We start from the raw sequence: 56,239 nt of genomic DNA, 5'->3' as shown, positions 1-56,239 counted from the left end.
ATCATTGTGTCATCAGCCCTGCAAGGCAAGGGCATCGGGCGCGCGCTGATGGACGGTTTGTTGCGGCGCACCGGCGAGCGAACGCTGCTGCTCGATTCCACTCAAGAGGGCCTGGCGCTGTATACGCGCCTGGGGTTCATCGCCCACGGGCAGATTTATCAGCATCAGGCGTTGCTGGATCAGGCGTCTCATTTTGCCGCCCTTGATGGGGCGCATGTCAGGTTCATGCAGGTCGAGGATGAGCAGTCGGTGCGACAGCTGGACAGGGCTGCCACTGGCAGGGATCGCAGCGCATTGTTAAGTCACTTGTTCGACATCGGCAGCCTCCTCGTCGTCGATCACGGTGATGGCGTGGCGGCTTATGCCTGCGCGCGCGAATGGGGCCGTGGCGTGGTAATCGGTCCGGTGATCGCTAGTGGGCCAGAGGCGGTGCCGGACGCCAAAGCGCTTGTCGCGGCATTCGTCGAGGCTCATCGAGACCGTTTCATTCGCCTCGACGTGACCCAAGACAGTGGCTTGTCACCCTGGCTGAGCGAAAACGGCTTGCCCTGCGTGGGTCATGCCACACCCATGGTGCGCACCACGCAAGCTCTACCGAACACTGCTGAAACGGACGCGCGTTTGTTTGCCCTGTCCAACCAGTCGATCGGCTGACCCCGTCAACCGCCGCAAAGCCTGCATGGCGCCAATGGCTCAATTACCCTCAGAGGATGGATGTTGCGTATGAAGATGATGCCGTATTGGCTGGACACCGCTCCCAGCTTTGCCGCGGGTGAGCGTGACGCGCCCAGTGGTGAGGTCGACGTGGCAATCGTCGGCGCCGGGTTTACCGGCCTGTCTGCGGCCATCGCGCTGGCCAAAAAGGGCGCAAGGGTCGCGGTGTTCGAGGCCGGGCGGGTCGGCAACGCAGCGTCCGGACGCAATGGCGGGATGTGCAATAACGGCTTTGCGCAGGACTACCACGCGCTATCGACCGCTATCGGACGCGAGCGCGCCAACCTGCTGTATCGCGCCTTTGACGCTGGCGTCAGTAAAGTGGAGTCACTGATCACGGAAGAGAACATTGACTGCAGTTTCAAGCGCGTCGGCAAGCTCAAGCTGGCGGCAAAGCCTGAGCACTTCGACAAGCTGGCCCGGTCCCAGGCGCTCATGGCACAGGAGTGCGACCCCGACACCTCCATGCTGACGCGCGAGCAGTTGAGCGGCGAAGTCGGCACAGGCCGTTATTTTGGTGGGCTGCTCTTCGGCAAGAGTGCCGGCATGCACGTGGGCCGCTATGGCCAGGGGCTCGCCGAGGCCGCCGCCCGGCGTGGCGTGCGCATCTACGAACAGGCGCCGGTGCTTGGCCTGTCCCGTCAGACAGGCACCGTGCATCAGGTGAAGACGCCACGCGGCGAGGTGCGTGCCAAACAGGTTTTGCTGGCGACCGGCACGTCTGCCGTTGGGCCGCTTTCCTGGTTTCGCCGACGCATCGTGCCGGTGGGGGCTTTTATCATTGTCACCGAGCCCTTGTCCGTCGAGTTGCTCGACCGTCTGGTGCCGAGTCGGCGCATGTACACCGATACGAAAAACTTCGTGAACTACTTTCGCATCACGCCGGACAACCGTTTGCTGTTCGGTGGCCGTGCGCGCTTTGCCACGTCCAACCCTGCCTCCGACGCGAAAAGCGGCGCCATCCTGCAAAAAGCGTTGCTCGATATCTTCCCCGAGCTGAGCGGTACGCGCATTGATTACTGCTGGGGAGGCATGGTGGACATGACCCGTGACCGGCTGCCCCGTGCCGGTGAGCACGACGGGTTGTTCTACTCCATGGGGTACAGCGGCCACGGCATGCATATGGCGACCTACATGGGCGCGATCATGGCCGAGGTGCTCGATGGTCGTGCCGACCTCAACCCATGGCGGGACTTTAATTGGCCCGCTATCCCGGGGCATTTCGGCAACCCATGGTTTCTGCCGTTGGTGGGCGCCTATTACCGGTTTCAGGACCTGGTGCGCTAAGCCGCGACCTGGATCGTTGCACGCTGCACGCCAGTCACATTGATGTTGGCATCACCGTCGTTCGCGACGCCGACGTGATGTTTTCACCGTTCTTCAAGGCAAACGCCCAGTGGAACGAGTCCGCCTGGAAGAACGAGCAATTCGACCAGTTGCTGTTGCTGGCCCGTGCCGAAACCGATGACGCCAGGCGCGGCACCCTGTACGCCGACAGGCAGACACTGGTGCACGATCATTGCGGCATTGGCGTACCGGTGTTCATCTGCGAGCGTAACCCTGAACGTCAATTCGGCGCCGTCCAGGAAGCGGTACTCCGATAGTGCATCTGGGCTGATCGCGGATGAAAAGATGCGACGACCAGATACCCACCATGGAGCGCAGCGATGAGTTGTGAAGAACCGATCAAGAATGAAAACGCACGCGGTATCGACGTGTCGCGCTGGCAGGGCAACATCGACTGGGCGTGCGTGGCGGGCGCCGGCATCACCCATGCGATAGCCAAGATGACCGAGGGCGGCGACTACACCGATCCCACATTTGTCGAGAACTTCCAGGGGATGAAGGCGAACGGCTTGAAGGCCGGGGTTTACCACTATTTCCGCGCGTTGAGTAGCACGCCGTGCGAGCAACTGGCCAATATCAAGGCGCGCCTCGCCGAGGTGGACTTCAAGCTCGGGCAGGACATTTTGGCCATTGATGTCGAGACCAATCGCAACGAAGGCGCCACTGCGGATCAGATGGCGGATGCCCTGTTCCAGTTGGTGACGCTTGTTCGGGTTTCGCTGCTGGAGGGGGCCTATCCGCATATTTATGCCTCGCCCAACATCTGGAACAACCGCGTGGCCTGGCGCCAATATGACTTCAGTGAATGCCCGCTGTGGATCGCCAACTGGAACGTCGCCGAGCCCACTGTGCCGGACACATGGAGCAAGCAGGGCAAGAGCTGGCAATGGTGGCAACACAGCAGCAAGGGACAGGTTGACGGGATCCGGGGGGCGGTGGATCTGAACTGGGTCAGGCCTTGATCGCAAGCAGCACCGGCGTCGCCGCGCGCTCGTTTTGGTATGACTCAGCTGGCTGAGTTGGCGGCTGTCTCCAACGTTGACGCGATGAGCTCGCGTAGCCATCTATGGGCAGGATCTCGATGCAGCCGTTCAGGCCATAACATCAGCATTTCAAAACCCGGGATGGCAAGCGGAGGCGCCTGGACATGAAGGGCTGGCTCATCTCGCACCAGCCTTTCAGGTACCACCGCGACCAGGTCGCTGTGCGCCAATGCTGAGACGAGTGAGTTGAAATTGGACACCGACAATACGACCCGTCGCTCCAGGCCTTTAGCTGCCAAAGCGTGGTCAGTACTCCCGACGAACCCCGCGCCATTGGGTGACATGACGGCGTGTTCAAGCCCGCAGAACGCTTTGAGCGATAGCCTGGTTGCCAAAGAGGGGTGACCGCGTCGCCCTGCAAGCACATAGCGGTCGTGAACTAACGAGCGCTGACGCAGTTTTGGCGACGCTTCATCGCGCGTGTGCAACGCCAGGTCGAGCTGGCCGTTTTCAAGATCATTGGCGAGGTTGGCGGGATGTTTGTTCAATAGCGCCAAGCGGGTATTCGGCGCCAGGCGCCTGAGCAGCGCCAGGGATGGCCAGACCAGAGCAGTGGTCGCGTAGTCACTGGCAGCAATCCTCCACGTCTGATTGGACACTGCGGGGTCAAAAGCAGCGACTGGGCTCAGCGCGTTTTCCAGGGCTACCAGCGCTTCACGCAGTGGCCCGCGCAATTCACGAGCGCGTTCGGTAGGCGACATCCCACGGGGGCCGGGCAATAACAAGGGATCGCCCAGAACCTCTCTTAGCCGTCCCAATTGCAGGCTCACCGTCGGTTGAGCAAGATTGAGCAATCGGGCCGCTCGTGTGACGTTTTGTTCGGACAGGAGCGCATCCAGCGTCACAAGCAAATTAAGATCCAGCCGGCGCAGGGTATTGTTCATGTAAATACCAACTGTTTCTGAAATTAATTTTCATGATATCGGATTCGTGGTTACCGTGAGCAATACATGAATTCGGAGCCCCCCATGAAGCTACTGCTGATCTATGCCCACCCCGAGCCCCGTTCACTCAATGGTTCGCTCAAGGATTTTGCGATCGCTCACCTGAAAACAGCAGGTCACGAGGTCAAGGTCTCGGATTTATATGCCATGCATTGGAAGGCGCCCATTGATCAGGAAGACGCCCCCGGCTACGACGACGAAAATCCGTTCAACCCTGCGCTGGAATCGCAGCGTGTATTTGCTGCCGGCACCCAGCCTGCAGATATCGCGCAGGAGCAGGCCAAATTGCTCTGGGCAGACGCCGTGATCTTTCAATTCCCACTGTGGTGGTTCTCAATGCCGGCAATCCTCAAGGGGTGGGTCGAACGCGTCTACGCCTATGGATTTGCCTATGGCGTCGGCGAACATAGCGAAAGCCACTGGGGTGATCGCTATGGCGAAGGCAGCATGGCAGGAAAGCGTGCAATGCTGGTGGTCACCATGGGCGGATGGGCCTCGCATTACAGTGGCCGAGGGGTAAACGGGGCGCTGGACGACCTGCTGTTCCCCATCCAGCACGGGGTACTTTTTTATCCGGGATTCACCGTCGTGCCGCCCTTGCCCATCTATAAAACCGGCAAAATGGACGCCGCCCGGTTCGAACAGCTCTGCGCGGCCTATGCTGCTCGGCTGGATAACCTGTTCATCGATCAGCCTTTGCCGTTTCGTCGCCAGAATGCCGGGGACTATGACATTCCTGCACTGACGCTCAGGCCGCATCTTGCACCGGGCCGTCACGATCTGGGCATCCATGCCCGTGAGGGCAGCGAGGGCTTAAGACAAGGGGCGGCCTGCACCCGGTGATGGTTAAGAAGAAGCCCTCCTTGCCAGCGCGCCCCGACCGTTAAGCAGCAGGCCTGACCCGAAAGGCCAGAAACACCGGGCCTGCGGGAAAGGAGCTGATTTCCAGCTCGTCCAGTGGATTGAGCGTGTTCATGCGGCTGCCGGCGTTGCTGTAAAGCGTATGGTCGCCCGCAGCGGCGAGGTTGATCTTGCCGGCGGCGGCCTGGATCAGCGTCACCTTGAACCCTTCGGTCACTTCCTCACCTATGGTCAGGGTGACGTCGGTGTTGCTGATGACCAGAATCGATTTGCCTGAATCGGCCATGGTCAGGGGGCGACTGCCGGTGATCGAGGTGTTGGTGTGCACGTGGCCACCGGCGTGGTAGGTCACCATCCTGGGGTCGGCGAACACGCGGGCGAAGGCGCCCACGTAATTGACGCTGGCGCGCATGTCATCAAATTGCTCGACCACATAGGTGCCGATGCTGCCGGCGGTGTCTGCGTCGGAGTCCAATACCCACTTGCGACCTACCAATAACCCGATCCGGGTGTGGGTGCGTACGCCCGTGCGCAATTCTTCGAGGTACAGCGTACCGATCTGGCCGCCGCCATTGCCCTGCACATAGGTAAGCCGCGCAATGGAGTGGCTGTTGCCCGTCGGGCTGCCCTGGGAGGTGTCGACCCGATAGTCGACACAGTCCGCCGAAAGGATGGTGGTCGTGGTGTGGGTGTTGGGCGCCCAGGTGAAATCCAGCACCCGGCCGGTTTTCGCCTGTTCCAGTGAGACCGTGGCCTGCGAAGTGGTGGTGGAGCCTGACTGCTTCAGATCGTCGGTCATGGTACTTGTCCTTAAGTGAGGTGTGTTTTAGCTGTTCATCCATACAGTAGTCGCAGTGTGATGATTGTGCGATGCGAGGCGACGAACTGCACAAGCGCGCCTCAGTTGCCTGCCGCGTCGCCATCCTGATGGAACTTCAACCGCGCAACAGTCCTCCACAAAGGATGCCCCCACAACCTGCCGCCAGAGCCGCCCATGACCCAATCGCCCAGCAATCGCGCATCGTCCAAACCGTCCCTGCGCCGGGCCATCACTGGCCCGATGCTGTTTCTGTTCATTCTGGGTGACGTGCTCGGCGCCGGCGTCTATGCGCTGGCCGGCACTATTGCAGGCGAGGTGGGCGGGGCGATCTGGGTGCCGCTGCTGGTGGCGCTGTTCTTCGCCATGCTCACCGCCGGCTCCTACGCGGAGCTGGTGACCAAGTACCCGCACGCGGGCGCCGCGTCAGTCTTCGCCGAAAAGGCTTTCAAGTCGCCGCTGATTTCCTTTCTGGTGGGCTTCAGCATGCTCGCCGCCGCGGTGACCAGTGCCGCCGGGCTTTCGCTGGCGTTTGCCGGCGACTACCTGGCAGCGTTCATCGATATCTCGCCCCATCTGGCTGCGCTGATCTTTCTGGTAGTCATTGCGCTGCTCAATGCGCGCGGGATCAAGGAGTCCCTGGGCGCGAACATGCTCATGACGGCCATCGAACTGTCCGGGCTGTTGCTGGTGGTGGTCGCGGCCGCCTGGTGTTTCCAGGCGGGCGAAGCCAACCTGGGCCGCGCGTTCGAGTTCAAGCCCGGCATCAACCCGATGCTCGCCGTGCTTGGCGCGGCGTTGCTGGCGTTCTATTCGTTTGTCGGCTTCGAGACATCGGCCAACCTCGCCGAGGAAATCCGAGACGTGCGCAAGGTGTACCCGCGTGCGCTGTTCGGCGCGCTGGTCACGGCGGGCATCGTTTACATGGCGGTAGGCGTCGCCGCCTCCACCGTGCTGCCGATGGACCGGCTGATGGCGACGTCGGCGCCGTTGCTGGAAGTGGTGCGCGCGTCAGGCTTGAACATACCGCCCAGACTGTTTGCGTTCATTGCTTTGGTGGCGGTGGCCAACGGCGCGCTGCTGACCATGATCATGGCCAGCCGCCTCACCTACGGCATGGCCCGCCTGGGCCTGTTGCCCGAGCCGCTGTCGCGGGTGCTGCCCAAGCGGCGTACGCCCTGGGTGGCAATCATCGCCAGCAGCCTGGTGGCCATTGCCTTGACGTTGACCGGCACCCTGGCGGCCTTGGCGCAGACGGTGGTGCTGTTGCTGCTCTTTGTGTTTCTGAGCACGAATCTGGCGGTGCTGGTACTGCGTCGTGACACCCTCGACGTCGACCATTTTCGCGTGCCCACCTGGGTGCCGGTGCTGGCGATTGTGTCGTGCCTGCTGCTGCTCAGCCAGCAGAGCCTCGACACCTGGTTGCGGGGCGGGGCGCTGCTGCTGTTGGGGATGGCGTTGTACGGCTGCAACCGGCTGGCGACCCGACCTAAAGCTTGAACTGTCGGGTCAGCTGATTGAGGTCGGTCGCCAGTTTGGTCAGCTCGGCCGTGGCAATTGCCGTCTGGCTTGAGCCCTCTGCTGCTTCGCTGGACAAGTCGCGGATGCTCACCAGGTTGCGATCCACTTCCCGTGCGACCTGGGCTTGTTCCTCGGCGGCGGTGGCAATCATCAGGTTGCGCTCGTTGATCTGACTCAGCGATTCGGTGATGTCGCCCAGCACCTTACCGGCGCCATTGGCCATTTCCAGGGTCTGGCTGGCTTGAACGCTGGTCTGGTTCATCGACGACACCGCATTGCCTGTGCCCGTCTGGATCGAGCTGACCATCTGCTCGATTTCCTGGGTGGATTTCTGCGTGCGATGGGCCAGGGCTCTCACTTCATCGGCCACCACCGCGAAGCCACGACCGGCTTCACCGGCGCGCGCGGCTTCAATGGCGGCGTTCAAGGCCAGCAAGTTGGTTTGCTCGGCAATCGCCCGGATCACGTCCAGCACCTTGCTGATGTCATTGGCCATGGTCGCCAGCACTTGCACTTCACCGGAGGTGGACTGCACGTTGGCGACCATCAGGTTGATGGCCGCGACGGTGTCGTTCACCTGATTGCGCCCCGCGATGGCAGCCGAGCTGGATTGCGCGGTCAGCTCGGAGGTGGTGGCCGCATTGCCTGCGACTTCCTCCACGGCGGCGGTCATTTCGGTGACGGCGGTGGCCGCCATTTCGATTTCATGGTTCTGCCGCTGGATGGTGCGCGACGCGCCCTCGGTCACGGCGTGCATTTCTTCGGAAGTGGCCGCCAGTTGCGTGGAGGAGTCGCCGATCAGCGCCAGTGCGTCACGCAGATTGGACTGCATGGTGGCGATGGCTTTTGACAGTTGCGCCGCTTCATCGGAACCTTCCACCTCAATACGCTGGCTCAAGTCATTGGCGGCGATGCGTTGGGCCATCAGCAGGGATTGATTGATCGGCACCGTGAGACTGCGGGTGTAAAGCCAGGCCAGCAGTAATGAGGCGGTTATCGACAGGAGCAGGAACACGCCGACGATCATCAGTGTTTGCGCATAAACGTCATCGGCATCCTGTCCGGCTTTTTTTGCTTTGTCCTGGTTAACGCTGATAAGCGCCTTTAATGCAGTTTCTACATTATCCGCCGCTAATTTCATTGGCCCGTTTGATATGGCGACTGCACCTTCCAGTTGTTGTGCGCTCACCAGGGCAAGGTAATTGTCTTGAGTCTTGAAATAGTCGGCTTGTACTTCGCGTAAATGTGCAAACGCTTCCTGGCCTCGCGGCGTGACAATAAGGTTTTTCAAGGACTGCGCATATTGATCGATCAACTGCCGCGATTGCTGGATATCGCTGACCGCCTTGGTACGGCGCTCCTGGGGCTCGATGGGGTTGCGCACCCTGGCGTTGTTGCCTCGAATGGTTACGAACTCCCGGTCCAACTGGCCCAGTAGTTGGACGCTGGGCAATACGTTGGTTTCGACATACTTTTCTGCTGTTCTCAGCAGTCCGGCCTGCCTGAGGGCGAGCAATCCCATCGCAATAATGATCAGGCAGAAAAAACCGAAACAAACAGCAGATCGCGGTGCGAGATTTAGTTTTCGCAAAAGCATTATTAATTCCTCAGGTGTGTGCGCATTCGCTCATGGAATTAATATCGACATAGTTGTTGGGAACTTTAAGTTCTTGTAAAAGACTGTTTTTGATTTTCAAAGCGTCGAGTTAGTCAATGATAATTAGATATCCAATTGTTTCGGCATTCACAAAATCTCACTCCTGCACCCACTGCACGCTGTCGAACACAACGCCTGGGCTCAGAAAACCCTGGCCGGTTTTGCCCGATGCAACGCCAACCTCCAGGGTATTTACCCCCACACGCAGTGCCGTGGCCGGAACACTGACTTCGAACACCGTATTGTTGCCTCTATAAGTCCCGCGGGTGATGCCACGGCTGTCGGGCTGGTTGGACGCCTGCGGCACCGGCGCCGTCCACTGCTGATTCACGCTCACCGTCGGGCGCCCACCGGCTTGAGCCAACGAGATGAACAGGCGCAGGCGGCAGGCGCGCAGCTCATTGGCGGCCAGCACGAACTGGATGCGCGTGGGGCTGTTGACGTCTCGCCACTGCGCAGCGGGGAAGGCGTCGGGCCTGTCGGTGCCGACGCGGTAGGTGACCGGCTCCCATGGCTTCATGCGTGCATCACTGGGGTGCGCGGAGGCCAGCAGATGCGCATTGAGAAACCCGGTCGGTGTGCCATCGGGTAGGCCGATCTGCCATTTCACCTCGCCCGCCAGCGGATGCGCCTGCACGCTCGCCTGGCTGGTAGCGCCTGCGCTGATATCCACCCAGCTCTGCGCCACCTCAAGTTCGCCCTGATACAGCGTCATGCGGTAATGCCCCGGTCGAACCCCCGTCAACTGAAACCGCCCGCTGCCGTCGGCCCGCGCCCAGTATTGGGCGTTGGCATTGCTCAGGCCCACCACCGCCGGCAGTCCATGGGCCACGCCGCCAACCTGGCCGGCGACGGCACCGCGTTCTGCGCTGCCCACAAAGCCGGCAAGCCCGAGATGATTGTCGACGAACCCCAGGTCGGTCAACGCTGCGCCGGGCGCGTCACCGTCGGTGAACAGCAGGCCGTAGACGCCGTGCAGGCCGCCGCGAAAGCGCTCGGTCTGGGTGTGGTTGGAGAACATGTAGTTGTACAGCTCGTGGGTGACCGGGGTTTTCTGCGTGGCAATGTCCTTGAAGAACGGGCCACCCGCGCTCAGCTCGCGGTTGCCCATCAGCATGTACACCGCCACCCCCGGGCCTTTGACGCCGTGCAGGGGGTCATCGATCATGGGTTGCGCCGAGTAGAACTTGGAACTGGTGCGCCCATCGGCCAGCAAAAACACGTCCTTGCCTTCGATGGCCGTGCCGACATTGGAGTCGGTGCCACGCTGGGCCTTGGGTAGCTTGCTGACATTCAGCCGCGCCACAAAGCGCAGCTCGCCCACCGGCAGCAGGGTCGGCGCGTAGGTCGCCATGTAGATCGCCGCGCGGCCTTTGTTGGCGAGGTAGTAGTGGATCAGCTCACCCGACCGTGCGCTGATCACAATCACATCGCCCACGGTGCGTGCCTCCACCTGTGCGCTGCCAAGGCCCGAAGCTATCTGCGAAGCCTTGGGTTCGGTGGTCTGCAGTTCGTTGCCGCGATAGCGCATCGAGACCAGATCGCCGTTGCGCGTGTCCACGCTGAAAACCAGGTTGGCGCCGGTGTCGACCACGATGCGCGCGTCACTGCGGGTAAAGCCGAAACCGGCGGCGTGGGCCTGGGCCGCCAGGGTGCACAGCACGATCAGCATGAGACGTCGCATCAGCCTTTCTCCAGGTTCATATGGCCCGCACCGGCATCACGGGGCACCTGCAGGCGTACCCTGTCGGGCGGCTGCGGTGCCACGAGGTACTGGCGGTATTGACTGAACGCTTGCAGTGCCGCCGCGTCCTGCGGGCGATAATCGTCGCCACTCTGATGCTGCTGGTTCGGCACACAGAGCCTGCCGATGGCTGCCTGGCACGCGTTATCGGCGGCGGGGGCGAAGAGGGCGAAGGCGGTGCCGGGCTGGCGCGTATCGTTGAACAGCGGGTGCGACACGTCGTCGAAGACATTGCCTTCCACCAGCAGATGGGCGCTGTCGGTGCGCGACATGATCGCGCCCTGGTACGTCAAGTGGACGAACACATTGTTGACCAGTTGTGCATGCACCTCGGCGTCGCCCATTCCGCCGGCGTGAGGCGCACGGCCCGAGGTGTCGTGCACGTAGTTGCCCACCAGCGTCAGGGTGTCGTGGTGGCCAAGAAACAGCCAGACCCAGTAGTGGTGACCGTCACAGGTCGCTGAATAGGGCGTGCGACCATCGAATTCATTGTTGGAAATCGTCACGTGGGTGGCGCTGCCCCAGCCGCTCACGATCATCTGCCGGCCGATTCGCGCGAAGGTGTTGTGGTCGATCCACACGCCGTCGGCATCGTCCAGGGTCAGCGCATCGCCGCCCCAGACCACGCGGGGGTTAATGTCCGAGAGCGTGAGGTTACGCACGATGACATTGCGCGCGCCGCCGCCGATCAACAAGCCCATGCCCTGGATCCCGGCATGGGCGCCCACACCCAGCAGCGTCTTGTTCGAGCCGACCTTCAGGCGCTGCAGGCCGGCCTTGTCATAGCTTACCGTGGCCGGCGGTTTGGACTGGCAAAAATGGTTGGCGCCGTCGATGGCCCACTGGCCACCGCCCTTGGGGCAGGCGTTGGCCATGCAACCGGCCTCGGTCACCCGGGCGCTGCCGTCGGTCACCACGGCGCCGCGAAAGTCGAATGTATGGTCCAGGGCGATCACGCGCGGCGTGGTGTCAGTGCAGTTGCCGCGTGCATCGAAGCGGTCGCACAGGGCGGCTTTCAACTCGGCCGGGGTGGCGGGGTGCACGGCGACAGCCTGTCCGCCGCCGCTGACGCCCTGGGCAAAACCCTGAGGCGTCGCAGCGGCGTGGCACAGCGGCACCGCCAGCAAACACAGGCAGAGCACAAAAGAATTTCGACGCATCATCGGCATGTTCCTGAGTGGCCTACCGCAGGCCGGCCATCATCCAAATACCCGGGGGGATTTATCAAATGGTTTGAAACCGATTGCGCTGTTCTTCAGCTGTTGTTCAGTTGCGGCCAAGCCGGCGCTGTGGCTAAAAAGCGTGTTGTGGCAAGCCCGCTCGCCACAACAAGCCCGTTTGCCAAGAAAAACTGCTCCTACAACAAGCTCGATTGCCACAACGCCTGCCTCACGGCACCAGTTCAGCCCTGGTCACACCATACTCCCCCAGCGAATACAGCAAGGTCCCATACCCCAACTGATCGTAACCGCCGCTGTTGGGGCCGTAATCGCCGCCACCGCCTTCGGGCTGGACCTTCTGCGCGAACGCTTTTACATACGGCGCATTGAGGCCCTTGAGCACCACGTAGTGGTTGTAGAGCAATTCCCAGATCGGACGGACCTCGCCACGCTTGTCGGGCGAGATCACCTTCTGTTTGAACGCGCTGTTGATAAACGTGGTGAACGGCACTTCATGGTTCAGGTTGTACTTGGCCACATATTCGGCGCCTTGCAGCACGCGGTTGTTCTGGTAGCCGAACAGGTCATCGCCCTGGCTCCAGGCCATCTGGCAGAAGCTGCCGAGCAGGGCAATGTCGAGCATGGTGTGGGCCTGGTCGCGGCCGCTTTCCTGGACCTGGCCCAGGCCCTCGGGGTAGAGCTTCCACACCGCGTGTTCGATGGCACCATTGCCGGCCCCGTGCTTGAAGTAGTCGATGGCTTCGTTATAGAGATCACGCCGATCAGTCAGCACGCCGATGGCCAGGATCGAGTTCATGTTCGCCAGGTCCCAGTTGGCCCAGTGGTGATCCGGCAGCATGCCGTCCTGATGCACCAGAAAGTCATGGTTGATGGGGTAGAACACCGTGAGCATCATGTTTTGAAATCGATGAAAGTCCTCAGCTTTCCACTTCGGGTAGCCGCGCAGGATTTCCCCGGCATTGGCCAACTGGTAACCATACAAGCCTGCCGCCAGGGACCTGCCGTTTTCGCCCTGGATGCTGGTGAGCGTGGAGGCCCACTGGTCGAGGATATTCACCGCCTTGTCGGCATACGCCGCATCGCCCGAGATCTGCCAGCGCAGGGCCAGGGCATAGGCTGCGGCGGCGTCGTTGAACAGCTTGTTGTAATTGTTCGGCCCGTTCGCCGTGCGATAAACCACCGGCACCGGGTTGGCTTGCCAGGTCAGTGACGCGTGCTTGTTGTCGATCAGCTTCCGCCAGCCCTCCAGCCAGGGATGATTATGGTTGACGATTTTTTCGCGGATACGCGTGAAGTCCTGCTGCGTCTGCAGCAGGCCCGGGTGCACGAACGTGCCGGTGTGGGGGGTGGAGGCGTGGGCGCCGAGACTCACCGACAGCGCGCCGAGCAGCACGGCCCCTTTGGATAATTGCTGGATACCGCGCGTTGCCTTGAGCAGAACGTTCATCGTGTTGTCGCCTCTGTGTGTGGAATCCTGCGCTGCGTGAACAGCACTACGTAAAGCACCGGGATCAGTCCCAGCGTGACCAGGGTGCCAAGCGCCAGACCGCCCATCAGGGTGATCGCCATGCCTTCCCATAGCGGCCCGGCAAACAGCATCAGCGGGACCAGCCCGATGATGCAGGTCAGTTTGGTCATGACGATGGGGCGCAGGCGTTTGACGGCGGCATTCACCACCGCGTCGTGCACCGCCAGGCCGTCATGCAGTTCCGCTTCGATGCGCTCGAGCAGCAGCACCGCGTTGTTCACGATAATTCCCGCCAGTGACAGCAGACCGAACGTGGCCATGAAGCCGAACGGGTAGCCGGTGATCAGCAGCGCGGCCGCCACGCCAATCAACACGAAAGGGATCGCCGAGACCACGATCAGCACCTTGCGCAGCGAATTGAATTGCCAGACGAACAGCAACAGCATGGCCACCAGCGCGTGGGGCAGGTATTGCAGGAGCGCCTGGTTGGCCTCCGCCGAATCTTCGATCTCGCCGCCCAGCTCAATCCGGTAGCCGGGCGGCAGGCGCAGGGCGGCCACTTGTGGCGCGAGCCGTTCGACGATGGAGGTGGCCGTCAACCCCGGGTTTTGCCCGACCACGGTGATTGCCCGCTCCTGATTGCGGCGCACCAGGGTCGACGGCTCGCTGGACGCCCGAATCTGTGCAATCGCCGTCAGCGGCACGGGCGTCGAGCCGTCGGCCGGATACACCAGAATCCCGCGCAGGTCGGGCGCGGTCCCGTTCACCGACGCTGGCTCGCGCACCACCAGCGGCACGCGGGTTTCACCGTCCTGCAGGGACGAAACCTGAAGGCTGCCAAAATGCAGTTGCAGGGCCTGGGCGATGGCCTGGGTGTCCACGCCGGCGCGGCGTGCGCCGGGCTGATCGACCTCAACGGTGTAGCGCGTGAGCCGCGTGCTCCAGTCGTCGCGCACATCCAGCGTGCCCGGCACCTGCAGCAGGGCGGCTTCGATCTGCGCAGCGAGGGTGCGCAATACGTTTTCATCCGGGCCGATGATGCGATAGATCGCCACGCCGGCCTCGGTGGTGCCCAGGGAAAACCGCTTGGGCTCGGCGCGCAGTTCCGGGTGTTGCTTGAGCAGGTAGCGGCGCACGTTGGCGATCACCGCATCGATGTCGCTGCCGGCCTTGACGCTGACGGTGAAGTACGCGGTTTCCGGTGCCGGCAGCGGTGGGTTGAGGCCCAGCACGATGCGCGGCCCGCCGTCGCCGACGTAGCCGATGCTGTCGACCACCGCCGGCTCCTTGCTCAGCCACAGGCTGATCTCGCGCACGCTTTGCAGGGTCTTGCGCGAACCGCTGCCCGGCTCCAGGGTGATCGGCACCTGGAACTGCAAGCGGTCCGACTGCGGCAAAAAGTCATAGGGCACGCGCATCAGCTCGAACACGGCGGCGGCCAGCAGCACCAGCATCGCCATCAGGAACAGCAGCTTGTGCTGCAACACGCGGCTGATCACCGCGCGATAGCCACGGTAAAAGCCGCTGTCGTAACCCTCGTCCGCCGCCTCGCTGGGCGCGACCCTGGTGAAATACAGGCACAGCAACGGCGTCACCGTGATGCTCAGCAGCCACGAGCCGAGCAGCGTCAGCGCCAGCACGATGGCCAGCGAGCGCAGGTATTCGTTGGTGCTGGTCTGGCCCAGAAAGAACGGCGAGAACGCCAGCACGATCACCAGCGACGAGGTCAGCAACGGAATCGCCAGGGTGCGTCCGGCCTCCACGCAGGCCTGGCGCCGCGCCTCGCCGGCATGCAGGCGGCGTTCGATGTCCTCCGCGATCACGATGCCGTTGTCCACCAGCAAACCGAGGGCGAGGATGATCGCCGCAATCGACACGGTCTGCAGTTCGACGCCGAGCATGCGCATGGCAATCAAGGTGCCGAGAATGGTCAACGGCACGATGGCGCCCACCACCAGCCCGGTGCGCCAGCCGAGAAACAGCATCACCACCGCCATCACGATGACCACCGTCTCGATCATCACGTGCTTCATCTTGCTCATCTGCTGATCGACCACATCCGCCTGGAACGTCACCACGTGGGTGGCAAACCCCAGCGGCAATTGCGGTTCCAACTGCGCCAGACGGCTGCGCAGCGCGGCGCCGAACTGCTGGATGTTCTGCCCGGCCGCCATGGACACGGCCAGCACCACCGCGTCCTCGCCTTGATAGATCGCGGCGGTCTGCGGCGGGTCGGCGGCCATCACCGACACCTGCGCGATGGCGCCGAGCGCGACTGACTGCGCACCGCCGGCGACGCCCGGCAACTGGATCGGCAACTGGCGCAGTTGCTCCACGCCGAGCAGTTCGCCGGTGACGGTGAGGGTCGTGCTCTGCCCGCCGATCTCGGCGATGCCGCCGGGCGCCAGCACGTTCTGTTGCTGCAACTGCTGGAACAGCTGCTGCGGCGACAGGCCCAGCCCCGCCAGGCGCTGCGGGTTGAAGTCGATGGACAGCTGCTGTTCCTGCACGCCGTGCAACGTCACCTGGCCGATGCCGGGCAGCCCGCCCAACTGGTCGCGCAGGCGTTTGAGCGGCCCGCGCATCTCGCTCATGCTGTAGCCAGGCGCGGTGACGGCAATGGAAGCCACGGCGACCCGACCGAAATTGTCATCCACAAACGGCCCCTGGGTGCCCGGCGGAAAGCTTGCACCGGCCTCGGTCGCCTTGTTGCGCACCTGTTGCCACAGCACGCCGAGGTCCTTGATGTCGTCGCGGGCGGTCACCTGAATGACCACGCTGCCGGGGTGGATTGTGGTGGCGATGGTTTTGATCTGCGGCAACTCGCGCAGTTTTTCTTCGGTGGGCCGCGCCAGCAGTTCTTCCACGCGCTCGCTGGGCAGCCCCGGGAACTGGATGCTCACCAGCGCATCGCGGACGGTGACCGACGGTTCTTCCTGGGTCGGGAAACCCAGGAAGGTGGCCACGCCCGCCAGCAGAATCAGCAGGGCGCTGAATAACGTCAGGCGGCTGGCATTCAAGGCATGCAGAGTCAGGTTGCTCATTGGGTGACACTCAAGCGGCTGGACGATTGCAGCAGGTTGACGGGCTGACCGTCGTCGAGAAACGCAACGCCGGTGGTCACCACCTGTTCGCCTTCCGCCAGGCCCGCGTCGATGGCGACGCGGCCCTGGTCGATCAGGCCGATGCGGATGTCGCGCAGCGTGACCTTGCCCAAGGCCGGGTCATACACGAATACCTGCACCTGCCTGGGGTCGGCGCCGACGCGCAGCGCCTGAGTCGGAATCGACAGCGGCAGCGGGGCGCCACTCACCAGATTTACCGTGAGGTTCACGCCACTGGGCAGCGCAAGATCGTTGGCGAGCAGGCGAAAGCGTGCGCTTTGCAGCACGCCGTTCTGCGCGCGCATCGACAGGCCTTCCAGCACCAGCGGCAGGCTGGAGCCGGGCGCGCTCGGGTCGGTGGCGACGGCGCGGTCTCCCGGTTTGAGGCCGATGGCCTGTTCCACCGGGATGGGCACGATGACCTGCGCCGCGTCGGTGGCCTCCAGTTCCATCACCGCCTGGCCCGGCGACAGCTCGCTGTACAGCTGCGCCGTGCGCGCCACGATGCGTCCGTTGAACGGCGCAATGAGCTGACCCTGGCGCTGATCGCGGCGCACCAGGTCCAGCGCCGTTTCATCCGCCGCCTGTTGCGCGACAGCCGCTTGCCAGGCCGTTTCGGCTTGCTCCACGGCGCTGGCGGCGACGCTGCCCTGGGCAAACAGCTGTTGTTGGCGCAGCCGGTTGCGCTTGCGCTCGCCGGTCTGCGCGACGCTGGCAAACAGCGTGGCCTGCGCCTGCTTCAGGCGCAGTTGCACCACCGCGCTGTCCAGGCTCGCAAGCACCTGGCCCTGTTTCACCAGGTCGCCCACGTCGACATTCAACGCGACCAGGCGTCCCGCGCCTTCAAAGGCCAGTTCGGCACGCTGACGCTGGCGCACCACGCCGGTCAACGGCAGGCCCTCGGCGTCCGCGGCGTGCACGCGGGTGACTTTCACCGACCTCACGGCCGGCTCCGGCAGCGGCTCTTCGCGCGAACAGGCCGCCACACCCAGGCAGGTCAGGCCAAGCAGCAGATAATGGGCCCAGCGGCGAAGCGGGGAGGTGGTCGCGTTCATGGTGAAACCCTGTCTGCAAAGGAGGCCAACGGTGCGCCCGACAGCGCGCGATACAGCGCCAGGCGATTGAACAACACGGGGTACGCGGCGTTGCGCAGCTGGAGGGTGGACTCGGCGAGCCGAATCGCGGCAACCGGCTGCTCCATTTGCGCTGCCGCACCGACGGCAATCTGCTGCTCGACGCGCCTGACCTGCGCTGCGGTCAAGGCCGCCACCTCGACCTGCGTGGCGGCAGCGGCCAGGGCTTGCCGGCGCTGGCTCAGCAGGTCGGCGATGTCGCGAAAGGCGTCCTGCACGGTCTTTTCGTACTGGGCGACGGCTGCCTGTTGGCGTACGTGGGCCAGGTCAAGATTGGCCTGATTGCGCCCGCCGTCGAACAGCGGCAGGTTCAGTTGCGGCGTGAACAGCCAGGCGCCGCTGCCGGAGGCGAACAGGCTGCTCAAGTGCGGGCTGGCGATGCCGGCGCCGGTGCTCAAGGTGATCGAGGGAAAAAACGCCGCACGGGCGGCACCGATGTTGGCATTGGCGGCACGCAGCGCCTCTTCGCACTGGCGCACATCGGAGCGCTGCAACAGCCGTTGCGAGGGCAGGTCGACCAGCCACGGCGGGGTGCTCAGGTCCACCGAGGGACCGAGGGTCGCTGGCGTTGACGGTGCAACCTGATAGCCGCTGACCCACGACAGTGCCTGCACGGCGCGTTCATGCCCGGCGCGTGCATCCTGCGCTTGCAGGGCGGCGCGGCGCACCCGCAGGCGCTGCGTGTCGACCGTGTCCTGGGCCACCAGCCCCGCCCGTTGCTGACCGTCGAACAGGTGCAACAGTTGGTTGTGGTGGTCGAGGATGGACTGGGTGTCGAGCTGGATGCCGGCCTGCAAGCGCGCCTGCAAATACAGGCGCGCCACCTCGACGATCAACGCCTTGCGCGCGGCCAGAGCGCCGTAGCGCGTGGCCAGGTAATCATGCCGGGCCGCGTCGGAGAGGCTGCGGACACGGCCGAAAAAGTCCAGTTCGAAGTCCGAAATGCCCACGGATGCCACCGCGATGTCCTGCCCGTAGCGCTCGTCGGCGGCTTCGTCATGCAGGTGCTGGCGGTTGCGTTGCAGCCCCAGGCCGACGGTGGGCAGGCGCTCTGCACGGGACCCGCCGTACTCGGCGCGGGCCTGCTCGACGCGCAACATCGCCAGGCGCAGGTCGCGGTTGTAGGCCAGCGCCTGCTCAACCAAATGGGGCAACTGCGCCGAGCTATCCAGCCCGGCCAGCAGTTGTGTTTCTTCGCCGGACAGTGGCTCCACGGGGTTTTGCGTGGTGGGCGTCAGGGCGGTTACCGGTGCGTCGGTCCAACTGCCCGGCACCGGCAGCGCTGGCGTCTGGTAGGCAGGCGCCAGTGAACAAGCGGTCAGCGCGCCGCTCAGCAGCAAAACCGCACAGAGGCGTTCAGGCAGCTTGATAGGCTTGGACAGCGGTGCGGTGGTCGGCATAGCATCGGTTCGCGAAAGTCGGGGTAGGGCGATACTGACAGCGGACTTTCAATAAACCGTTCGTGAATTATCAAGGTTTCATCAAGAGGCTTCTTTGTGTCAGGAAAACGTATCCTCATTGTCGAAGACGACGCCGACAGCGCCAATATTCTCGAAGCCTACCTGCGCCGTGACGGCTTTGAGGTGGCCCTGGCCGAAGATGGCCGGCGCGCGCTCGACCTGCACAAAAGCTGGCAACCGGACCTGATCCTGCTCGACGTGATGCTGCCGCAGCTCAGTGGCACCGAAGTGTTGTCCGCCGTGCGCCGCAGCAGCGACACAGCGGTGATCATGGTCACGGCCATGGGCGACGAGCCGGAAAAACTCGGCGCCCTGCGTTATGGCGCCGACGACTATGTGGTCAAGCCCTACAGCCCGCGCGAGGTGGTGGCGCGGGTGCATGCGGTGCTGCGTCGCACCGGCGCCAGCCAGCCGGTGGAGCAGGTGTTGCGTCACCAGAACCTGCGGGTGGACCTCGACGCCTTCACCGCCGCGATTGAACAGCGTGACGCGCCGCCACAGTGGCTGGACCTGACGCCCACCGAATTCAAATTGCTGGCGACCCTGCTCAAGACCCCGTCCAAGGCCTTCACCCGCGACGAACTGCTGGAAATCTGCCTGCCCGACAGCGAGGCGCTGGCCCGCGTGGTCGATGCCCACGTGCACAACCTGCGGCGCAAACTGGAAACCCACGGCATCGCCGGCGTGCTGGTGACGGTGCGCTCCATTGGCTATCGGTTCCGGTAATCGACATGACTGACACTTCTCGCGTCAACGACAAACCCCTGTGGCGCTGGGTGGGCATGCGCATGAGCCTGCTGGCGATTGGCGCAGTGGTGGTGATCGCGCTGTGCATGTGGATCAACTTCTGGGTGTCGGACTGGTATTTCCTCCAGCACCTGCCGCCCGATGCGCGCGAGGAATTGCTGCAACTGCGCGCCGAGCCGCAACTCAACGAGGTGCGCCTGCGTCAACTGGTGGCCGAATATTACCCGGTGGAATTCTTCCAGCCGGACATCGCCAATCGCGACTGGCTGATCCTCGCCGGCCTGGTGCTGGCGACCATTCCGCTGATTATTCTCGTTGGCTTGTGGTTTTCGCGGCCCCTGTCCAGCCAGTTCTCGGCGATTGCCCAGGGCGCGCGACGGGTCGCCGGGGGGGATTTCCTGACACGCCTGCCGATCCAGCCGCACACACCGGACGAACTGCGCCGCCTGATCGGCGACTTCAACAGCATGACCACCCAGCTGCAGCGCTACGAGCGCGATGTGCGCGAGTCCAGCGCGGTGATCGCTCACGAGCTGCGCACCCCGTTGAACGCAGCCATGGGGCGGGTCCAGGGCATGCTCGATGAGGTGTTCCCCAGCGATGCGGTGCAATTGAGCATGGTCAAGCGCCAGCTCGACCAGTTGCGCAAACTGGTGGACGACCTGCACCTGTTGTCGATGGCCAGGGCAGGGCGGCTGGTGCTCGAGCGCAGCGATTTCTCCCTGGCGGCGCTGGTGAGCGAACGCCTGGCGTGGTTTCAGCCGCAACTGGACGAGGCCGCCATCGAGACCCACGTCAGCATTGCCCGAACGCTGACGATCAACGCCGACCGCGACCGTCTCGGCCAGGTGCTCAATATCCTCATCGACAACCTGCTGCGCTATGCGGCCGGTGGCGGCGCGTTGACCATCACCGCGCGGCAGGTCCAGGCAAGCATCGTAATCGAGATCGCTGACCGAGGGCCCGGCATCGAAGCCGAGCACCTGGACAGCGTGTTTGACCGCTTCTGGCGTGCCGAGCGCTCCCGTGCGCGTTACTCGGGCGGCAGTGGGCTGGGCCTGTCCATTGCCCGCGCGATCTGCCAGGCCCATGGCGGCTCGATCACCGCCAGCCATCGCGAGGGGGGCGGCACCCTGATCAGGGCGGAGTTTGTGCTGTAGCGCCGGCGATCTATCTATTGGTGGATAACTATTTAAATATAGGTAAATATACCGTCGACGGCGTTCATCCGAGCGTCCGCGCAGCATCGACGGGGCACGGGCATGGCGAAAGAACATCAACGATTGCAGCGGATTCTTCTTACCAATGACGACGGCATCGATGCCCCCGGCCTCAAGGTGCTGGAGCGTATCGCCCGGCAACTGGCCGATGAAGTCTGGGTGGTCGCGCCGTTGCTCGACCAGAGCGGCACCTCCCACTCCGTGAGCCTGCACGCACCGCTGCGCATGAGTTCCCACGGCGTGCGCCGGTTCGCTGTCACCGGCACGCCGGGGGACTGCATTGCGGTGGCGCTGGGGCATCTGCTCAGCCATGACAAGCCGGACCTGATCCTGTCAGGCGTCAATCGAGGGGCCAACCTGGGCACCGAAACCGTGTTCTCCGGCACCGTTGGCGCGGCGATGACAGGCCTGTTGTTCGGCATCCCTTCCATTGCCTTGAGCCAGGGCTTTACCGACCGCAGCGCGGTGCCTTGGGACAATGCGCTGCATCATGGGCCGCGGGTGATTGCGCAATTGCTGGCGATCGAATGGCCGCGCGAGGTGTGCCTGAATGTGAATTTCCCCGGCTGCGCGCCCGAGGCGGTGCTGCCGCTGACAATAACCCGTCAGGGCAGCGGCCGCCTGCAAGGCTTGAGCGTGCGCTCGGCCCATGACCCGCGCGGCCTGGAATACCACTGGCTGCAACTGCAACGGCATGCCCGGTCCGATGCGCCGGGCACCGAAACGGCCGAGCATCTGGCCGGGCACATCACCGTGACGCCGTTGCAGTTCGAGCGCACCTGCACGGGGGCGAGCGTGATGGCTCAGCGGTTAATTCAGGACTGCTCGGCGCCACTGTAACGGCTGAGTTTCTCCATCAGCAGCCCAGCAGCTTCCAGTTGCTCGCGTTCACTGGCGCTCAGGCAGGCTTGCACCGCCTCAGCCAGCCATTCGTCGCGGCGTGCACGGCTGGCCTGCAGCGCCTCGCGGCCTTGTGCCGACAGGCCGATCCAGCTGCGTCTGCGGTCCTCGGTGTCGGGTGTGCGGGTAATCAGGTTCCGTGCTTCCAGCTCCTTCAGCAGAGCGGCGAGGTTGGACGAGCGTATATTTTCCGCGTCGGCGATTTTCGAGGGCGTGGCCATGCCGTTCAGGTGGTCGATTGCGCTCAACACCAGCATTTGCGACCACGTCTCGGGATGATTCTGCGCTTGCTGGCGCAGGCGTTTGTTCAAGCGCGTGAAGCGCCCGCGAAACAATGAAATATCCATGGGGCGGTACCGTGAAAAAAACCTGTGGGATTGTAGCCAAATCGCCCGTGGGGCGTTGAGTTTTGGCAGCACTCTCTCAATACCGCCAGGGTTGGTTATATAACAGTTTTAATTGATTCCGTTGTCAGTGGTTGCTCAAGGCCAGCAACTTGCCATGTATTAGATAGTGGCCTTTGACTCCTTAAATAATTTTTCATAATGCCGGTTGCAAGTTCCATGTTAAACCTTGTTTCGCACTATTAACGCTGTTTGACTGAATGCCATTAATCATTCGACGGTAACGTGCACCTTTAATTTAAATACCGCTTGTCACTTGAGCGTCAGTAAAAGGACATCAACATGAAACCTGCGAATCACACACCCACACGCTGGACCCGGGCTGATGCGCTGAAAGTCAATGAAAATGACCCGACTACCACGCAACCGTTAGTACGGCCTGACTTCCCCGTCATGAGTGACACGGTGTTTATCTGGGACACCATGCCCCTGCGCGACCTCGACGGCACGGTGGTTTCCGTCGATGGCTGGTCGGTGATCTTCACGCTCACCGCCGACCGCCGCCCCCACGACCCGCAGTTTATCGATGCCAACGGGCGTTATGACATCAAACGCGACTGGGAGGACCGGCATGGCCATGCGCGTATCTGCTACTGGTACTCACGCACCGGCAAGGACTGGATTTTCGGCGGCCGCGTGATGGCCGAAGGTGTATCGCCCACCACGCGGGAATGGGCAGGCACGCCGATTCTGTTAAATAACAACGGTGATATCGACCTGTATTACACCTGCGTGACGCCCGGTGCGACCATTGCCAAGGTAAAAGGCCAGATCGTGACAAGTGAAGAAGGCGTGCAACTTGTCAATTTCAATAAGGTGAAGTTTTTATTTGCGGCAGACGGCACTTATTATCAAACCGAAGCACAAAACGCGACGTGGAACTTTCGTGACCCGAGCCCGTTTATCGATCCACAGGATGGCAAGTTATATATGGTGTTCGAAGGCAATGTAGCCGGCGAGCGCGGCACCCATACGGTCGGCCCTGACGAAATGGGCCTGGTGCCGCCGGGGCATGAAGAAGTCGGCGGCGCGCGCTATCAAGTGGGCTGTATCGGCATCGCCGTGGCCAAGGACCTGACGGGCGAAGAGTGGGACATACTGCCGCCTCTGGTGACGGCGGTTGGCGTCAACGACCAGACTGAACGCCCGCATTACGTATTCCAGGACAACAAATATTATCTATTCACCATCAGCCACACGTTCACCTACGCCGACGGCGTCACCGGCCCGGATGGCGTGTACGGCTTCGTCAGCGAACACCTGTTCGGCCCGTACCGCCCGATGAACGCCTCCGGGCTGGTGCTGGGCAATCCCCCCGCGCAGCCTTTCCAGACCTACTCGCATTGCGTGATGCCCAACGGTCTGGTGACGTCATTCATCGACAGCGTCCCCACCGAGAACGGCGACTTCCGCATCGGCGGCACCGAAGCGCCCACGGTCAGGATCGAGTTGCACGGCGACCGCTCGTTTGTGCGCGAAGCCTATGACTACGGCTATATTCCGCCGATGCGCGATGTTGTCTTGAGTTAACGCTGCAAGCCGCTTGCCTGTGCCCGTCAGGCAAGCGGCCTGATCGTTCAGTCACCTTCAAACCGAAAAAAATGAACCCCCGCAGTTTCTTCAGAACCTAAATGGACATGACCTGAAGGAGGTGCATCATGCAAATCACTTACCTGTGGATTTTCCTCGCCGTCATCGCACTGTTGCTCGATCTGTGGGTGATCAACAGCGTCTGGCGCAGCGACAATGCCTCAGGCAGCAAAGCCGGCTGGACGGCGCTGGTGCTGCTGTTGCCATTCGTCGGCGCTGCCATCTGGGGCGTGTCCGGCCCGCGCGGAGTGGCCAAGGCGCCGTCCTCGGCGGAACACAGCAAGGGCTGACCTCATGGCGCAGTCCGATCACAGCGACTTGCACAGCCGCCACTACCCGGTCGACGAAGACATGGCGCTGCAACGCAGGGTCTGGCGCTTCGAGCGTGTCGGCTGGTACACGCTGGTGCTGTTGATCGGCCTGACCCTGGCCGGCCTGTTTTCCAGAGGCCCCTTGAGCAATGCTGAACGGCACAGTGCCGACGGGCAACTGCGGGTCGAATACCAGCGCTTCATGCGCAATGGCGCCTCCGATGCGTTGATCATTCATTTGCAGGGCAAACCCGGTGAGCCGATTGAAGTGGCGATCAATGGCCAGTTGTTGCAAGGCTTTAACGTTGAAATGCTGCAACCCCAGCCGCTCAAGGCCAGCACGGCGGGCGAGGGCGTCAGGCTGTGGCTGCTCAGCGACACCGACGGGCGGGCTGCCCTGCATGTGACCCTGCGCAGTGATGGCGTGGGCCGTTTTGCCACACGGGTAACGTCAGCCAGCGGCGCGTCGGTGCAACTCTCCCAATTCATTTACCCGTAGGGGGCATCATGGACTCGGTGCTGCGCGCAGCCGCGATTTACCTGGTGTTGATGGTGCTTTTCAAGATCGCCGGCAGGCGCTCGCTGGCCGAACTCACCACCTTTGATCTGGTGCTGCTGATGGTCATCGGCGAGGCCACCCAGCAGGCATTGTTGGGCGATGATTTTTCGCTGACCAATGCGCTGCTCGTCATCGCCACGTTAATCACCATCGACATCGGGTTGTCCCTGCTCAAGCAACGTTCGCGCTGGTTCTCGCGGGTGCTTGATGGCGGGCCGACCATCGTGGTCGAACAGGGTCAACTGCTGCACGAACGCCTCAAACGAGCCCGCCTGGACGAGGGCGATATTCTGGAAGCCGCACGTTCCGCCCAAGGCATCGTCGAGATCAGCCAGATCAAGTTCGCCATTCTTGAACGCAATGGCAAACTTTCGGTGATCCCGTATGAATAACGCTATTGGCCTCCTCGCCTGCCGACGCGCCGATACCCACTACCGGGAACGTCAAATGGCTGGGGATCAGATCCTTGCGTTGCGCAACGTCGGGCGACCGCCGGGGGCAGACTCAGACTGACGAGTGGGGCAGGCTGAGCCGCACCGGCACTGACTTGGCGGCCGGCACCTTGCTGCGTTCGGCGTGGTGCCACAGCGGCAGCAGCGGGTTGCACTCGGGGTAATACGCGGCGGCGCAGCCTTCGGGAATGTCGTAGGCGATGATCTCGAACGGCCCCACCTGGCGCTTTACCGCAGGCTCGATGGCGGTGGTCAGCATGACCTGCTGGCCGGCCGCGAACCCCAGGCGCACGATGTCGTTGGCATGCATGAAAATCACCTCACGCGTGCCGCTCACCCCGCGAAAACGGTCGTCGAACCCATAAATGGTGGTGTTGAACTGATCGTTGCTGCGCAGCGTCATCAGTTGCAGCACATCGCGGTCAGGTTCGGCGAGGTTCACGTCATCGTCTTCGGCGAGGGTCACGGGGGCGACGAACTGCGCCTTGCCGCTGGGCGTCTCCCACTGTCTTTGCGCGGCGGCAATCGGGCGATGGAAACCGCCTGGCTCGGCCATGCGGGTTTCCATGTCGTGGAAAATCTTCGGGTAGATCGTGGCGATGGCGGTTCGGACCCTGGAGTAGTCGTCGTTCCAGGCTTGCCAGTCGATGGTGCAGCCGTTGGCGAGGGTGGCCATGGCCAGCCCGGCGACGATGCTGGTTTCAGCGCGCACCTGCGGGCCGACCGGTTCGGCGCTGCCGCGCCAGCTGTGGATGCAGCCGGTGCTGTCCTCGGTGGTATACAGCTGCGGCACACCGTTCTGGCGATCGATTTCGATGCGTCCCAGGCAGGGCAACAGCCACATGGCGCGCGCGGGCAGCAAGTGAGTGCGGTTGAGCTTGGTCGCCACCTGCACATTCAGCTGCAAATTTTGCCAGGCCGGCTCCATGCGCGAGGTGTCGGGAATCGCCCGCAGGAAATTGCCGCCCAGACCGATAAAGCCGCGCACGCGGCCGTCGAGAATGCCTTCACAGGCATCCACGGTGCACAGGCCCTTGTGCGGCGGCACGCTGAAACCGAAGTGCTGTTCGATCAGGTCCACCGGGACCTTTTTCGGGTCTTCGGTAATGCCCACGGTGCGCTGGCCCTGCACGTTGGAATGGCCGCGCACCGGGCAGATCCCCGCGCCCGGCTTGCCGATATTGCCGCGCATCAGCAGCAGGTTGACCAGCATCTGCACGTTCGCCACGCCGTGCCGGTGCTGGGTGATGCCCATGCCATACACCAGCATCACACGCTGGCTGCGCGCATACACGGTGGCGGCGGCTTCCAGCGCGCCACGGGTCAGCCCGCTCTGGCGCTCCAGTTGCGCCCAGTCACAGCCACGTACGTAGGTGGTGAAAGCCTCGAAGCCCTCGGTGTGGCGGGCGATGAAATCGTAGTCCAGCACCGCCGGCGTGCCGTGCTCGGTGGCCTGGTCATCCATGGCCAGCAATGCCTTGGCGATGCCGGTGATGGCGGCGGTATCGCCACCAATGGCGACCTGGTGGTATTGGGTGCTGATCAGCGTCGACGCGGGTGTGAGCATTTCCCTGGGCGACTGCGGGTTGACGAAGCGCTCCAGCCCGCGCTCGCGCAAGGGGTTGAAGGTGATGATCGGCACGTCGCGGCGGCGCACATCCTGCAATTGATGGAGCATGCGCGGGCTGTTGCTGCCCACGTTCTGACCAAAGAAAAACAGGCAGTCGGTGTGTTCGAAGTCGTCCAGGGTCACGGTGCCCACTGGCACGCCGATACTTTCCTGCAGGCCCACCGAGGTGCTTTCGTGGCACATGTTGGAGCTGTCGGGCAGGTTGTTGCTGCCGTAGGCGCGGGCAAACAGCTGGTACATGAACGAGGTTTCCAGCGACGCGCGCCCCGAGGCGTAAAACACCACGCTGTTCGGGTCCATGGCCTTGAGCTGCGCGCCGATGTCGCGGTAGGCCTCTGCCCAGGAAGTCTCACGGTAGCGGTCAGTGATGGGGTCGTAGCGCATGGGGTGGGTCAGGCGACCCTGTTGCTCCAGCGCATAGTCCGACCATTCGCGCAGCTCGCTGAGGCTATGCTCGGCGAAGAAGGCCGGGTCGGTCTTGAGTGAGGTGAGTTCCCAGGCGGTCGCCTTGGCGCCGTTCTCGCAGAATTCCAGCGCATGGGGGCGGCCGGGTTTGGCCCAGGCGCAACTCACGCAGGCGAAGCCGTCCGGCTTGTTCTGTTTGAGCAATGCCGCCGGCGCTTTGCCCAGTGCCTGTTCGCGCCACAGGATACGCATCACCGAGTGGGCTGACCCCCATCCGCCACTGGCGTGGGTGTAGGGCTGGAAATGACTCTTGGGGTAGATGAGCATGAGGCACTCCCAGGCGATACGGTCAGGTCACTTGTTGCGCAACACCCGCGTTACGTGCGCATCGCGCGCTGGATGCGCATCCACTCGCGATACGCTGCTGTGCGCTGGTTATCAGCGAGTTTCTTCGCTTCGGTGAAACGTGCCCAGGTCAGCGGGTCTCCGCTGTAGGACTCGATCAACTGGTACGCCAGGGCGTCCAGTCGATCGGCCTCAAAGAACATCGCGGTGTTCTGTGCGATCTCGTCATCCCACGTGTGGCTGGTGCTGTAATCGAGTGTCTGACTGTTCATGATGTAACGCTCTCTGCCCATTTGATCTCTGTCGCGCTGCTCCACTGCACATCGGTGATGCCGTATTTCTCGGCCATGGGTCTGGAGACACGCTTGAGATTCTGTTGCCCGAACCTGGGTATCACGGCCACGCCCGCATCGCAGCTCGCCCAATGCCAGGCTTCGGCATTGTTCATCTGCGATGCACGCACGATGAAAGACTTGGGCTCACCGTGCAGCTGGTAGTGAATAGTGAATAAATCGTTGCGTTTCATGAGACCTCCCTATGCTCATGAGTAACTGATAATTGACGTCAAAAAAAATTCAAATTAATTGAGACGTCAATCATCGACGGTAAAAGCGACCCAGCCTGGCCCGTCGGTTGGCCGTTCAATTTCGGCAATCACCCCGCTGACGGCGTTGCCATCCGGCAAGTTGACCGTCACGTGGTTGGGGTGACCCGGCCACTGCAGCGGCGACTGAAAACTCAGGCGCACGATGGTCGGTTTGCCGCTGCTGGTCATCTGGATATCAACCGATTCATTCAAGACTTCTTCGGGCTCTGTACCGAGATGGCGGCGAGCGGTGATAACACTGGCAGGACCTTGATAGTCGTAGGGCATGCGGAATTACCTCAGGCGATTGGGAGCAATCTTGCTGTTCGGTAGAGCATGGTGCGCAAGTGATCGTTCAATGCAAATGAGCCAGCGGCGCCGTCAATGCCGATGGGGGGTGGCCGTGGGATCGATGATCTGGATCACCTCGCCCTGTCGCCATGCATCCGCCCCAGGGGCAATCGGTGGCGCGGGAATGTCGGCCCGTCCGGTTTTCTTTTTGCTGCTGTCGATGCCCAGCCGCTGATCACGTTCGGCGACCATGCGTGGGTCGGCCTGGCCATCGGCGGTGAACCCCATCATCAGTTGGGGCACGCCCAGGGGCAGGCGTTTGTCGAGGTCGGTGTGCCAGGTATGCCAGGTCTTGCCATAGGTGTGCACCAGCTTCTCCATCAATGCGTGTTCGGCCACTTCGGGAATGCCGGGCGCCACCAGTTGCCCCGACTTCACCTCATGCACATGGCTGTGCCACAGGGCTTTTTCCGCAGTTGGCAGCGTACTGAACAGCTGCTCGCTGATGATGTATTCCACCCCCATCAATTTTGCGTCCTTGCGATTGCCGTCATAGATCACGCACTGGATCACCTCTTCGTTGAGGATGGCGCAGTAGTGATGCGCTTCCATTTGTACATCGGGATGGCCGTTGTAGAAGTGGAAACCATCCAGATAGGCATTCAGCGCCTCTATTGGCGGGCGTGATTGCAACAGGGCGGCGCCGGTATCGAGTGCGCGCGTGCTGACGGTTGTGGTCTTGCCGGGCGCTTCGACGTTGGAGGGCGAGTCGTTGCCGGCGCACGCGCCGAGCAGGGCGAGGGCGGTTGCCAGGCATGCTGCCCTGGCGGTGCGGTGGTGGGAGGTGTCAGTCATCGTCGTGTTTATCCTGTTGGCATCCATGTACTGCTTGGAAAGACTGCGCACGCGCACGTTCAAAACTCTTTAAACCTTCTGCTCACGCACAGTGTCGATTGCTCAGGACACGTCGGAGGGAATGTAAATGATAGGGATCGTGATACCTGCCCATAACGAAGAGCGCTATATCGGCGAATGCCTGGACTCCGTGCTGCGCGCGACCGAGCACCCGGCCCTCAAGGGGCAATCGTTGGAGATACTGGTGGTGCTGGACGACTGCTCGGACGGCACCCGCGCGATGGTGTCGGCAAAGCAGGTAGAGCGCCTGGACGTGTGCTTTCGCAATGTCGGCAAGGCGCGGGCCACAGGGGCCGAGCAGCTCTTGAAGCGCGGCGCGCGCTGGCTGGCCTTTACGGATGCCGACACCGTGGTGCCGCCGGACTGGCTGGCACGCCAGATTGGCTTTGGTGCTGATGCGGTGTGCGGCACTGTCGACGTGGATGGCTGGAGTGAACACGACGAAGCCGTGCGCTCGCGGTACATGGCGCTGTACCAGTTCATCGAAAACCATCGCCATATCCACGGCGCCAACATGGGCCTGAGCGCCGAGGCCTATCGCACCGCTGGCGGCTTTCAGCACTTGGCGGCCCACGAGGATGTGCGCCTGGTGGCGGATCTTGAAAGGACCGGTGCGCGTATCGTCTGGACCGCCACCAACCCGGTGATCACCAGCGCCCGTCGGGACTACAAGTGTCGTGGCGGGTTTGGCGAGTACCTCGCCACGCTGGTGCCGGGTCATATTGGCGTCGACGCATGCCTGGGGTCGAGCACCGCGCTCGGTGTCGAGTAACCGTGGACCTGGTTGACTGGGTGCAATGGCCCGCCATGGCCGTGACCGTGCTCTCGGCCTGGTTCATCGGCTCGCAACGCCCACGCCGACGCATGCTCGCGTTCTGGGGCTTCATCCTCAGCAACACTTTGTGGGTGGCCTGGGGCTGGCACACCAATGCCTACGGCTTGATCGTTCTCGAATGCATTCTGCTGGGCATGAACGCACGGGGCTTCACGAAAAACCTGCGCGCGCAGCGCAATGCCGGATGATCTCGATCAGCGATTCTGCACGTGTCTTTACTTCGTATCGACGCAAAATCCGGAAATCAATATCACACGGAAGATAGTGCTGACTGGTTCCTTGAGTCCTGCGCCGAGAAAGTGGGCGAGTGATGTGGGTGGGCTGCCTTGCATGGCGAGAATCTGATATGCCCCGTCGAATTGCCGGGAGCGGCCAGACACCTCCCACGCTTATTGTTCCTGCACCTTTGCAGGAACGATCATCATGCAGCCGCCGCTCCCAAGCATCGTCAGTCGATTCGATAATCACGTTCACTTCTACACGTCAGCCGATCTTCAGCGCGTGTCAGGCTCGTTGCCCTACCGCTTGCCGGCACCGCATCCACTGACGGCGTACCTGGACCGGCTGATCGATGCCGGCATGCTCCCCGCCGTCATCAACAATGTTCATCTGAGCATCCTGCCGGACTCGCACAATGTGTTCGCCTCATTCGATGAGCTGAAGGCGCTTAAGGCTGCCGACCCCCGGCGGTATGGCGGTGTGAGGCTGGTCGGCACGATCAAGGCGCACCCGGTCTACGCAACCCGCGAGCGCCTCGCTCATCCGCAGGTTATTGGCGCGCGTATCGTGCTGCACGATGCGCCGCCTGAAAGCATTCACGGGACGCGCTTTTGCACCGCGCAGTGGTTGGCGTTCTACGCTCGGCTGCTGCCGCACCAGCACGTGCATATTTATGCAAAGGAAGCCGCGACCACGCTGTGCGTGTTACGTCAGGTGCCGCAAGCCGTGCGGGTCATCATCGATCACCTGGGCAGTTGCCACGGCGAACGTGGCGCGACGGAGCCTGCCTATCTCGCGCTGCTTGCTGAAGCGCGACGGCGCGGCACGGTGTGGTTCAAGGGGCCGGGTTATCGAACCTCGGTCAACCCGCATACGGCTGCCCAATTCGTCACGCAGATTGTGCGTACCGTCGGTGCCGACAGGCTGCTGCTGCAAGCCAGCGATGCGCCGCATGTGGGGGGCGACGACAACGGGGTGCCCTATGCCCACGGGTTTGATGTGACCAGTGCCTTTGAGTTTGTCGACGCCGTTGCGCGGCATGTATGTGAGGCGACCCGCCTGCCGGTCAGTCAGCTGCTGCGAGGCGCTTGCTGAGCCACTCCTTTTCACCGTCCGGGATATCCAGTAATGAACAGCATCCGTAGCAAGGAAATTACCTTCGCCGTCCACTATGGCGATGCAACGTTAAACCTCAAGGGCTGGGTGTTCGAGCCCGACTCGGCTTCGTCCACCTCATTGCCACCGGTGGTCTTCAACTCGGGCTTCACCGGCGGGGTCAGCATGTACGGCCAGTTGTTCGGGCGTGCGCTGGCGGCGCGGGGTTACCGCGTGATGACCTATGACGTGGCGGGCTTCTTTTCCAATAAATACGTACGCAACACGCTCAAGGCCGAGGGCATGGAAATCACCCGGGTGATACTCGAAGACCAGCGGGACGAAGTCCTCGGCGCCGTTGCCTGGGTACGCGATACCTTCGGTGAAATGCCGGTGGTGGCGTCCTGGGCGCTGGGCGCGGTGGCAAGCCTTGGCGCCGTGGCTGAACTCGCGGCAGCGGGGGGCGAACAGATCCGCTTATGGGTGCCGATGAGCTACACCGGCACCCGTCAACTGCAAGCCTTGCGCACCGACAGTCAAGCGGCCGATGCGGCGATCCAGCAGTTGCCGGATGACGCACCGATTCCGCCGTTTGATATCGGTACCGAATCAACCCGTCTGGGCTTTTATCCGCTGGACCCCGAGACCCAGGCCTACGTGGATCAGCAGTTGGGCGCCTATACCGAGGCGGGCGGCGCTGATCGCTGGCCGGGTTGCAGCCACGTGACGGCAAAGTCCTACAAAGCCTGCGTCGCCTATGACCCGGAGCGCGGTATCGAAGGCGCAGCAGGCTTTGCGCCTGCATTGATTATCCACGGCGCCGACAATACCCTGCACAGGCCGTCCGAATCCGAGCGTCTGCATCGACACTATCCCGGTGACGCCGGCGCGGGCGTGCTGATAATCACGCGGATGCAGCACGGCCAGCAGAATCAGGCGGACAATCCGCTGTTCCAGGCCATGATCCACAGCATCGATGAGGCGATTCGTGCGCGCGGCTGATTAGACCGTCAATCCTCAGGGTCTGCAAATGTGGCAAGTCCGCTCGCCACGGGTCTGGTTTGATCACGTTTGCCCAGGTGGGCGCCCACACGAGAATTCGGCGATGATGACTCCCCGGCACATTGGTTTGCTCATGCTTCCCCAGTTCTCGATGATGGCGCTTGCCGGCGCCAGCGAGCCGCTGCGGGCGGCGAATCGGCTTCGTGGCACACGGTTGTATGAGTGGACGCTGCTGAGTGAAACCGGTGGGCCGGTGTGCTCCAGCAGTGGGCTGGAACTGCAGACGGTGGCGATCGAACACGCCCCCGCGCTGGACCGCGTGTTCGTGCTGGCCAGCCTGGATATCGAGACACAGAAACCGCCGAAGATGCTGCGCTATCTGCAACGCGCGGCGGCCCGGGGCATAACGGTAGGTGCCTTGAGCACGGGCACTTTCATTCTTGCCCGCGCCGGTTTGCTCGATGGAAAACGCTGCACCCTGCACTGGGAATGCATCGGCCAGTTTGCCGAGGAGTTTCCCCTGATCGAAGTGACCCGCGACCTCTACGTCAACCATGACAACCGCTGGACCTGTGCCGGTGGCACGGCGGCCATCGACCTGATGCTGGCGCAGATAGCGCTGGATTTCGGCAACCCGCTGGCGGCAGGCGTCGCCGAGCAATTTTTGCATGCCCGAATCAGGGCGCCGGAAGAACACCAGCGCATGTCGATCCAGTGGCGTTTCGGGGTTCACGACCGGCGGCTCACGGCGGCGATTGCCGCGATGGAAAACAACCTGGAGCACCTGGTTGGCATCGATGTGATCGCCGAGCGCTGCAACCTGTCCCATCGTCAGTTGGAGCGCCTGTGGCAACAGCACTTCGGCAAGACCCCGAAAAAATTCTATCTGGAACTGCGGCTTAACGAAGCGCGCCGCCTGCTGCGTGAAAGCGCCCAGCCCATCGCCCGTATCGCCCACTGTTGCGGCTTCGTTTCAGCCTCGCACCTGGGCGATGTCTACCGGCGTACATGGGGCTGCACGCCCGGCGAGGAGCGGCGGAAATTTGATGAAACCCATTCCTGATGTCAGTGCATGACCCGGCAGCGCTAATCTTTCGCCACCTCGTCATACGGGCGCTGGCGCAACTCGGAAACGTCGATTTTTTGATATAGCTCGTCGGGGATACAGCGCAGATGCCGTGCGCCGACGGGGTAAGGTTCGTGGCAGGTTCAGCGCGCCTTTCGGCGCTGTGCCGAGCACAACAACAATGACCTGAAGAAGGCCCTGCAACCATGGAAACCTTGCGCTTCATTCTGGACAATCACGGCCTGATCAGCTTTCTGCTGGGGCAGCACCTGTTCATCGTCGCGCTTGCCGTCGGTCTGGCGATCCTCACCGGTGTGCCCGCCGGTATCGCGATCTCCCAGCACGCCGGCTTGCGTCGCTGGGTGCTGGCCTTCGCCGCCGTGCTGATGACCATTCCTTCGGCCGCGTTGTTCGGGCTGATGATTCCCGTGCTGTCCCTGGTGGGCTACGGAATCGGCGTGGTACCGGCGGTCATTGCGCTGTTCCTGTATTCGCAGCTGCCGATCATCCGCAACACCAGCACCGCACTTTCCAATATCGACCCGGCCTTGCGCGAGGCGGCCATCGGCATGGGCATGTCCACCTGGCAGCGACTGCGCAAGGTCGAACTGCCGCTGGCGGTGCCGCTGATCATGGCGGGCGTCAGGATGGCCACGGTGATCAATATCGGCATCGCAGCCATTGCCGCTTACATCGGCGCCGGCGGCCTGGGCAGCCTCATCATTCGCGGTATCACGCAAACCGATACGCGGCAATTGCTGGCCGGCGCCCTGGTCATCAGCGTGATCGCCATCGCGGCTGACTATGCGCTGTACGCCCTGCAGCGGCTGCTGACACCCCGCGGCCTGAACACCAGCACGCTGATGGCCGGCCGACTGAAAGAGGCAACCACATGATCCAGATCGAACATCTGAACAAGACCTTTGGCGCCATCACCGCGGTACAAGACGTCTCGTTGAGCGTCGCCGAGGGGCAGATCTGCATTCTGCTCGGCCCGTCGGGCTGCGGTAAAACCACCACGTTGAAGATGATCAACCGGCTGATTGCGCCTACCTCCGGCACCATCAGGATTGCCGGACGCGATACCGCCGAACTGGACAGCGTGACGCTCAAGCGTTCCATCGGCTATGTGATTCAACAAGTCGGTCTGTTCCCCAACATGACCGTCGAGGACAACATCTGCGTGGTGCCCAATCTGCTGGGATGGGACAAGAACACGAGCCGCAAGCGCGCTGCGGAGTTGCTGGAGGTGGTGGCGCTGGACCCGGCGACATTTCTCAAACGCTACCCTTGTGAACTTTCGGGCGGCCAGCAGCAGCGGGTCGGCGTGGCCCGTGCCCTGGCGGCGGACCCGCCGGTGATGTTGATGGACGAGCCGTTTGGCGCCATCGACCCAATCAACCGCGAGGTGATCCAGGACGAGTTCATGCGTATCCAGCGCCAGGTCGGCAAGACTGTGCTGTTCGTCAGCCACGACATCGACGAGGCGATGAAGATGGCCGACTGTGTCGCGTTGTTCCATGACGGCAGGATCGAGCAGTTCGGCACCCCGGACGACCTGCTGGCCCGGCCTGCCAGCGACTTCGTGGCCAGCTTCATGGGCGGTGACCGCATCATGAAGCGCCTGCGCCTGTTGCGCTCGGTGGACGTGGCCAGCCAGGTGCCGCCTCGGCAAGGCGGTTCTTCCTCCGCGCAACTGGTGGTCAAGCCCGGGGATGACCTGCGTCAGGTGTTTTCGCAATTGCTGGGGCGCGGTCAGGACTGGGCGCTGTGCAACGACAGCGATGGACGTTTTGTCGGCTACGTGCACCAGGCCGATATCCTGGCGCGGCTGGCTGACCACACGACGCATGGGGTGCACTGACGATGCCTGAGTTCATCAGCCGCTTGAGCGCCGGGCTTGAGCTCTACTGGGGCGATATCAGCTACCTGAGCGTTCAGCACCTGCAAATCGTCGCCATCAGCGCGGCACTGGCCTTGCTGGTGGCGCTGCCCCTTGGCGTATGGATGAGCCGCACGGCGAGCCAGCGCCATGCCATGGCGTGCATGCAGTTTCTCAATGTGGGGCAGGCCATTCCCAAGCTTGCCCTGCTGGCGCTGGCCATGAGCTTTGTCGGCGTGGGCAGTAGCGCGGCCATCTTCGCCTTGTGGGTGGCAACCTTGCTGCCCGTGGCGGTAAACACCTGCGAAGGTTTGCGCGCGGTGCCCCGGCACGTGATCGAAGCGGCCGAGGCCATGGGCATGACGCCGACGCAAGTGCTGTGGAAAGTCGAGATACCCAATGCGATGAACGTGATCTTCGCCGGTATCCGTACGGCCCTGGCCATCAACGTCGGCACGGCGCCGCTGGCCTTCCTGGTTGGCGGAGGCGGGCTGGGCGAATTGATTTTTACCGGTATCGACCTGAACGATTTCGACATGATGCTGGCCGGTGCCGTGTCCACCGCATTGCTGGCCATCGTGATCGACCTGGCGTGCGGCCTGATCCAGAACCTCAGCGTTTCCCGGGGATTGCGTTTGGCCGGACGCGTTTGAAATCTGTCGACACACAACACTGAAACGAGGTGCAGGATGATGTATCGAGTATGGGTCAGTCTGATGTTTACGCTGGGTCTGGTGGGCGGTGCTCTAGCCAACAGCACTATCGTCGTTGGCGGCAAGAAGTTCACCGAGCAGCAACTGGTGGCCGAACTCACCACCCAGCTGCTGCGCGCCAATGGTTACCGGGTGGATAAACGCCCGGACCTGGGCTCCTCGATCCTGCGCGCGGCGCAGGAAAACGGCCAGGTCGACGTGTACTGGGAATACACCGGCACTGCGTTGATCGTTCACAACAAGGTCAATGAAAAGCTGGATGCCGAAGCAGCCTACAACAAGGTCAGTGCGCTGGATGCACAGAAAGGCATCACCTGGCTGAATCCATCCGGCGCCAACAACACCTACGCACTGGCCATGCGCAAGGAGCAGGCGGACAAGGACGGCATTGCCTCGATCAGCGACCTGGCCAGGAATATCGGCGACGGCAAGCTCTACACATTTGCCTCCAATGCCGAATTTTTCTCGCGCTCTGACGGGCTGCGACCGCTGCAACAAACTTATGGGTTCGAGTTCGGGCGTAAAAACGTGATCCGAATGGACGGCGGCCTGACTTACCAGGCCCTGCGTGACAGCCAGACGAACGTGGCGCTGGTGATGTCGACTGATGGACGCCTGTCCGCGTTCGGGTTTGTCGCGTTAAAGGACGACAAGGGATTTTTTCCCAGTTACGCACTCACCCCCGTCATCCGCACCGAGGTCCTGAAGGCCAACCCGAAGGTCGGCCGGTTGCTCAACGCGCTGTCTTCCACGCTGGATGACGCCACCATCGCCGCGCTTAATGCCCGTATCGAAGTGGGCCGTGAATCCATAGAAAATGTATCCCGGGAATTCCTCCAGCAACGCCAACTGTTCCAGATGAACTGACTAAACGCTGTCTGGAAACGACCCCCGGCTTCTTTGGCGAGCAGGCTTTTGGTGCAAGCCCGTGCGGGGCTTCACAAAGAACCTGCGCGCGCAGCGCAATGCCGGATGATCTTGATCAGCGATTTTGCACGTTCTTTCTGAAGCCGCGCAGGTTCATCAGGCACAGGCATATCTGCAGTACGATCAACGCGTATGCATGGGCATGAACGCCCCAGATGACCCATAGAATATTGCTCAAGATAAAACAGAAAAATCCTGCCATCCGCCTTGCCGGACGCTGAGACCCGATCAGCCATGCCGCCAATACGGTGACAGCCATGGCAGGCCATTGCACCCAATCCACATCACTCAAGTCAGCGTCCTCGTCTTTTATTCCGTTTAAAACACAGAGGGTCGCCTGGGTGAATGATTCAGATTTTTTCGCTGCCGGCGCCTTGACCGCCTGTCAGCCAGGCAGACTATTTGTTGAACAGGCACGGGTGTATCCGGGCCAGATAAAACAAGGTCTGACGGCCCGTGTTTAAGTCCGCCTGGAGATGATCATGAAAAAACTATCGATGTGCCTGGGCCTTTGCAGCGTATTCCTGCTGCACGGGTGCTTTGATAATGCCGACAACACCACTAAGGGCAATACTGATGGAAGCAAGTCGTCGGTGCAGATGCAGGAGGGGAAGGTTGAGGGGGATAAGTGAAGGTGGGGATGCATCGCGGCGCTCAATGTCCGTATCGAAGTGGGCCGTGAATCCATCGAAAACGTATCTCGAGAGTTCCTGCAACAACGCCAATTGCTCCAGATGAACTGACTAAACGCTGCCTGGAAGCAACCCCGGTTTCTTTGGCGAGCAGGCTTTATGTGGCGAGCAGGCTTGTTGTGGCGAGCAGGCTTGTTGTGGCGAGCGGGCTTGCCCCGCGTTGGGGTGCGAAGCGTCCCCATTTAAGGTAAACGCGTTGTAACTGACGCTACGCAGAGCGTGGTTTCGGGGCTGCTGCGCAGCCCAACGCGGGGCAAGCCCGCTCGCCACAGAGGTCCTTTCCGGCCTCACTCACAGCTGCTCTAACAGCCAGGTGCGAAACGCAATCAACGAGGGCAACCTTTCATTGCGCGGCGGGTAAACCAGGTAATAACTGCGCTGACTGGCGAAAGGCTGGCTTCGAAAACGTATCCCGGGAATTCCTGCAGCAACGTCAACGGTTTCAGATGAACTGACCAGGCGCTGCCTGGAAGCAACCCCGGTTTCTTTGGCGAGCAGGCTTTATGTGGCGAGCGGGCTTGTTGTGGCGAGCGGGCTTGCCCCGCGTTGGGGTGCGAAGCGCCCCCATTTAAGGTAAACGCGTTGTAACTGACGCTACGCAGAGCCTGATTTCGGGGCTGCTGCGCAGCCCAACGCGGGGCAAGCCCGCTCGCCACAACAAGCCCGCTCGCCACAGTAATGCTGTTCGCCACAGAGGTCCTTTCCGGCCTCACTCACAGTTGCTGCAACAACCAGGTGCGAAATGCAATCAATGAAGGCAGCCTTTCATTGCGCGGCGGGTAAACCAGGTAATAACTGCGCTGACTGGCAAAGGGCTGCCCCAGGCTGATCAATTCGCCGTTGGCCAGTTCGTCGCTCACCAAAATACGCGGCACCAGGCCGATGCCGATGCCTGCACGCACGGCCTGAATCAAGTGCGACGTCAGTTCGAAGTTCGGCCCCAGGCGCATCAGGCGATGGGGCAGGCCGTGGTGGCTGAACCACTCGCCCCAGACGGTGGCATTGTTTGCCACATTCAACAGCATCTGCTGCGCCAGGTGCTGCGCTTGCCAATCTTCATGGGCCAGGGCGGCGTCGGGCGACATGATCACCAGCAGTTCTTCCATGTGCAACCGATGGCTGATCAGCCCTGGCAGATCGGCACTGCCCACGACGATGGCGGCATCGATGCCGCTGGTTTCGAAGTCGATGGCGTCGATCCGCGAATGGATGTGCACCAGCATGCCGGGATGGCTTTTGTAAAAATCATGCAGGCGCGGCAACAGCCACTTTGAGCCAAAGGTCGGCAAGGTGGCCAGGCGCAGGGTGCCGCTGCCCGATTGGTAGGCCAGGGCCTGCAACGTGGCGCTGCGGATCAGGCCGAGTGCGTGGCTCATCTCGCGCTGATACAGCCTGCCCACATCGGTCAACTGGACGTGCCGGCCTTCGCGGCGAAACAGCGTCAGGCCCAACTGCTGCTCCAGCGCCTGAACCTGTCGGCTTACCGCGCTCTGGGTCAGGGACAGCTCCACGGCCGCGCGGGTGTAGCTTTCGTGTCGCGCAGCGGCTTCAAACGCCAGCAGCAGCGACATCGAAGGGGTGAGGTGACGGTAATTCATTCGTAAAAGTCATCGATAGCGGCAGGATTATGCGTTTGTAGCGCGCCGTAACCTGCAGGATCATGGGCCAAACCAACGACCTGAGGCTGACCTATTAATGCCCAGGCGACAAGTATTTTGACTTTCCGTGCCCAGAGACCTGCCCGCGATGATCGCCCCGTTGCCTACCGCTGCACCTGCGCCACAGTACCCGGAGTTTCTGCAGGCCTTGCAGGCCAGCGGCTTTCGCGGCCAGCTCAGTGCCGACTACGCCACCCGCACCGTACTGGCCACCGATAATTCGATCTATCAGCGCCTGCCCCAAGCGGCGGTATTCCCCCTCGACGCCGACGATATCGCGCGCATCGCCACCCTGATGGCCGAACCGCGCTTTCGCCAGGTCAAACTGACCCCGCGCGGCGGTGGCACCGGCACCAACGGCCAGTCGCTGACCGATGGCATCGTGGTCGATCTGTCGCGCCACATGAACGCAATCCTTGAAATCAACGTGGCCGAGCGCTGGGTGCGGGTGCAGGCGGGCGTGGTCAAGGACCAGCTCAATGCCGCGCTCAAGCCTCACGGGCTGTTCTTCGCCCCGGAGCTGTCCACCTCCAACCGCGCCACCGTGGGCGGCATGATCAACACGGACGCCAGCGGCCAGGGCAGTTGCACCTACGGCAAGACCCGCGACCATGTTCTTGAACTGCACAGCGTGTTGCTTGGCGGCGAGCACCTGCACAGCCGGCCGCTGTCCGACGGCGAGCTTGAGGCGGCGTGCGCGCAGAGCGGCCGCATCGGTGAGGTGTACCGCACCGCGCGGCACATCCACGACACCCAGGCCGAGCTGATCGCCTCGATATTCCCCACGCTCAATCGCTGCCTCACCGGTTACGACCTGGCGCACCTGCGTGACGAGCAGGGGCGTTTCAACCTCAACAGCGTGCTGTGCGGCGCCGAAGGCTCGCTCGGCTATGTGGTCGAAGCCAGGCTCAATGTGCTGCCGATTCCGCGTTACTCGGTGCTGGTCAATGTGCGCTACGCCAGCTTCATGGACGCGCTGCGTGACGCCAACGCCTTGCTTGCGCATGCGCCGCTGTCCATCGAAACCGTGGACTCCAAAGTGTTGCTGCTGGCGATGAAGGACATTGTCTGGCACAGCGTCGCCGAGTACTTCCCCACCGATGCCGCGCGCCCCACGCTGGGCATCAACCTGGTGGAATTCAGCGGCGACGATGTGGCCCAGGTCAACGCACGGGTGGCGGCCTTTGTCGCGCACTTGCAGAGCGACACCAGCCTCGAGCGGCTGGGCCACACCCTGGCCGAAGGCGCCGAAGCGGTGACCCGCGTCTACGCCATGCGCAAACGTTCGGTGGGGCTGCTGGGTAACGTCGACGGTGAGATTCGCCCGCAGCCCTTTGTCGAAGACACTGCCGTGCCGCCGGAGCGTCTGGCCGATTACATCACCGAGTTTCGCGCCTTGCTCGACAGTTATGGCCTGGCCTACGGCATGTTCGGCCATGTCGACGCCGGCGTGCTGCACGTACGCCCGGCGCTGGACATGAAAGACCCGGCCCAGGCCGCCCTGGTCAAACCGATCTCCGACGCCGTGGCCGCGCTGACCCAGCGTTACGGCGGGCTGCTGTGGGGCGAGCATGGCAAGGGTTTGCGCTCTGAATACGTGCCCGCGTTCTTCGGCGAGCTGTACCCGGCGTTGCAAGCGCTCAAGGGCGCCTTTGACCCGCACAACCAGCTCAATCCCGGCAAGATCTGCACGCCGCCAAATGCCGCCCAGGGGTTGCTCAAAGTCGACGAAGTGACGCTGCGCGGCGACCTCGACCGGCACATCGACGAACGCGTGTGGCAGAGCTTCGGCACCGCCATGCACTGCAACGGCAATGGCGCCTGCTACAACTACGACCCCGACGACGCCATGTGCCCCTCGTGGAAAGCCACCCGCGAACGCCAGCATTCGCCCAAGGGCAGGGCGTCGCTGATCCGCGAGTGGTTGCGCCTGCAGGGCGCGGCCAATATCGACGTGCTGGTCGTGGCTCGCGGCCGGCTCGCCTGGTTGGGCGGGCTGCCCGCGCGGCTGCGCAACAACCTGGCGCGCTCGCGCGGTGAGGCGGACTTTTCCCATGAGGTGTATGACGCCATGGCGGGCTGTCTGGCGTGTAAATCCTGCGCGGGGCAGTGCCCGATCAAGGTCAATGTGCCGGAGTTTCGCTCGCGGTTCCTGGAGCTGTATCACGGTCGCTACCAACGTCCGATGCGCGACTACCTGATCGGCTCGCTGGAGTTCACCATTCCCTACCTGGCTTACGCGCCGGGCCTGTACAACGCGGTCATGGGCGCCGGTTGGATGAGTCGCCTGCTGGCACGCCACGTGGGCATGCTCGACAGCCCGCTGATCCACCGCCACGATTTGCAGGCCACGCTCAACGCGTGCAAGGTCAAGGTCGCCAGCGTGGCGGCGCTGCGCGAGCTGACGCCCGCGCAACGCGAGCGCAGCGTGGTGCTGGTGCAGGATGCATTCACCCGTTACTTCGAAACGCCGTTGCTGGCGAACTTTATCCAGTTGGCTCATCAGCTGGGCTACCGGGTGTTTCTGGCGCCCTACAGCGCCAATGGCAAACCCTTGCATGTGCAGGGCTTCCTCGGTGCCTTCGCCAAAGCGGCGATTCGCAATGCCACGCAACTCAAGGCCCTGGCCGACTGCGGCGTGCCGCTGGTGGGCCTGGATCCGGCAATGACGCTGGTCTATCGCCAGGAGTACCGCAAGGTGCCGGGAATGGGCGAGTGCCCGACGGTGCTGCTGCCTCAGGAATGGCTGGTCGACGCGCTGCCGGAGCGCGCGCCCCACAACCCGCAGACCTTCCGCCTGCTGGCGCACTGCACCGAAAAGACCAACGTGCCGGCCAGTACCGCGCAGTGGCAAGCCGTGTTTGCCCGGTTGGGGCTCACACTGGTCAGCGAGGCGAGTGGCTGCTGCGGGATGTCCGGCACTTATGGCCATGAGGCCCGCAATCAGCACACGTCGAAGACCATTTTCGAGCAGTCATGGGCCGGCAAGCTGGACCAGTCCGGCGAGGCGCTGGCCACGGGTTATTCCTGCCGCAGCCAGGTCAAGCGTCTAGCCGGCAGGCACCTGCGCCACCCGTTGCAAGTGGTGCTCGAGCATGCCGGTCAGCCTTACTCCTTGACGTCCATGAACTCTTCGGCCCACGCCATGTAGCTGGCCGGCAACGTGTAGGTGTGGGTGAGTTCGGTGGCGCTGAGGTTGGAGGTGCGGTGGGTCAGTTGGCGCTGCGCGCGCAGGCTGTCGTAGGTGGCCTTGATGGCCGCAAAGTAGGCGCCATGGCCGGCCACCACCACGCGCACACCGAGGCTGGCCAGGCGCGCTGCGTCGTTGAGCTTGGGGTTGGCGTAGGTCACCAGCATCAGCGGCACGCTGAGGTTTTCGGCGATCTGCTCCAGGTGCTCGAAGTCCTTGACGCCGACCATGCAGATGCCGTCGGCACCGGCTTTTTCGTAGGCCCGAGTGCGCTTGATCACGTCCTCAGTGGGCAGTACACCGGCGTTGGTGCGCGCGATGATCGACAGCGCAGGATCAACCCGTGCCTCGAGAGCGGCCCTGACCTTGCCGATGCCTTCGTCGATGGAAATCAGATCGGTGGATTTGCGCCCGAATTGCGCGGGCAGCAGGGTGTCTTCGATGGTCAGCGCGGCCACGCCGGCGCGTTCGAGTTCTTCGACGGTGCGCATCACGTTCAGGGCATTGCCGTAACCGTGATCGGCATCGGCGATAAAGGGCAGTTGGGCGACGCGACCGATGCGCGTGGCCTGTTCGACGAATTCGCTGAGGGTGATCAGCGCGAAATCGGGCGCCGCCAGTACCTGCAACGAGGCGACCGAGCCGCCCAGAATGCCGACCTCAAACCCCAGGTCGGCCGCAATGCGCGCGGACATCGGGTCGAACACAGAAGCTGTTTCAACGCACTGGGAGGCGGCAAGCAACTCACGAAAATTGCAGCGAAGCGCTGAGTGGGAAATTTTTGGCATGATCTTTCCTGGTTCTGGCCATCGTCTAATGCACGATCAATGCCTGTTTATAAACCAGCGAGCCTACCACGCAGATGAAAGCAGCGTTATGACGTTTAAGAATGGGCCATGCGCCAGGCACATAACCCTCAAGGGCAGGCATAGCGATGCCTGGCGGTCCTGAGCAGGTCGCGCAGTTTATCGGCCTGCAAGGACAGCGTCATTTGCCGCTCATCGATCACGATTTCGGCGACGATCAACGCAAGGATCAACGGCGCGGTCACCATCCAGTGCGCGTAGAACTCGGTGATCAACGAGAAGAACACCCCCAGAGTCCACAGCCCCAGGACCCATTTTGGTGCGCGCTGCTGCAAGGGCACCCACAGCCGCTGCCACTTTTTCAACCGGGCGGTGTGCAGTCTCAGTGAGTCTTCAAGCTTGGACAGATACGTGTTCGACATAAGGGTAGGCCACTGCGTACAGGACGAAGGTTGTTAAACGGTTCGGGCTCTGCCGGGCAACGGTCTGCCCAGCCAGCTCAGGTTGATCTCATTGACGGCGACCCAGTCGCCGTTGGCAGGCTGGGCGGTACAGCGTTTGAATGCGATACACACGCCATGGTTATCCAGTAAAGCGAAGTCCCGGTAGTCGGGGGTGGAGCTGAACAGCCAGGCAAAGACGCGCATCGTGGTATCCGATTGATCAAACGGGCCAGCTGAATTCGAACAGAGTGCCGCCGTTTTCCATGCGTCGGCAGCTCACCGCACCGCCATGGGCGAGGGCAATCGCGCGCACCACCGCCAGGCCCAGGCCGCTGCCGCCCTGGGCCCTGGAGCGCGAGTTTTCGCCGCGCTGGAACGCTTCGAACAGGTGCACGGCAAATTCGGCGTCGATGCCGGGGCCGTCATCGCGCACCCGCAGATAATGGATCGCGTCGCGCGTGCTCAAGTGGATGTTGACGTTACCTGGCGTGGCGTGGCGGCGGATATTGTCCAGCAGGGCAAGCAAGGCCTGGCGGATCCGCCCGGGATCGCAGCGCATCAAACGGCGTTGCAGGTCCAGGTGCAGCACGAACCCGGCGGCCGTGAGGCTTGGTTCGAACAGCCGCACATCGTCCTCGATCCCGGCAGCGAGGTCGGCGTTCTGCAGGTGCAGTTCCAGGTAGCCGCTGTCGGCCAGCCCGACCACCCGCAGGTCTTCGATCAGCCGCGTCAGGCCTTCGACCTGGCCCAGCAGGCTGTAGAACTGTGCGTTGTCCGGTTCGAAAACGCCTTCGGCCAGGCCTTGCAGGCGTCCGCGCAGAATTGTCAGGGGCGTGCGCAGTTCGTGGGCAATCGCCGCGTTCCAGAACGCCTGCTCCTGGGCCATGCGTTTAAGGCGCTGAGCCATGCTGTTGAAGTCATCCACCAGAATCGCCGCCTCGCCGATGGGGTGTTCACCCGCCACGGCTTGGGCTTCCAGGTCACCGTCGGCCAGTTTGCGCAGGCTCTCGGCGACCGAGTTCAAGGGCATCAGAATCCGGCGCGATAACTTCAACGTCACCACCGCGCCCACGGCCAGGCTGACCAGCGTGATCAGCCCCATCCAGGCCCACTCGATATTGGACGGCATCCACGTGTCCACGTCTTCTTCGGACAGCGGCCAATAGGCCCACAACAGCGAATAGAACACGTAGGAGCCGACCACGGCGAGGGCGATGACGCACAGCACCACGGCCGACATCGACACAATGATCTGGCGGCTCAAGCCGTTGAGAATCTTCACGCCACACTCCCAAATCGATAGCCCACGCCCCGGATACTTTCGGGCACGCCTTGCAGGCCAAGGTCTTCGATCTTGCGGCGCAGCTTGCTGATATGGCTGTCCACCGTGCGTTCCAGGCTGTCGCTTTCCGGCGAGCACAGCGCCAGCAGCTCGGCGCGGCTGAACACGCGCTTGGGCGCCTTGGCCAGTTGTGCGAGCAATTTGAATTCGGTGGCGGTGAGCAGCAGCGTTAACGCCTCGCCCGCCCTGCGCACCGTGACGTCGTGGCTTTCGATATCGATCTCGAACGCATCCACGCGCAGCACGCTGCTGGCCGACACGTATTGATAGTCGGTGGTGCGGCGCAGCACGGCCTGGGTGCGCGCCACCACTTCGGCCGGGTTGAACGGTTTGACGATGTAGTCGTCGGCGCCGATGCGCAGGCCCATCAGCTTGTCCAGGTCCTGGTCCTGTGCGGTCAGCATGATCACCGGCGTGTTGCCGCGATGACGTACTTCGGCCAGCACCTTCCAGCCGTCCACGTGGGGCATGAGCACATCGAGCAGCAGCAGGTCCGGCTTGAGCGTCTGATGCAGCTCCAGCGCGCGCCGGCCGTCCAGCGCATGGGCGGTGCGAAACCCGGCGCGCTTGAGATAGGCGATGAGGATGTCGGCGATTTCGGGTTCGTCTTCGGCGATCAGTACCAGCGCCTGGGTTTCCCGGGCGGTGTTGGGCAGGTCGTTCATGGTGGACTCGGTGTGGTTGCCGTGGGGGCGGGGGGATTGTGCGTAATTACCATGCGCTTTTGTGGGAGGGTTTGTGGAGAAATGATGGAGAGGGGGATATTGCCAAAAATGTTACGGATTTGGGGGCTTTTGAGGGGGAGATATCCGTTGCTGCGGTGATGGCTGCTATGGGTTCCGCCCTTACGGCGGCCCACGGATTCAAGCCAGCCTGGTTGGACGGGGCGCCCACGATCAAAAGCAGTGTGATATCCATCAGACCAATGGAGATCAACATGTGGGAGGGAGCAAGCCCCCTCCCACATGTTGTACAGCGCTCGGCAGACCATCCCGGTTGGCTCTCAGGCTGCCGCGCTCTTACCGCATATGCAAAATGATCGGGCTACTGCTGGCCGGGTCGGTATGGCCGCGCAGTTTGTTGACGTCCCTGGCGTCCACTGCGCCGCCAGTGTTGCCCCACGTGCTGCGCATATAGGTCAGCACCTGGGCGATTTCCTGGTCGGAAAGTTGCTCGCGGAACGCCGGCATGCGGTAGGCATCGGGTACGCCTGCGGCGACGATGCGTTGGGAGCCGTTGAGGGTGATGTTGATGGCCGAGGCGGCTTCCTTGGCCAGCGCCGAGGTGGCGCCGGCCAGGGGGGGCATCCAGTCGGGCTGGCCCTTGCCGTCCAGGCCGTGGCAGGAGGCGCAACGTGTCGCGTACAGATGGGCGCCGGGGCGTGTGTCAGTAGCGGCCGCCTGGTACTGCCAGGGCGCACCGTCGCGCTGTGGGTCGCCGGGCAGTGATTTGAGGTAGCGGGCGATGGCGGCCAGGTCGTCGTCGGCCATGAATTGCGTGGAATTGTTGAAGGCCTCGGTCATCGAGCCGTACACCACTGCGTGCGGGTTGCGCCCGGTCTTGAGGAATTGCACGATCTGCGGCTCGCTCCAGCGGCCCAGGCCGGTGTTTTGGTCCTGGCGCAGGCTCGGCGCGTACCAGCCGTCAAGCAGCGCGCCGGCGAGGAATGGCGTGCCGGTCTCATCCAGGGCTTTTTCGTTGAAGGCCAAGCCGCGCGGCGTGTGGCAACTGCCGCAATGGCCCGGGCCCTGGACGATATAGGCGCCACGGTTCCACAGTGCATCCTGCCCCGGTTTGGCGGCGTAGGTGGCCGTGGGGGCGAACACGCCGTTCCACAGGGCGATAGGCCAGCGCATGTTCAGCGGCCAGGGGATGGCGCTGGGAATATTGGGCTCGCTGGCCGGTTGCACGCCTTTCATGAAGAACGCATACAGCGCGCGCACGTCATCGTCGCTGAGCTTCACATAAGACGGGTAGGGCATGGCCGGGTAGAGTCGGCGGCCGCCCGGCGCCACGCCCTGGCGTACCGCGCGGTCGAAGTCGGCCAGGCTGTAGGCACCGATGCCGACGCCTGGATCCGGAGTGATATTGGTGGCGTGGATCGTGCCCAGCGGCGTGGCCATCTCCAGGCCACCGGCAAAGGGCGCCTTGCCGGCAAGGCTGTGGCAGGCCACGCAGTCGCCGAGGCGCGCGACATACTCGCCACGGCTGACCAGGGCAGGGTCGAAGGTTGTGGCCTGTTCCTGCTCGAACGGCGAGGCAGGTTCGCGGGTGACATACCAGGCCAGCAGGCCAGCGGCGATCAGGCAGGGCAGGGCGAGCCAGCCTGCGGTTCGGGCGAATCGTCGGGTGTTCATGGGCGCTCCCTGTCCTTAACTGAAGGTGTATCGGCTCAATGGCAAGCTGCGGATGCGCTGGCCGGTCAACTGCGCCACCGCGTTAGCCACGGCCGGCGCCACTGCGGGCAGCGGTGGTTCGCCGATACCGCCCATTTTTTCGCCACTCTCGATGATTTTCACGTGCACCTGCGCCATGCGTGAGGGCGGCAGGATCGGGTACAGGTCGTAGTTGCGCGCCCGTGGCTTGCCGTCCACGTACACCGCTTCCTCCAGCAGGGTTTGCGACAGGCCCAACGCCACGGCGCCGGCCACCTGTGCCTGCACGATCGCCGGGTTGACGATACTGCCCGGGTCAATCGCTTCCCAGATGTGATGCACCTTGACCTGGCCGTGCTCGATCGACACTTCGGCGACCACCGCCGCATGGGAACCGAACGGCGACGCCATCGCCACGCCACGGGCGCGGCGGCTGCCGTCTTCGGCGGTGTAAGGGCCCCGTCTCCAGCCACCGGACAACTCGGCCGCGGCCTTGAGCAAGGTGGTCAGTCGCGGATTGTCGCGCAGCAGGTGCAGGCGCAACTCATAGGGGTCGTGACCGCCCTTGTCCGCCAGTTCATCGAGGAACGCTTCGTAGAAAAAGTCGTTGAGCGAATTGCCCACCGAGCGCCAGTAACCGAGCATGGCCGGGCCTTTGACGTAGATCTGCGCGATGCGCTTGTTGGGGATCGCGTAGCTTTTGCCCGTCAACCCTTCAAGGGCCGTGGGGTCAATCTTGTCGCCCTGTTTGCCGGCGAGGGCTTCGGTCGGGCCTTCGGTGGCGCTGACCGCCTCGATGGCGACCGGCAGGCCTTTGTCATCCAGCGCAGCGCGGAACTTGACCACCGCCAGCGGGCGCAATACGTCACGCAGGAACTCTTCCTCGCGGCTCCAGATCAGTTTGATCGGGCGGCCCACGGCTTTGGCCAGTGCGATGGCCTGCGGGTAGGGATTGGCCGACTCATAGAGGAAATGCCGACCGAAAAACCCGCCCAGCAGCGGCGAGTGCAGGGTGATGCGCGCAGGATCAAGGCCGGTGCGCTTGGCGATGTCGGCGCGGAACATGTCCGGTGCCTGGTTGGGCAGCCACACCTCGAGTGAACCATCGGGGTTGAAGCGCGCCAGGGCTGAGGGTGGCTCCAGCTGGGCATGGTTGAGGTATTGGTTGTGGTAGGTGGCCTCGACCCGGGTTTTGGCGTTTTTCAGCGCGCCGGCCACGTCGCCTTCGTGCTCGTCATCACGGGCCGGACCCTGCTGGGCGGCGAGGAATTCGCGGTGCTTGTCGGTGGAAAAGTCGGCAGGCATTGCGCGCAGCTTCGAATCGGCGGCCGCTTCCAGCCAATCCACCTGGATTGCTTCGACGGCGCGTTTGGCGTGCCACCAGCGTTCGGCCACCACCGCCACGGCGCCGGGCAGGGTGTGCACCGAATGCACGCCTTTCATCGCCTCGACCTGCGCCTGGTTGCGCAGGCTGCCGACGGTCATGCCCAGGCGGGGCGCGTGCTGCACGGCGGCATGGAGCATGTCGTCGACTTTCAGGTCGATGGTATACAGCGCCTTGCCGGTGGATTTGTCGTAGGCGTCCAGGCGTTTCACCGGTTTGCCGATCCAGCGGAACTGGCTCGGGTCGCGCAGCGTGATGCTGGCCGGGTCGGGCACCGGCAGGTCCAGGGCGCGCCCGGCCAATTCGCCGTAGCCCAGCGAACGGCCGGACGCTGCGTGCACCACGCGGCCGGGTTGGGTGGTGAGTTCGGCGAGCGGTACGCCGAGCTGTTCGGCGCCGGCCTGCAGCAGCATGGCGCGCGCGAGGGCGCCCAGGCGGCGCATGGTCGGGTAGCTCATGCGCACCGACATGCTGCCGCCGGTGATGCGTATGCCGTTTTCCATCACTACGTAGGCTTCGCCCGGTGGAGCGGCCTCGACCACGAAGGTGGCGGGGTCGGCGTCCAGCTCTTCGCCGACGATCTGCGCCATGGCGGTGTGGGTGCCCTGGCCGCCTTCCATGAAGGGGCTGAGCAGGCGCACGCTGCCGTCGGGGCGAATCTCCAGAAACGCCGGCACCTGGGTGCCGCGCTCTGCGGCGTTGGCCGTGGCCGCCTGCACCCGGGCCGAGCCCAGCGGCAGGCCGAAGCCGATCACCAGCGCGCCCACGGCGGTGCTGGCCAGAAAGCGTCGGCGCGACAGGTTGACCGGATCACCCAGGGGCAATTCAGGCAAAGACAGAGGCGTATTCATCAGGCGCGCTCCTGCTTGGCCAGGTCATCCATGGCGGTGTGGATCGCATTGTAGGTGCCGCAGCGGCACAGGTTGACCATGGCCGCGTCGATCTGCGCCGTGGTGGGCGCGGGGGTGTGCTTGAGCAGCGCTGTGGCCGCCATCACCTGGCCGGACTGGCAGTAACCGCATTGCGCCACCTGATGCTCGACCCAGGCGGCGACCACGCGCTTGCCCACGTCATCGGCTTCGATGGCCTCGATGGTGGTGATCTCGCGACCCGCCACGGCGGCCACCGGGGTGACGCAGGCGCGCACCACGTTGCCGTCCACCAGCACCGAGCAGGCGCCGCACTGGGCCAGGCCGCAGCCGTACTTGGTGCCGGTCATGCCCAGGTCGTCGCGGATCACCCACAACAGGGGCGTGTCGGCGTCGACCTCGACTTGATAGGCTTTTTGGTTGATGCGTAATTCCATGGCGGGTTCACCTGCTGATCATCGGGCGGTGTAGCTGAGTTCTTATAAGTGGTGCGACGCAGGTCGCCCATGGTTGCACTCTAGACCACGGGGCCTGGGCTATCATCCAATCGGCGGCAAGTCCGTAGGATCAGGCAAGTATTCAGCAGGAATGCGCTAGTGCAGGCCTGTAGTCCGTTGCTGATCTGCCATGCAGGGCTGCACTTTTTTTCATTCTTCTGCTCTATTCCTGTCACGAGTGTGCGCATTCAGCGTGCAGGCAGCAGGACTCGAGCGGATGCGGATGAGCCACCTTTTAACCTGTTTAACCAGACGATGGCCGCTGTTGCTCGCGGCGATGTTGGCACTGAGTGCCACGGCGTGCAGCCAGCAGCAGGGCCGCGATATGGCCCGGCAATTCAGCGAAGGCAAACCTGATGAGTTCTTCCAGACCAGCGTGGACCGCATGGCTACCCTGGGCATGCGCGATAACCTGCAGAGCCTGTATCTGTTGATGAACAAGCTCTACCTGCGCAACCCGAGCCAGTGGCGTCAGTCGGGCTACCCGGATGCCGTGACCGCGGCGCGGACAATCCGCCAGGCCATCGAAAACCGTCAACCGTTGCCGGCACTTGGCGAGCGTCGTGACCTGGCCGCCTTGAGTTACTCGCTGAGCCCGGAGTTTCGTGGCGACCGCGTCGGCGCATTCATCTACGCCATTGGCAGCATGCTGGTCACCGCCCACGGCGGGCGCACCCGGTTTTACGTGACCGACTCGATCAACCCGCAATTTGTCAGCAACGCCGCGCGCAACATCGAAAAGGCCACCTGGCTGCTCGGCCAACGCCAGGACGCCAATGGCGTGTTGCTGCTGTTTTCCAACGAGATCTCGGAGGAGGGCAGCAACCTCAGTTTTGCCGTTGAGTTCGGCAAGATCGTCGCGCGCCTGGACCTGCTTACCCAGATCCTCGACGAGCGCTACCGTCGCATCGGTCTCAATTATGCGCAAAGCCTGTTATTGATGAATTTTCTGCCGGTGCAGTGATACCCAGGGCCGGGGAGTGCGGCGTTTCGCTTTCCCATGTAGGAACTGGCCTATCTTGCAACAGGCCGCTTGAAACGCCTCTCTACCGGCAATAGCCTCGGATTTTTCCTAAATATCGAGGCCTACCTTGGGTAAGCGAAAAACGGTTTGGCTCACGGATCGCGACATCCGTTTGCGCTTCATCCTGTTTGCGGTGATCGACACCGCGAGTGTCCAGGGCGTCGCGGCGGAGCTGCTGCTGCCGGCGCAGAAACTGCTGCAGGACTCGCCGACCGAAGCGCAGTTGCGCAGCACCCTGGACGCGATTCTGGCCACAGATGAAATGCAGGGTTTCAGGTTCCCTGCGGGGTCGGAGGCCGATGACTTCATGCAAGCGCTGGAGGCCGTTGCGGCAAAGTAAGGATTCGTTTTTAAGGCGTGACCCGTCGAAGCCGCCAGGCTTCTTATGCTTCCGAATGCCAAGGACCTGCCCCATGCTGTTGCGCCAATCCCCGCTCCTGTTTGCCGCCCTGACCCTTAGCCCGACGGTGCATGCCGAAACGCTGCAACTGGCACCGGTCGAAGTGACCTCGGCGCCCGCCAGTGCCGGTGAAATAGCTCAGGCGCAGCTCAAGAGCGTGCCTGGCGCCACCCACTACATCGACCTGGACAGCGTGCTGCAGGGACGCGTCAGCACCAATGAGGATGTGTTCAAGTACCAGGCCGGGGTGTATGCCAAGGCCGCGAATAATGAAGGGGTGAAGCTGTCCATCCGTGGCTCGGGCCTGAACCGCAGCCCTGGCTCCCATGCGTCCGGCCTGTTCGAAATGCTTGACGGTTTGCCGCTCACCGGGCCCGGCGGCACGCCCTATGAACTCAAGGACCCACTGTGGCACAGCCGCGTGGAAGTGCTGCGCGGCGCCAACGGCTTTGATCGCGGTGCGCTGGCGCTGGGGGGGGCGGTCAACTATGTCACACGTACCGGCTATGACGCGCCCATTTTGAAACTGCGCTATGAGGTGGGCAGTCGCGGTTATGCCCAGCGTGAAATCAGTTCCGGTCAGGTGCTGGGCGACGCCGACTATTACATCAGCCTCACCGACGCCGCGTCCGACGGCTATCAGCAGCAGAGCGCGGGGAGCGGCAAGGGTATTGCCGCCAACTTCGGTTATCGCTTCAACCCGGACCTGGAAACCCGCTTCTATTTTCGTTACCGCGAAACCGCCAACGACACCCCCGGCAAGCTTACGCGTTACCAGATCAGCCATGATCCGCGTGCCGCCAACAGCCTCAACGCCGCCCGCGATTCCAAGCGCCTGCAAACCGGATCCACCTGGATTGCCAACAAGACCACCCTGCAATTGGATGACCGCTCAAAGGTCGAGGTCGGTCTGGCCTATCACGATTACCCCATGGACCTGCGCGAAGGCACCAACCGCCTGAAAGTCGCTTACACCGATATCAGCGGCACCCTGAACTACATCCGTCAGGACAGCCTGTTCGGCCATGACAGCAAAACCACACTGGGCCTGCGCACCACCCAGGCGATGCCCAACAATGGCGCGTCGGAATATGTACGTATACCGGCCGGGAATACCGCCATCTACGCGCCAGGCACCAAGACCCGTGATTATTCCTACCTCGGGTCCGACACCGTGCTGCATATCGGCAATGACCTCGAACTGCTGCCGGACCTGTGGCTGACTACCGGCCTGGCGGCCATTTATACGCGCCGCGAAACCCAGGTCACCTACCCGCAGGGTCAGGCGCCGCTCAGTCAGCATGACTGGGATTACGCGCCGCGCATTGGCCTGCGTTATGACTTCAATCCGCAATTGCAGGTGTACGGCAACCTCAGTCGCTCGGTTGAGCCGCCGCACGCGTGGTCGATGATCTGGGGCTCCAACAAATACTTCACCAGCGGCCCGGCCAATGGGCTGGCGCGCGAAGGCGTGAGCCTGAAAAACCAGACCGCCACTACTCTGGAAATCGGCGGACGGGGTGAAGCCTGGCTTGGCGCCTGGGACCTGGCGCTGTACCGCTCCGAAGTGCGCCACGAACTGCTGGCCGTGGAAACCCAGGCCCAGACCGCCACCAGCAACGCCGTGATTGCCGAGGCCAACGCCAGCCCCACCGTGCACCAGGGCGTGGAACTTGGCCTGCTCAGCCCGCTGTGGGACGGTGGCCGCGCGGGTAGGCTCGATCTGCGCCAGGCCTACACCTTCAGCGACTTCCACTACCGTGACGATGACCGCTTTGGTAGCAACACGCTGCCGGGCATCCCCAGGCATTATTACCAGGCGCAAGTGCGCTACAGCCACCCCAGCGGCTTTTACACCAGCCTTAACACCGAGCACTCTTCGCGGGTAGCGGTGGACTATGCCAATTCCTATTACGCTGCGGCGTACACGCTACTGGGCGCAACGTTTGGCTACGATGCGCCGAAGCAGGACTGGCAGGCGTGGGTCGACCTGCGCAATCTCACCAACCGGCGCTATGCCAATACGGTCACGCCCGGATATGACGACAAGGGGCTGGACGTCGCGCGTTCGACCCCCGCGGATGGGCGGGGGATCTATACCGGGGTGTCCTGGCGTTGGCGTTGAATCCAAAATCCGCAACGGGTTAATGGGTGGCAGGCAATTTCACGGTGAAGGTTGTGCCAGCCGCTGCCGATGAACTCACTGTCACATCACCGCCATGCACCTTGGCCAGTTCGCGCACGATATACAGGCCAAGGCCCACGCTGCGTACCTGGCTGGCTTGATCGGTGCCGCGCGTCATGGGTTCGAACAGATTGGCGAGCAGCGCCTCGGGAATTGCAGTGCCATAATTGTGTACGGCAACTTCGCAGAGGGCGTTGCCGATTCGCGAAGTGATGCGGATTTCGCGCTGCAGGTCGCCATAAGCCACGCTGTTGGCCACCAGGTTGCCAACGATCTGTTGCACGCGGTCGGCATCCAGGCTCGCGCTGCCATAGCCCTCGATATGATGCATCAGTGTCGCCTTGGGGAATGCGACGCGCAGTTCCTCGACGGCGTGGTGAATGACGGTGTGAAAGTCCAGTGGCGCGGCGCGGATGCTGATGCCATGGCCAACCCGGGCCTGGGTGAAGTCGAGCAAATCGGCGATCATGCGCTGGGCACGCTCGGAGGACTGGTCGATATGCCCGAGCAGTTGGCGCTCCTTGGGCGTACGCTCACCTCGGCTGAGAAAATCCGACGCCATGCGAATGGCCGTGAGCGGGTTTTTCAGGTCGTGGCTGACAATGGCCACCATCTGTTCGGCGAACATCGCGCGTCGCTGGGAGATGGCATAGGCTTGCTTCAGTTCCTCCTGCGCCTGATGCAAAGCGACCTCAGTGGCGGTTTTTTCCTGCAGCAGGGCTTCGGCCAGCTTGCGCGCGTTCAACAGCTCGCGTTCGTACTTGTCGCGGTCAGTGGTACCGAACAACGCCAGGTCGTACACCACGGCGTTGTCGAGTTGGCGTCGATTGCCATTGAGCAGCACCGTCACTTTCTGCCCGTCGCGGTGCACGGTGTCGAGCTTCACTTCGGTGACGCTGCCATGCATGCGCAGCATCGGCGCCAGGTGCGTTTGATGGAAAATTCGCCCGCCCATCGTCAGCAGGTCCTGGAAGCGCCGGCCACAGAGCTCCTGGGCACTGAACCCCAACCAGTCGGTGAAGCGTGCATTGACCTGCAGGATCGTGCCGTCTTCGGTAGTCACGGCCAGCGCACAGGCGGCGCTGTCGAACAGATCAGTTGGCATGGGCGACTGCCCACGGCGCCAGGAAGCTGTGCATCGCCGCCGCGCACGCTGCTGGCGCGCTCATGTGCGGGCAATGGCCTATGTTGTCGATCAGGTAATAAGTGCTGTTGGGCACGACGCGATGCAGGTATTCACCCACCACGACCGGGGCAATCAGGTCGTCGCTCGATTGCAGGATCAGCACCGGGGCGGCGAGGCCGATCACATCCTCACGGTTGTCCGACATGAAGGTCACGCGTGCGAATTGCCTGGCAATGTCCGGTTCGGTGCGGCAGAAACTCTCGGTCAGCGCTTCGCTAAGTTCCGGTTGCCCAGGCGCGCCCATGATCACCGGGGCCATGGCGCTGGACCAGCCGAGGTAATTGCTGTCGAGGGTGTCGAGCAGATCGTCGATGTCGCTGCGTTTGAAACCGCCGACATAACCCGCGTCGTCGATATAGCGGGGCGATGGGCCAATCATTACATGGGCGGCGATGCGCCCGGGCAGCAGGCGGTCGGCGAGGGCGCCGATCATCGCGCTGACAGAATGGCCCACCAGAATCACCGGGCCCTGCGCATAGGCGGCGATGATTTCGTTCAGGTCGCGGGCGTAACCGTCGAGCGTGTCGTACTTGGTCTTGTCGAAGGCAATAAGGTCCGACAGACCGGCACCCACCAGGTCATACATCACGACGCGGAAGCGCTCGGTAAAATGCGGCGCCAAATAGTTCCACATTGCCTGGTTGCAGCCGAAGCCATGGGAGAACACCAGGGTCGCCATACCGCCGCCCATTACATGCACATTGTTGCGGTGGCGTAGGTCCATGGAGGTCTCAAAATTATGGCGTATTGCTATGTGGGGCGCAGTTTAGATAGTCAATGCCCTTGGGTCACGCGTTATAGCGTCGATAGGTTACAGTCAGTGCCTTTCAGGAAGAAACTTCAGGTAACAAATCATGATGCAGTGGATACGGCGGTCTGTCCTGAGTCTGCTGACGCTGATGTGCGTCAGCCTGTTTACCCCCGCCCAGGCTGATGTTTCGCCGCTTGGCGTGGCTCTCGACCGGCGGGTGATCGACCTCACCAACACCCTCGACGCCGACGTCACCGCCCGTCTGAAAAGCCGGCTAGCCGACCTGGAACAGCGCAAAGGTGCCCAAATTGCCGTGTTGCTGGTGCCCGGTACCGGCGGGGCCAGCATC

The 56,239-nt window shown here is 62.7% G+C and carries 54 protein-coding genes and 2 pseudogenes (2 of these 56 cut by a window edge); 28 read left to right on the top strand and 28 right to left on the bottom strand.

Features of this window, described 5'->3' with window-relative positions:
• The 4 genes and pseudogenes from TU79_RS19400 to TU79_RS19385 form a co-directional block, all read left to right on the top strand.
• Window positions 1-654, top strand: partial view of a GNAT family N-acetyltransferase gene (locus TU79_RS19400; RefSeq protein WP_231986918.1) — the 3' portion only. Its footprint begins 189 nt before the window's first position; the window shows 654 of its 843 coding nt (coding positions 190-843); its start codon lies beyond the left edge, outside the window; the stop codon is at window positions 652-654.
• Between the two features lie 69 nt (window positions 655-723).
• Complete coding sequence (locus TU79_RS19395; RefSeq protein WP_057009515.1) at window positions 724-2,001, top strand: NAD(P)/FAD-dependent oxidoreductase; 1,278 nt, start codon at window positions 724-726, stop codon at window positions 1,999-2,001.
• 65 nt (window positions 2,002-2,066) lie between these two features.
• Window positions 2,067-2,261: pseudogene (locus tag TU79_RS19390) on the top strand (ABC transporter substrate-binding protein); the annotation flags it as partial.
• Between the two features lie 120 nt (window positions 2,262-2,381).
• Window positions 2,382-3,023 carry a glycoside hydrolase family 25 protein gene (locus TU79_RS19385; RefSeq protein ID WP_057009513.1) on the top strand — a complete coding sequence of 214 codons (642 nt, stop codon included), beginning with the start codon at window positions 2,382-2,384 and terminating at the stop codon, window positions 3,021-3,023.
• A gap of 44 nt (window positions 3,024-3,067) precedes the next feature.
• Here TU79_RS19385 and TU79_RS19380 read toward each other — a convergent pair whose 3' ends face one another.
• A complete protein-coding gene (locus tag TU79_RS19380) occupies window positions 3,068-3,988 on the bottom strand; it encodes a LysR family transcriptional regulator (RefSeq protein ID WP_057009512.1) in 921 nt (306 codons plus the stop codon).
• An 84-nt stretch (window positions 3,989-4,072) separates the two neighbouring features.
• Here TU79_RS19380 and TU79_RS19375 point away from each other — a divergent pair, with 84 nt between their 5' ends.
• Entirely contained in the window at window positions 4,073-4,891 is an 819-nt protein-coding gene (locus tag TU79_RS19375) for an NAD(P)H-dependent oxidoreductase (protein ID WP_057009511.1), read from the top strand.
• 40 nt (window positions 4,892-4,931) lie between these two features.
• Here the strand turns inward: TU79_RS19375 and TU79_RS19370 are convergent, their stop codons facing one another.
• Window positions 4,932-5,708, bottom strand: a complete 777-nt coding sequence (locus tag TU79_RS19370) for a hypothetical protein (RefSeq protein ID WP_057009510.1) — start codon at window positions 5,706-5,708, stop codon at window positions 4,932-4,934.
• A 195-nt stretch (window positions 5,709-5,903) separates the two neighbouring features.
• Between TU79_RS19370 and TU79_RS19365 the strand changes: the two genes are divergently transcribed.
• Window positions 5,904-7,226, top strand: coding sequence for an APC family permease (locus TU79_RS19365; RefSeq protein WP_057009509.1), 1,323 nt, complete (start codon window positions 5,904-5,906; stop codon window positions 7,224-7,226).
• On the opposite strand, the gene TU79_RS19360 is transcribed toward TU79_RS19365, so the two are convergent.
• The 7 genes from TU79_RS19360 to TU79_RS19330 all read right to left on the bottom strand — a co-directional run bounded on the left by TU79_RS19360 (window position 7,216) and on the right by TU79_RS19330 (window position 18,934).
• The gene (locus TU79_RS19360) at window positions 7,216-8,844 is read right to left on the bottom strand and encodes a methyl-accepting chemotaxis protein (protein WP_057009508.1); all 1,629 of its coding nucleotides are present in this window, start codon (window positions 8,842-8,844) and stop codon (window positions 7,216-7,218) included. The two genes, TU79_RS19365 and TU79_RS19360, sit on opposite strands and share 11 nt — an antisense overlap.
• 157 nt (window positions 8,845-9,001) lie before the next feature.
• The gene (locus tag TU79_RS19355) at window positions 9,002-10,588 is read right to left on the bottom strand and encodes a rhamnogalacturonan lyase B N-terminal domain-containing protein (protein ID WP_057009507.1); all 1,587 of its coding nucleotides are present in this window, start codon (window positions 10,586-10,588) and stop codon (window positions 9,002-9,004) included.
• The gene (locus TU79_RS19350) at window positions 10,588-11,811 is read right to left on the bottom strand and encodes a pectate lyase family protein (RefSeq protein WP_057009506.1); all 1,224 of its coding nucleotides are present in this window, start codon (window positions 11,809-11,811) and stop codon (window positions 10,588-10,590) included. The genes TU79_RS19355 and TU79_RS19350 overlap by 1 nt, the downstream gene beginning before the upstream one ends.
• Before the next feature lie 226 nt (window positions 11,812-12,037).
• A complete protein-coding gene (locus tag TU79_RS19345) occupies window positions 12,038-13,276 on the bottom strand; it encodes an alginate lyase family protein (protein ID WP_057009505.1) in 1,239 nt (412 codons plus the stop codon).
• On the bottom strand, window positions 13,273-16,341 hold the full coding sequence (locus tag TU79_RS19340) for an efflux RND transporter permease subunit (protein WP_057009504.1): 3,069 nt from the start codon (window positions 16,339-16,341) through the stop codon (window positions 13,273-13,275). The genes TU79_RS19345 and TU79_RS19340 overlap by 4 nt, the downstream gene beginning before the upstream one ends.
• Window positions 16,338-17,456, bottom strand: coding sequence for an efflux RND transporter periplasmic adaptor subunit (locus TU79_RS19335; RefSeq protein WP_057009503.1), 1,119 nt, complete (start codon window positions 17,454-17,456; stop codon window positions 16,338-16,340). The genes TU79_RS19340 and TU79_RS19335 overlap by 4 nt, the downstream gene beginning before the upstream one ends.
• Entirely contained in the window at window positions 17,453-18,934 is a 1,482-nt protein-coding gene (locus TU79_RS19330; RefSeq protein ID WP_057009502.1) for an efflux transporter outer membrane subunit, read from the bottom strand. Before TU79_RS19330 ends, TU79_RS19335 begins: the two co-directional genes overlap by 4 nt.
• A gap of 96 nt (window positions 18,935-19,030) precedes the next feature.
• Here TU79_RS19330 and TU79_RS19325 point away from each other — a divergent pair, with 96 nt between their 5' ends.
• The 3 genes from TU79_RS19325 to surE all read left to right on the top strand — a co-directional run bounded on the left by TU79_RS19325 (window position 19,031) and on the right by surE (window position 21,801).
• Entirely contained in the window at window positions 19,031-19,720 is a 690-nt protein-coding gene (locus TU79_RS19325) for a response regulator (RefSeq protein ID WP_057009501.1), read from the top strand.
• Window positions 19,721-19,725: 5 nt separating this feature from the next.
• Complete coding sequence (locus TU79_RS19320; RefSeq protein WP_057009500.1) at window positions 19,726-20,901, top strand: sensor histidine kinase; 1,176 nt, start codon at window positions 19,726-19,728, stop codon at window positions 20,899-20,901.
• 102 nt (window positions 20,902-21,003) lie between these two features.
• Entirely contained in the window at window positions 21,004-21,801 is a 798-nt protein-coding gene (gene surE, locus TU79_RS19315) for a 5'/3'-nucleotidase SurE (protein WP_057009499.1), read from the top strand.
• Here the strand turns inward: surE and TU79_RS19310 are convergent.
• Window positions 21,777-22,208, bottom strand: coding sequence for a MarR family winged helix-turn-helix transcriptional regulator (locus TU79_RS19310; RefSeq protein WP_057009498.1), 432 nt, complete (start codon window positions 22,206-22,208; stop codon window positions 21,777-21,779). The two genes, surE and TU79_RS19310, sit on opposite strands and share 25 nt — an antisense overlap.
• Window positions 22,209-22,547: 339 nt before the next feature.
• Between TU79_RS19310 and TU79_RS19305 the strand changes: the two genes are divergently transcribed.
• The 4 genes from TU79_RS19305 to TU79_RS19290 all read left to right on the top strand — a co-directional run bounded on the left by TU79_RS19305 (window position 22,548) and on the right by TU79_RS19290 (window position 25,117).
• Window positions 22,548-23,795 carry a glycoside hydrolase family 68 protein gene (locus tag TU79_RS19305; RefSeq protein WP_057009497.1) on the top strand — a complete coding sequence of 416 codons (1,248 nt, stop codon included), beginning with the start codon at window positions 22,548-22,550 and terminating at the stop codon, window positions 23,793-23,795.
• 128 nt (window positions 23,796-23,923) lie between these two features.
• Window positions 23,924-24,145 carry a hypothetical protein gene (locus tag TU79_RS19300; RefSeq protein ID WP_057009496.1) on the top strand — a complete coding sequence of 74 codons (222 nt, stop codon included), beginning with the start codon at window positions 23,924-23,926 and terminating at the stop codon, window positions 24,143-24,145.
• Between the two features lie 4 nt (window positions 24,146-24,149).
• Window positions 24,150-24,665 (top strand): hypothetical protein, encoded by a 516-nt coding sequence (locus TU79_RS19295; RefSeq protein ID WP_057009495.1) that lies wholly within the window; start codon window positions 24,150-24,152, stop codon window positions 24,663-24,665.
• An 8-nt stretch (window positions 24,666-24,673) separates the two neighbouring features.
• Window positions 24,674-25,117 carry a DUF421 domain-containing protein gene (locus TU79_RS19290; protein WP_057009494.1) on the top strand — a complete coding sequence of 148 codons (444 nt, stop codon included), beginning with the start codon at window positions 24,674-24,676 and terminating at the stop codon, window positions 25,115-25,117.
• A gap of 112 nt (window positions 25,118-25,229) precedes the next feature.
• Here the strand turns inward: TU79_RS19290 and TU79_RS19285 are convergent, their stop codons facing one another.
• From TU79_RS19285 to TU79_RS19265, 5 genes are all read right to left on the bottom strand, one after another.
• The gene (locus TU79_RS19285; protein WP_057009493.1) at window positions 25,230-27,539 is read right to left on the bottom strand and encodes an FdhF/YdeP family oxidoreductase; all 2,310 of its coding nucleotides are present in this window, start codon (window positions 27,537-27,539) and stop codon (window positions 25,230-25,232) included.
• 50 nt (window positions 27,540-27,589) lie between these two features.
• Window positions 27,590-27,829 (bottom strand): hypothetical protein, encoded by a 240-nt coding sequence (locus TU79_RS19280; protein ID WP_057009492.1) that lies wholly within the window; start codon window positions 27,827-27,829, stop codon window positions 27,590-27,592.
• Window positions 27,826-28,083 carry a DUF6555 family protein gene (locus tag TU79_RS19275; RefSeq protein WP_057009491.1) on the bottom strand — a complete coding sequence of 86 codons (258 nt, stop codon included), beginning with the start codon at window positions 28,081-28,083 and terminating at the stop codon, window positions 27,826-27,828. The genes TU79_RS19280 and TU79_RS19275 overlap by 4 nt, the downstream gene beginning before the upstream one ends.
• A gap of 66 nt (window positions 28,084-28,149) precedes the next feature.
• Window positions 28,150-28,431 (bottom strand): hypothetical protein, encoded by a 282-nt coding sequence (locus TU79_RS19270; RefSeq protein ID WP_057009490.1) that lies wholly within the window; start codon window positions 28,429-28,431, stop codon window positions 28,150-28,152.
• A 93-nt stretch (window positions 28,432-28,524) separates the two neighbouring features.
• Window positions 28,525-29,289, bottom strand: a complete 765-nt coding sequence (locus TU79_RS19265; protein ID WP_057009489.1) for an OBAP family protein — start codon at window positions 29,287-29,289, stop codon at window positions 28,525-28,527.
• A gap of 127 nt (window positions 29,290-29,416) precedes the next feature.
• On the opposite strand from TU79_RS19265, the gene TU79_RS19260 reads away from it, so the two are divergent.
• The 9 genes from TU79_RS19260 to TU79_RS19220 all read left to right on the top strand — a co-directional run bounded on the left by TU79_RS19260 (window position 29,417) and on the right by TU79_RS19220 (window position 37,028).
• Window positions 29,417-30,121, top strand: a complete 705-nt coding sequence (locus TU79_RS19260; RefSeq protein WP_057009488.1) for a glycosyltransferase family 2 protein — start codon at window positions 29,417-29,419, stop codon at window positions 30,119-30,121.
• A gap of 2 nt (window positions 30,122-30,123) precedes the next feature.
• Window positions 30,124-30,372, top strand: coding sequence for a hypothetical protein (locus TU79_RS19255; RefSeq protein ID WP_057009487.1), 249 nt, complete (start codon window positions 30,124-30,126; stop codon window positions 30,370-30,372).
• Window positions 30,373-30,607: 235 nt separating this feature from the next.
• Complete coding sequence (locus TU79_RS19250) at window positions 30,608-31,498, top strand: amidohydrolase family protein (RefSeq protein ID WP_057009486.1); 891 nt, start codon at window positions 30,608-30,610, stop codon at window positions 31,496-31,498.
• Window positions 31,499-31,531: 33 nt separating this feature from the next.
• On the top strand, window positions 31,532-32,500 hold the full coding sequence (locus TU79_RS19245; protein ID WP_057009485.1) for a dienelactone hydrolase family protein: 969 nt from the start codon (window positions 31,532-31,534) through the stop codon (window positions 32,498-32,500).
• A gap of 133 nt (window positions 32,501-32,633) precedes the next feature.
• A complete protein-coding gene (locus TU79_RS19240; protein WP_082638585.1) occupies window positions 32,634-33,563 on the top strand; it encodes a GlxA family transcriptional regulator in 930 nt (309 codons plus the stop codon).
• Between the two features lie 209 nt (window positions 33,564-33,772).
• Window positions 33,773-34,462 carry an ABC transporter permease gene (locus TU79_RS19235; RefSeq protein WP_057009483.1) on the top strand — a complete coding sequence of 230 codons (690 nt, stop codon included), beginning with the start codon at window positions 33,773-33,775 and terminating at the stop codon, window positions 34,460-34,462.
• The gene (locus TU79_RS19230) at window positions 34,459-35,430 is read left to right on the top strand and encodes an ABC transporter ATP-binding protein (RefSeq protein ID WP_057009482.1); all 972 of its coding nucleotides are present in this window, start codon (window positions 34,459-34,461) and stop codon (window positions 35,428-35,430) included. The genes TU79_RS19235 and TU79_RS19230 overlap by 4 nt, the downstream gene beginning before the upstream one ends.
• Window positions 35,431-35,432: 2 nt before the next feature.
• Entirely contained in the window at window positions 35,433-36,101 is a 669-nt protein-coding gene (locus tag TU79_RS19225; protein WP_057009481.1) for an ABC transporter permease, read from the top strand.
• 36 nt (window positions 36,102-36,137) lie between these two features.
• Window positions 36,138-37,028 carry a glycine betaine ABC transporter substrate-binding protein gene (locus TU79_RS19220; protein ID WP_057009480.1) on the top strand — a complete coding sequence of 297 codons (891 nt, stop codon included), beginning with the start codon at window positions 36,138-36,140 and terminating at the stop codon, window positions 37,026-37,028.
• 115 nt (window positions 37,029-37,143) lie between these two features.
• On the opposite strand, the gene TU79_RS19215 is transcribed toward TU79_RS19220, so the two are convergent.
• A complete protein-coding gene (locus TU79_RS19215; RefSeq protein ID WP_057009479.1) occupies window positions 37,144-37,347 on the bottom strand; it encodes a hypothetical protein in 204 nt (67 codons plus the stop codon).
• A 223-nt stretch (window positions 37,348-37,570) separates the two neighbouring features.
• Here TU79_RS19215 and TU79_RS26340 point away from each other — a divergent pair, with 223 nt between their 5' ends.
• Complete coding sequence (locus tag TU79_RS26340; RefSeq protein WP_169793801.1) at window positions 37,571-37,720, top strand: hypothetical protein; 150 nt, start codon at window positions 37,571-37,573, stop codon at window positions 37,718-37,720.
• A 351-nt stretch (window positions 37,721-38,071) separates the two neighbouring features.
• Here the strand turns inward: TU79_RS26340 and TU79_RS26110 are convergent.
• Window positions 38,072-38,170 (bottom strand): annotated as a pseudogene (locus TU79_RS26110) (LysR substrate-binding domain-containing protein); the annotation flags it as partial.
• 323 nt (window positions 38,171-38,493) lie between these two features.
• Complete coding sequence (locus TU79_RS19210) at window positions 38,494-39,378, bottom strand: LysR substrate-binding domain-containing protein (protein ID WP_057009478.1); 885 nt, start codon at window positions 39,376-39,378, stop codon at window positions 38,494-38,496.
• Between the two features lie 148 nt (window positions 39,379-39,526).
• Between TU79_RS19210 and ydiJ the strand changes: the two genes are divergently transcribed.
• A complete protein-coding gene (gene ydiJ, locus TU79_RS19205) occupies window positions 39,527-42,589 on the top strand; it encodes a D-2-hydroxyglutarate dehydrogenase YdiJ (protein WP_057009477.1) in 3,063 nt (1,020 codons plus the stop codon).
• Here the strand turns inward: ydiJ and TU79_RS19200 are convergent.
• The 8 genes from TU79_RS19200 to TU79_RS19165 all read right to left on the bottom strand — a co-directional run bounded on the left by TU79_RS19200 (window position 42,547) and on the right by TU79_RS19165 (window position 50,284).
• Window positions 42,547-43,416 (bottom strand): isocitrate lyase/PEP mutase family protein, encoded by an 870-nt coding sequence (locus TU79_RS19200; RefSeq protein ID WP_057009476.1) that lies wholly within the window; start codon window positions 43,414-43,416, stop codon window positions 42,547-42,549. The genes ydiJ and TU79_RS19200 overlap by 43 nt on opposite strands.
• Before the next feature lie 128 nt (window positions 43,417-43,544).
• Complete coding sequence (locus TU79_RS19195) at window positions 43,545-43,856, bottom strand: hypothetical protein (RefSeq protein ID WP_057009475.1); 312 nt, start codon at window positions 43,854-43,856, stop codon at window positions 43,545-43,547.
• A gap of 33 nt (window positions 43,857-43,889) precedes the next feature.
• Entirely contained in the window at window positions 43,890-44,081 is a 192-nt protein-coding gene (locus tag TU79_RS19190) for a hypothetical protein (RefSeq protein ID WP_057009474.1), read from the bottom strand.
• Between the two features lie 16 nt (window positions 44,082-44,097).
• Window positions 44,098-45,159 (bottom strand): ATP-binding protein, encoded by a 1,062-nt coding sequence (locus TU79_RS19185; protein ID WP_057009473.1) that lies wholly within the window; start codon window positions 45,157-45,159, stop codon window positions 44,098-44,100.
• Window positions 45,156-45,884 carry a response regulator gene (locus tag TU79_RS19180; RefSeq protein WP_057009472.1) on the bottom strand — a complete coding sequence of 243 codons (729 nt, stop codon included), beginning with the start codon at window positions 45,882-45,884 and terminating at the stop codon, window positions 45,156-45,158. Before TU79_RS19180 ends, TU79_RS19185 begins: the two co-directional genes overlap by 4 nt.
• A 354-nt stretch (window positions 45,885-46,238) precedes the next feature.
• On the bottom strand, window positions 46,239-47,576 hold the full coding sequence (locus TU79_RS19175; protein WP_057009471.1) for a c-type cytochrome: 1,338 nt from the start codon (window positions 47,574-47,576) through the stop codon (window positions 46,239-46,241).
• Window positions 47,577-47,591: 15 nt separating this feature from the next.
• A complete protein-coding gene (locus tag TU79_RS19170) occupies window positions 47,592-49,829 on the bottom strand; it encodes a xanthine dehydrogenase family protein molybdopterin-binding subunit (protein ID WP_057009470.1) in 2,238 nt (745 codons plus the stop codon).
• Window positions 49,829-50,284: a (2Fe-2S)-binding protein gene (locus TU79_RS19165; protein WP_057009469.1), complete on the bottom strand. Its 456-nt coding sequence runs from the start codon at window positions 50,282-50,284 to the stop codon at window positions 49,829-49,831. Before TU79_RS19165 ends, TU79_RS19170 begins: the two co-directional genes overlap by 1 nt.
• Window positions 50,285-50,561: 277 nt before the next feature.
• Between TU79_RS19165 and TU79_RS19160 the strand changes: the two genes are divergently transcribed.
• The 3 genes from TU79_RS19160 (at window position 50,562) to TU79_RS19150 (ending at window position 53,893) form a co-directional block, all read left to right on the top strand.
• Window positions 50,562-51,308: a hypothetical protein gene (locus TU79_RS19160; RefSeq protein WP_414896172.1), complete on the top strand. Its 747-nt coding sequence runs from the start codon at window positions 50,562-50,564 to the stop codon at window positions 51,306-51,308.
• A 127-nt stretch (window positions 51,309-51,435) separates the two neighbouring features.
• The gene (locus TU79_RS19155) at window positions 51,436-51,708 is read left to right on the top strand and encodes a hypothetical protein (RefSeq protein WP_057009468.1); all 273 of its coding nucleotides are present in this window, start codon (window positions 51,436-51,438) and stop codon (window positions 51,706-51,708) included.
• A gap of 73 nt (window positions 51,709-51,781) precedes the next feature.
• Window positions 51,782-53,893: a TonB-dependent receptor family protein gene (locus tag TU79_RS19150; protein WP_057009467.1), complete on the top strand. Its 2,112-nt coding sequence runs from the start codon at window positions 51,782-51,784 to the stop codon at window positions 53,891-53,893.
• A gap of 19 nt (window positions 53,894-53,912) precedes the next feature.
• Here TU79_RS19150 and TU79_RS19145 read toward each other — a convergent pair whose 3' ends face one another.
• Both TU79_RS19145 and TU79_RS19140 read right to left on the bottom strand, forming a co-directional pair.
• Window positions 53,913-55,058, bottom strand: coding sequence for a PAS domain-containing sensor histidine kinase (locus TU79_RS19145; RefSeq protein WP_057009466.1), 1,146 nt, complete (start codon window positions 55,056-55,058; stop codon window positions 53,913-53,915).
• Window positions 55,048-55,863, bottom strand: a complete 816-nt coding sequence (locus TU79_RS19140) for an alpha/beta fold hydrolase (protein ID WP_057009465.1) — start codon at window positions 55,861-55,863, stop codon at window positions 55,048-55,050. The genes TU79_RS19145 and TU79_RS19140 overlap by 11 nt, the downstream gene beginning before the upstream one ends.
• 130 nt (window positions 55,864-55,993) lie before the next feature.
• Here TU79_RS19140 and TU79_RS19135 point away from each other — a divergent pair, with 130 nt between their 5' ends.
• A protein-coding gene (locus tag TU79_RS19135) for a TPM domain-containing protein (RefSeq protein ID WP_057009464.1) crosses the window boundary here: on the top strand, window positions 55,994-56,239 show its 5' portion. It continues 954 nt past the right edge of the window; 246 of the gene's 1,200 nt are visible here — the first part of the coding sequence; it begins with the start codon at window positions 55,994-55,996; its stop codon lies beyond the right edge, outside the window.

The sequence above is a fragment of the Pseudomonas trivialis genome (genome assembly GCF_001439805.1).
In the GTDB taxonomy this organism is placed as follows: Bacteria; Pseudomonadota; Gammaproteobacteria; order Pseudomonadales; family Pseudomonadaceae; genus Aquipseudomonas; species Aquipseudomonas trivialis.
Note: the sequence above shows the minus strand (reverse complement) of the source record. Positions and strands in the feature narration are given on the sequence as shown.

Coding starts and splice junctions, on each gene's coding strand:
- TU79_RS19175 (WP_057009471.1), bottom strand. CDS start 47,576: ATGAACACCCGACGATTCGCCCGAACCGCAGGCTGGCTCGCCCTGCCC.
- TU79_RS19385 (WP_057009513.1), top strand. CDS start 2,382: ATGAGTTGTGAAGAACCGATCAAGAATGAAAACGCACGCGGTATCGAC.
- TU79_RS19340 (WP_057009504.1), bottom strand. CDS start 16,341: ATGAGCAACCTGACTCTGCATGCCTTGAATGCCAGCCGCCTGACGTTA.
- TU79_RS19355 (WP_057009507.1), bottom strand. CDS start 10,588: ATGCGACGTCTCATGCTGATCGTGCTGTGCACCCTGGCGGCCCAGGCC.
- TU79_RS19365 (WP_057009509.1), top strand. CDS start 5,904: ATGACCCAATCGCCCAGCAATCGCGCATCGTCCAAACCGTCCCTGCGC.
- TU79_RS19320 (WP_057009500.1), top strand. CDS start 19,726: ATGACTGACACTTCTCGCGTCAACGACAAACCCCTGTGGCGCTGGGTG.
- TU79_RS19375 (WP_057009511.1), top strand. CDS start 4,073: ATGAAGCTACTGCTGATCTATGCCCACCCCGAGCCCCGTTCACTCAAT.
- TU79_RS19180 (WP_057009472.1), bottom strand. CDS start 45,884: ATGAACGACCTGCCCAACACCGCCCGGGAAACCCAGGCGCTGGTACTG.
- TU79_RS19150 (WP_057009467.1), top strand. CDS start 51,782: ATGCTGTTGCGCCAATCCCCGCTCCTGTTTGCCGCCCTGACCCTTAGC.
- TU79_RS19265 (WP_057009489.1), bottom strand. CDS start 29,289: ATGACTGACACCTCCCACCACCGCACCGCCAGGGCAGCATGCCTGGCA.
- TU79_RS19235 (WP_057009483.1), top strand. CDS start 33,773: ATGGAAACCTTGCGCTTCATTCTGGACAATCACGGCCTGATCAGCTTT.
- TU79_RS19360 (WP_057009508.1), bottom strand. CDS start 8,844: ATGCTTTTGCGAAAACTAAATCTCGCACCGCGATCTGCTGTTTGTTTC.
- TU79_RS19260 (WP_057009488.1), top strand. CDS start 29,417: ATGATAGGGATCGTGATACCTGCCCATAACGAAGAGCGCTATATCGGC.
- TU79_RS19145 (WP_057009466.1), bottom strand. CDS start 55,058: ATGCCAACTGATCTGTTCGACAGCGCCGCCTGTGCGCTGGCCGTGACT.
- TU79_RS19220 (WP_057009480.1), top strand. CDS start 36,138: ATGATGTATCGAGTATGGGTCAGTCTGATGTTTACGCTGGGTCTGGTG.
- TU79_RS19310 (WP_057009498.1), bottom strand. CDS start 22,208: ATGGATATTTCATTGTTTCGCGGGCGCTTCACGCGCTTGAACAAACGC.
- TU79_RS19240 (WP_082638585.1), top strand. CDS start 32,634: ATGCTTCCCCAGTTCTCGATGATGGCGCTTGCCGGCGCCAGCGAGCCG.
- TU79_RS19210 (WP_057009478.1), bottom strand. CDS start 39,378: ATGAATTACCGTCACCTCACCCCTTCGATGTCGCTGCTGCTGGCGTTT.
- TU79_RS19300 (WP_057009496.1), top strand. CDS start 23,924: ATGCAAATCACTTACCTGTGGATTTTCCTCGCCGTCATCGCACTGTTG.
- TU79_RS19195 (WP_057009475.1), bottom strand. CDS start 43,856: ATGTCGAACACGTATCTGTCCAAGCTTGAAGACTCACTGAGACTGCAC.
- TU79_RS19395 (WP_057009515.1), top strand. CDS start 724: ATGAAGATGATGCCGTATTGGCTGGACACCGCTCCCAGCTTTGCCGCG.
- TU79_RS19190 (WP_057009474.1), bottom strand. CDS start 44,081: ATGCGCGTCTTTGCCTGGCTGTTCAGCTCCACCCCCGACTACCGGGAC.
- ydiJ (WP_057009477.1), top strand. CDS start 39,527: ATGATCGCCCCGTTGCCTACCGCTGCACCTGCGCCACAGTACCCGGAG.
- TU79_RS19270 (WP_057009490.1), bottom strand. CDS start 28,431: ATGCCCTACGACTATCAAGGTCCTGCCAGTGTTATCACCGCTCGCCGC.
- TU79_RS19245 (WP_057009485.1), top strand. CDS start 31,532: ATGAACAGCATCCGTAGCAAGGAAATTACCTTCGCCGTCCACTATGGC.
- TU79_RS19165 (WP_057009469.1), bottom strand. CDS start 50,284: ATGGAATTACGCATCAACCAAAAAGCCTATCAAGTCGAGGTCGACGCC.
- TU79_RS19275 (WP_057009491.1), bottom strand. CDS start 28,083: ATGAAACGCAACGATTTATTCACTATTCACTACCAGCTGCACGGTGAG.
- TU79_RS19295 (WP_057009495.1), top strand. CDS start 24,150: ATGGCGCAGTCCGATCACAGCGACTTGCACAGCCGCCACTACCCGGTC.
- TU79_RS19285 (WP_057009493.1), bottom strand. CDS start 27,539: ATGCTCATCTACCCCAAGAGTCATTTCCAGCCCTACACCCACGCCAGT.
- TU79_RS19250 (WP_057009486.1), top strand. CDS start 30,608: ATGCAGCCGCCGCTCCCAAGCATCGTCAGTCGATTCGATAATCACGTT.
- TU79_RS19380 (WP_057009512.1), bottom strand. CDS start 3,988: ATGAACAATACCCTGCGCCGGCTGGATCTTAATTTGCTTGTGACGCTG.
- TU79_RS19225 (WP_057009481.1), top strand. CDS start 35,433: ATGCCTGAGTTCATCAGCCGCTTGAGCGCCGGGCTTGAGCTCTACTGG.
- TU79_RS19330 (WP_057009502.1), bottom strand. CDS start 18,934: ATGCCGACCACCGCACCGCTGTCCAAGCCTATCAAGCTGCCTGAACGC.
- TU79_RS19170 (WP_057009470.1), bottom strand. CDS start 49,829: ATGAATACGCCTCTGTCTTTGCCTGAATTGCCCCTGGGTGATCCGGTC.
- TU79_RS19140 (WP_057009465.1), bottom strand. CDS start 55,863: ATGGACCTACGCCACCGCAACAATGTGCATGTAATGGGCGGCGGTATG.
- TU79_RS19200 (WP_057009476.1), bottom strand. CDS start 43,416: ATGCCAAAAATTTCCCACTCAGCGCTTCGCTGCAATTTTCGTGAGTTG.
- surE (WP_057009499.1), top strand. CDS start 21,004: ATGGCGAAAGAACATCAACGATTGCAGCGGATTCTTCTTACCAATGAC.
- TU79_RS19305 (WP_057009497.1), top strand. CDS start 22,548: ATGAAACCTGCGAATCACACACCCACACGCTGGACCCGGGCTGATGCG.
- TU79_RS19370 (WP_057009510.1), bottom strand. CDS start 5,708: ATGACCGACGATCTGAAGCAGTCAGGCTCCACCACCACTTCGCAGGCC.
- TU79_RS19230 (WP_057009482.1), top strand. CDS start 34,459: ATGATCCAGATCGAACATCTGAACAAGACCTTTGGCGCCATCACCGCG.
- TU79_RS19290 (WP_057009494.1), top strand. CDS start 24,674: ATGGACTCGGTGCTGCGCGCAGCCGCGATTTACCTGGTGTTGATGGTG.
- TU79_RS19215 (WP_057009479.1), bottom strand. CDS start 37,347: ATGGCTGTCACCGTATTGGCGGCATGGCTGATCGGGTCTCAGCGTCCG.
- TU79_RS19350 (WP_057009506.1), bottom strand. CDS start 11,811: ATGATGCGTCGAAATTCTTTTGTGCTCTGCCTGTGTTTGCTGGCGGTG.
- TU79_RS26340 (WP_169793801.1), top strand. CDS start 37,571: ATGAAAAAACTATCGATGTGCCTGGGCCTTTGCAGCGTATTCCTGCTG.
- TU79_RS19335 (WP_057009503.1), bottom strand. CDS start 17,456: ATGAACGCGACCACCTCCCCGCTTCGCCGCTGGGCCCATTATCTGCTG.
- TU79_RS19345 (WP_057009505.1), bottom strand. CDS start 13,276: ATGAACGTTCTGCTCAAGGCAACGCGCGGTATCCAGCAATTATCCAAA.
- TU79_RS19160 (WP_414896172.1), top strand. CDS start 50,562: ATGCGGATGAGCCACCTTTTAACCTGTTTAACCAGACGATGGCCGCTG.
- TU79_RS19280 (WP_057009492.1), bottom strand. CDS start 27,829: ATGAACAGTCAGACACTCGATTACAGCACCAGCCACACGTGGGATGAC.